The 51254-nt window shown below is 64.5% G+C and carries 47 protein-coding genes, 1 tRNA gene and 1 riboswitch; of the genes, 30 read left to right on the plus strand and 18 right to left on the minus strand.

From position 1 onward, the window contains the following. Positions 1-185: hypothetical protein (locus AC1Q64_RS03820; protein WP_492250526.1), on the minus strand; the 185-nt coding region annotated here is incomplete at its 3' end. Between AC1Q64_RS03820 and AC1Q64_RS03825 the strand changes: the two genes are divergently transcribed. The 3 genes from AC1Q64_RS03825 to AC1Q64_RS03835 all read left to right on the plus strand — a co-directional run bounded on the left by AC1Q64_RS03825 (position 160) and on the right by AC1Q64_RS03835 (position 1575). Then, positions 160-252: transfer RNA gene (locus tag AC1Q64_RS03825), tRNA-Leu, on the plus strand. The two genes, AC1Q64_RS03820 and AC1Q64_RS03825, sit on opposite strands and share 26 nt — an antisense overlap. Positions 253-265: 13 nt before the next feature. After that, positions 266-898 (plus strand): DUF6806 family protein, encoded by a 633-nt coding sequence (locus AC1Q64_RS03830; RefSeq protein ID WP_291437702.1) that lies wholly within the window; start codon positions 266-268, stop codon positions 896-898. Between the two features lie 152 nt (positions 899-1050). Next, positions 1051-1575, plus strand: coding sequence for a M48 metallopeptidase family protein (locus AC1Q64_RS03835; protein ID WP_291437700.1), 525 nt, complete (start codon positions 1051-1053; stop codon positions 1573-1575). Positions 1576-1662: 87 nt separating this feature from the next. On the opposite strand, the gene murI is transcribed toward AC1Q64_RS03835, so the two are convergent. The 3 genes from murI to AC1Q64_RS03850 form a co-directional block, all read right to left on the minus strand. Continuing rightward, entirely contained in the window at positions 1663-2553 is an 891-nt protein-coding gene (gene murI, locus AC1Q64_RS03840; protein WP_492250679.1) for a glutamate racemase, read from the minus strand. Between the two features lie 163 nt (positions 2554-2716). Further along, a complete protein-coding gene (locus AC1Q64_RS03845) occupies positions 2717-3430 on the minus strand; it encodes a DUF6882 domain-containing protein (RefSeq protein WP_492250527.1) in 714 nt (237 codons plus the stop codon). A gap of 170 nt (positions 3431-3600) precedes the next feature. After that, a complete protein-coding gene (locus AC1Q64_RS03850) occupies positions 3601-5169 on the minus strand; it encodes a fumarate hydratase (protein WP_056064470.1) in 1569 nt (522 codons plus the stop codon). A gap of 170 nt (positions 5170-5339) precedes the next feature. Between AC1Q64_RS03850 and fumC the strand changes: the two genes are divergently transcribed. After that, entirely contained in the window at positions 5340-6749 is a 1410-nt protein-coding gene (gene fumC / locus AC1Q64_RS03855; protein WP_099732164.1) for a class II fumarate hydratase, read from the plus strand. A gap of 136 nt (positions 6750-6885) precedes the next feature. Here fumC and AC1Q64_RS03860 read toward each other — a convergent pair whose 3' ends face one another. The 5 genes from AC1Q64_RS03860 to AC1Q64_RS03880 form a co-directional block, all read right to left on the minus strand. Beyond that, positions 6886-7596 carry a response regulator gene (locus tag AC1Q64_RS03860; RefSeq protein WP_492250528.1) on the minus strand — a complete coding sequence of 237 codons (711 nt, stop codon included), beginning with the start codon at positions 7594-7596 and terminating at the stop codon, positions 6886-6888. Next, complete coding sequence (locus AC1Q64_RS03865) at positions 7593-9215, minus strand: ATP-binding protein (protein ID WP_492250529.1); 1623 nt, start codon at positions 9213-9215, stop codon at positions 7593-7595. The genes AC1Q64_RS03860 and AC1Q64_RS03865 overlap by 4 nt, the downstream gene beginning before the upstream one ends. A 6-nt stretch (positions 9216-9221) precedes the next feature. Beyond that, positions 9222-9500, minus strand: a complete 279-nt coding sequence (locus tag AC1Q64_RS03870; RefSeq protein ID WP_492250530.1) for a hypothetical protein — start codon at positions 9498-9500, stop codon at positions 9222-9224. Between the two features lie 53 nt (positions 9501-9553). Continuing rightward, positions 9554-10441 carry a dioxygenase family protein gene (locus AC1Q64_RS03875; RefSeq protein ID WP_492250531.1) on the minus strand — a complete coding sequence of 296 codons (888 nt, stop codon included), beginning with the start codon at positions 10439-10441 and terminating at the stop codon, positions 9554-9556. A 214-nt stretch (positions 10442-10655) separates the two neighbouring features. Then, entirely contained in the window at positions 10656-11255 is a 600-nt protein-coding gene (locus AC1Q64_RS03880) for a TIGR00645 family protein (RefSeq protein WP_192421571.1), read from the minus strand. A gap of 213 nt (positions 11256-11468) precedes the next feature. Here AC1Q64_RS03880 and acs point away from each other — a divergent pair, with 213 nt between their 5' ends. Together acs and AC1Q64_RS03890 are read left to right on the plus strand one after the other, a co-directional pair. Beyond that, positions 11469-13463 carry an acetate--CoA ligase gene (gene acs / locus AC1Q64_RS03885; RefSeq protein WP_291437684.1) on the plus strand — a complete coding sequence of 665 codons (1995 nt, stop codon included), beginning with the start codon at positions 11469-11471 and terminating at the stop codon, positions 13461-13463. A 173-nt stretch (positions 13464-13636) separates the two neighbouring features. After that, positions 13637-14110 (plus strand): LapA family protein, encoded by a 474-nt coding sequence (locus AC1Q64_RS03890; RefSeq protein ID WP_291437682.1) that lies wholly within the window; start codon positions 13637-13639, stop codon positions 14108-14110. Positions 14111-14276: 166 nt separating this feature from the next. Here AC1Q64_RS03890 and AC1Q64_RS03895 read toward each other — a convergent pair whose 3' ends face one another. Continuing rightward, positions 14277-14582 carry a c-type cytochrome gene (locus AC1Q64_RS03895; RefSeq protein ID WP_274112829.1) on the minus strand — a complete coding sequence of 102 codons (306 nt, stop codon included), beginning with the start codon at positions 14580-14582 and terminating at the stop codon, positions 14277-14279. Between the two features lie 115 nt (positions 14583-14697). Here AC1Q64_RS03895 and AC1Q64_RS03900 point away from each other — a divergent pair, with 115 nt between their 5' ends. After that, positions 14698-14940, plus strand: a complete 243-nt coding sequence (locus AC1Q64_RS03900; RefSeq protein ID WP_291437677.1) for a TIGR04438 family Trp-rich protein — start codon at positions 14698-14700, stop codon at positions 14938-14940. A gap of 182 nt (positions 14941-15122) precedes the next feature. Here the strand turns inward: AC1Q64_RS03900 and ilvD (AC1Q64_RS03905) are convergent, their stop codons facing one another. Beyond that, a complete protein-coding gene (gene ilvD, locus AC1Q64_RS03905) occupies positions 15123-16826 on the minus strand; it encodes a dihydroxy-acid dehydratase (protein WP_291437675.1) in 1704 nt (567 codons plus the stop codon). Positions 16827-17072: 246 nt separating this feature from the next. On the opposite strand from ilvD (AC1Q64_RS03905), the gene ilvD (AC1Q64_RS03910) reads away from it, so the two are divergent. Then, entirely contained in the window at positions 17073-18932 is a 1860-nt protein-coding gene (gene ilvD, locus AC1Q64_RS03910; RefSeq protein ID WP_291437673.1) for a dihydroxy-acid dehydratase, read from the plus strand. 274 nt (positions 18933-19206) lie between these two features. Then, a complete protein-coding gene (gene lgt, locus AC1Q64_RS03915; RefSeq protein ID WP_492250532.1) occupies positions 19207-20034 on the plus strand; it encodes a prolipoprotein diacylglyceryl transferase in 828 nt (275 codons plus the stop codon). 82 nt (positions 20035-20116) lie between these two features. Here the strand turns inward: lgt and AC1Q64_RS03920 are convergent, their stop codons facing one another. Then, a complete protein-coding gene (locus AC1Q64_RS03920) occupies positions 20117-21034 on the minus strand; it encodes a DMT family transporter (RefSeq protein ID WP_492250533.1) in 918 nt (305 codons plus the stop codon). A 118-nt stretch (positions 21035-21152) separates the two neighbouring features. Between AC1Q64_RS03920 and AC1Q64_RS03925 the strand changes: the two genes are divergently transcribed. The 6 genes from AC1Q64_RS03925 to AC1Q64_RS03950 all read left to right on the plus strand — a co-directional run bounded on the left by AC1Q64_RS03925 (position 21153) and on the right by AC1Q64_RS03950 (position 28276). After that, positions 21153-22070 carry a LysR family transcriptional regulator gene (locus tag AC1Q64_RS03925; RefSeq protein ID WP_291435364.1) on the plus strand — a complete coding sequence of 306 codons (918 nt, stop codon included), beginning with the start codon at positions 21153-21155 and terminating at the stop codon, positions 22068-22070. A gap of 376 nt (positions 22071-22446) precedes the next feature. Further along, complete coding sequence (locus AC1Q64_RS03930) at positions 22447-23115, plus strand: GntR family transcriptional regulator (RefSeq protein WP_492250534.1); 669 nt, start codon at positions 22447-22449, stop codon at positions 23113-23115. Next, positions 23112-24611: a malonyl-CoA decarboxylase gene (locus AC1Q64_RS03935; protein ID WP_492250535.1), complete on the plus strand. Its 1500-nt coding sequence runs from the start codon at positions 23112-23114 to the stop codon at positions 24609-24611. The genes AC1Q64_RS03930 and AC1Q64_RS03935 overlap by 4 nt, the downstream gene beginning before the upstream one ends. A 68-nt stretch (positions 24612-24679) precedes the next feature. Then, positions 24680-25669, plus strand: a complete 990-nt coding sequence (locus AC1Q64_RS03940; RefSeq protein ID WP_492250536.1) for a Bug family tripartite tricarboxylate transporter substrate binding protein — start codon at positions 24680-24682, stop codon at positions 25667-25669. 144 nt (positions 25670-25813) lie between these two features. Continuing rightward, positions 25814-26617, plus strand: a complete 804-nt coding sequence (locus AC1Q64_RS03945; RefSeq protein ID WP_492250680.1) for an enoyl-CoA hydratase/isomerase family protein — start codon at positions 25814-25816, stop codon at positions 26615-26617. 84 nt (positions 26618-26701) lie between these two features. After that, positions 26702-28276 (plus strand): malonate--CoA ligase, encoded by a 1575-nt coding sequence (locus AC1Q64_RS03950; protein WP_492250537.1) that lies wholly within the window; start codon positions 26702-26704, stop codon positions 28274-28276. Between the two features lie 68 nt (positions 28277-28344). Here AC1Q64_RS03950 and AC1Q64_RS03955 read toward each other — a convergent pair whose 3' ends face one another. Next, positions 28345-29886, minus strand: a complete 1542-nt coding sequence (locus AC1Q64_RS03955; protein WP_492250538.1) for an MFS transporter — start codon at positions 29884-29886, stop codon at positions 28345-28347. Between the two features lie 67 nt (positions 29887-29953). On the opposite strand from AC1Q64_RS03955, the gene AC1Q64_RS03960 reads away from it, so the two are divergent. After that, a complete protein-coding gene (locus tag AC1Q64_RS03960) occupies positions 29954-30910 on the plus strand; it encodes a LysR family transcriptional regulator (protein WP_492250539.1) in 957 nt (318 codons plus the stop codon). Between the two features lie 78 nt (positions 30911-30988). Here the strand turns inward: AC1Q64_RS03960 and AC1Q64_RS03965 are convergent, their stop codons facing one another. After that, positions 30989-31432, minus strand: coding sequence for a universal stress protein (locus AC1Q64_RS03965; protein WP_492250540.1), 444 nt, complete (start codon positions 31430-31432; stop codon positions 30989-30991). Between the two features lie 108 nt (positions 31433-31540). On the opposite strand from AC1Q64_RS03965, the gene AC1Q64_RS03970 reads away from it, so the two are divergent. From AC1Q64_RS03970 to AC1Q64_RS04010, 9 genes are all read left to right on the plus strand, one after another. Continuing rightward, positions 31541-34048, plus strand: a complete 2508-nt coding sequence (locus AC1Q64_RS03970) for a heavy metal translocating P-type ATPase (protein ID WP_492250681.1) — start codon at positions 31541-31543, stop codon at positions 34046-34048. Continuing rightward, positions 34048-34185 carry a cbb3-type cytochrome oxidase assembly protein CcoS gene (gene ccoS / locus AC1Q64_RS03975; RefSeq protein WP_010460651.1) on the plus strand — a complete coding sequence of 46 codons (138 nt, stop codon included), beginning with the start codon at positions 34048-34050 and terminating at the stop codon, positions 34183-34185. Before AC1Q64_RS03970 ends, ccoS begins: the two co-directional genes overlap by 1 nt. A gap of 64 nt (positions 34186-34249) precedes the next feature. Next, entirely contained in the window at positions 34250-35689 is a 1440-nt protein-coding gene (ccoN, locus tag AC1Q64_RS03980; RefSeq protein ID WP_056747153.1) for a cytochrome-c oxidase, cbb3-type subunit I, read from the plus strand. Between the two features lie 18 nt (positions 35690-35707). Next, entirely contained in the window at positions 35708-36340 is a 633-nt protein-coding gene (ccoO, locus tag AC1Q64_RS03985; RefSeq protein WP_056747154.1) for a cytochrome-c oxidase, cbb3-type subunit II, read from the plus strand. A 16-nt stretch (positions 36341-36356) separates the two neighbouring features. Further along, positions 36357-36494 carry a CcoQ/FixQ family Cbb3-type cytochrome c oxidase assembly chaperone gene (locus AC1Q64_RS03990; RefSeq protein WP_015014811.1) on the plus strand — a complete coding sequence of 46 codons (138 nt, stop codon included), beginning with the start codon at positions 36357-36359 and terminating at the stop codon, positions 36492-36494. 24 nt (positions 36495-36518) lie between these two features. Beyond that, the gene (gene ccoP, locus AC1Q64_RS03995) at positions 36519-37433 is read left to right on the plus strand and encodes a cytochrome-c oxidase, cbb3-type subunit III (RefSeq protein WP_291435341.1); all 915 of its coding nucleotides are present in this window, start codon (positions 36519-36521) and stop codon (positions 37431-37433) included. A gap of 81 nt (positions 37434-37514) precedes the next feature. Beyond that, positions 37515-38960 (plus strand): cytochrome c oxidase accessory protein CcoG, encoded by a 1446-nt coding sequence (gene ccoG, locus AC1Q64_RS04000; RefSeq protein ID WP_291435339.1) that lies wholly within the window; start codon positions 37515-37517, stop codon positions 38958-38960. 64 nt (positions 38961-39024) lie between these two features. Further along, a complete protein-coding gene (locus AC1Q64_RS04005; protein WP_056064383.1) occupies positions 39025-39303 on the plus strand; it encodes a FixH family protein in 279 nt (92 codons plus the stop codon). Between the two features lie 57 nt (positions 39304-39360). Continuing rightward, positions 39361-39654, plus strand: a complete 294-nt coding sequence (locus tag AC1Q64_RS04010) for a hypothetical protein (protein WP_492250541.1) — start codon at positions 39361-39363, stop codon at positions 39652-39654. Positions 39655-39764: 110 nt separating this feature from the next. Here AC1Q64_RS04010 and fnr read toward each other — a convergent pair whose 3' ends face one another. Further along, on the minus strand, positions 39765-40487 hold the full coding sequence (gene fnr / locus AC1Q64_RS04015; RefSeq protein WP_015014806.1) for a fumarate/nitrate reduction transcriptional regulator Fnr: 723 nt from the start codon (positions 40485-40487) through the stop codon (positions 39765-39767). A 189-nt stretch (positions 40488-40676) separates the two neighbouring features. On the opposite strand from fnr, the gene hemN reads away from it, so the two are divergent. The 4 genes from hemN (at position 40677) to AC1Q64_RS04035 (ending at position 46757) form a co-directional block, all read left to right on the plus strand. Next, the gene (gene hemN / locus AC1Q64_RS04020; RefSeq protein ID WP_056064378.1) at positions 40677-42059 is read left to right on the plus strand and encodes an oxygen-independent coproporphyrinogen III oxidase; all 1383 of its coding nucleotides are present in this window, start codon (positions 40677-40679) and stop codon (positions 42057-42059) included. A gap of 5 nt (positions 42060-42064) precedes the next feature. Next, positions 42065-42790, plus strand: coding sequence for a sulfite exporter TauE/SafE family protein (locus AC1Q64_RS04025; RefSeq protein WP_291435331.1), 726 nt, complete (start codon positions 42065-42067; stop codon positions 42788-42790). Between the two features lie 203 nt (positions 42791-42993). After that, positions 42994-44316, plus strand: a complete 1323-nt coding sequence (locus AC1Q64_RS04030) for a cyclic di-GMP phosphodiesterase (protein WP_291435367.1) — start codon at positions 42994-42996, stop codon at positions 44314-44316. Continuing rightward, positions 44313-46757: a putative bifunctional diguanylate cyclase/phosphodiesterase gene (locus AC1Q64_RS04035; protein WP_492250542.1), complete on the plus strand. Its 2445-nt coding sequence runs from the start codon at positions 44313-44315 to the stop codon at positions 46755-46757. The genes AC1Q64_RS04030 and AC1Q64_RS04035 overlap by 4 nt, the downstream gene beginning before the upstream one ends. A gap of 69 nt (positions 46758-46826) precedes the next feature. Here the strand turns inward: AC1Q64_RS04035 and AC1Q64_RS04040 are convergent, their stop codons facing one another. The 3 genes from AC1Q64_RS04040 to AC1Q64_RS04050 form a co-directional block, all read right to left on the minus strand. Next, on the minus strand, positions 46827-47642 hold the full coding sequence (locus tag AC1Q64_RS04040; protein WP_492250543.1) for a sulfite exporter TauE/SafE family protein: 816 nt from the start codon (positions 47640-47642) through the stop codon (positions 46827-46829). 392 nt (positions 47643-48034) lie between these two features. Continuing rightward, the gene (locus tag AC1Q64_RS04045) at positions 48035-48406 is read right to left on the minus strand and encodes a cell division protein ZapA (protein WP_291435325.1); all 372 of its coding nucleotides are present in this window, start codon (positions 48404-48406) and stop codon (positions 48035-48037) included. Continuing rightward, positions 48403-48627 carry a hypothetical protein gene (locus AC1Q64_RS04050; RefSeq protein WP_015014799.1) on the minus strand — a complete coding sequence of 75 codons (225 nt, stop codon included), beginning with the start codon at positions 48625-48627 and terminating at the stop codon, positions 48403-48405. The genes AC1Q64_RS04045 and AC1Q64_RS04050 overlap by 4 nt, the downstream gene beginning before the upstream one ends. Positions 48628-48784: 157 nt before the next feature. Continuing rightward, positions 48785-49023: riboswitch (cobalamin riboswitch) on the plus strand. An 82-nt stretch (positions 49024-49105) separates the two neighbouring features. Between AC1Q64_RS04050 and AC1Q64_RS04055 the strand changes: the two genes are divergently transcribed. Continuing rightward, positions 49106-50989 carry a TonB-dependent receptor domain-containing protein gene (locus AC1Q64_RS04055; protein ID WP_492250544.1) on the plus strand — a complete coding sequence of 628 codons (1884 nt, stop codon included), beginning with the start codon at positions 49106-49108 and terminating at the stop codon, positions 50987-50989. Positions 50990-51254: the final 265 nt, after the last annotated feature.

Below are 51254 nucleotides of genomic sequence, written 5' to 3' on the forward strand. Positions count from 1 at the left end.
TCCATATTTGAAAAGGGAAGCTTAGGCTTCCCTTTTTTCTTGGCGGTTCGGAGCGTGCTGTTGTCAAACAGCGGTCCCGACCAGAGATGCGACAGGGCATTGCGCGCACGCGCTGCCCGGGTTACGCTGCAACGCACAGGTATGCGCTCAGCAGCCGGCGCCCCGATGGTGAAATTGGTAGACACTGCGGACTTAAAATCCGCCGCTTTCCTGAAAAGGGGCGTGCCGGTTCGACCCCGGCTCGGGGCACCACTACGATTCAATCATGTCAAGTTACAACGCTCCTTTCGAAATCCACGTCCACGGACAGGTTCTCTTGCGTGCTGATGTCAGTTTTGATCAGCTCCAAGAGGCGCTCAAACCCCTGTGGAAATATGCCGGAGCCCGCTCGCTGGCCGATGGCGCGGCCAGCGCCTATGAGGAAGAGCCCGGCATCAAGTACGACGCGCAGGAACACTTGCTGCAGATGTGCTGGACGGTGCGTGGTGACGAGGATTTCCGCCAGTCGCTCGACGAGATGTGCATGAGCCTCAATGAGCTGGCCGAGCAAGGGGCTGCGATCGAGGTCACTTTCTACGACACCGACTTTGATGAAGACGAAGAAGAGCAGGGCACCGAGTCGCGCGATGACTTTGTGATGCTTTTCGTGGGCCCCACGCCCGCTGCCATCATGCAGGTGCAGCGTGATCTGCTGGTGCAAGACGTGGTGAACATGATGGAGCGCCACTTTGATGGCGCCGAGCTGGGCGGCGTGGTCGCTGAGATCGACAAGCTGTTCAGCCAGCGTTTTGATGCCTTGGTGAACTCGCTGGAGATCGGCAAGCCCCCGCGTGGTCCTGGGGGCCCAGGTGGTGGTCACGGCGGTGGTGGTGGGCGTCGTCCGCGCCACTTGCACTGATCTGCGTGGGCGTGTTGCGCTGAGTGTTGGCGCAAGCCATGCTGCGCATCTCCCGTAGAGCTCTCCCAGGCATTGGGCAAATTCTCCAAGCGCGTCGATGCCCTTTTGCGGTCGCACCGCCCCTTGTCCTGCCTGCCGCTGCCGTATTGCCCATGAGCACTGATCTTCCGTATCTGCGTTCTTACCCCGCTTCGTTGCAGGACCAGGCGCGCGATCTGCTGGGAAAGGGAAAGCTCGGAGCAGTGCTGCAGCGCAAGTATCCGCAGGCGCACGCCGTGCGCAGTGACAGGGCGCTCTACGACTATGCGCTGGAGCTCAAGGCACGCTACCTGCGCAATGCGGGCACGGTCAACAAGGTGCTGTTCGACAACAAGATCCATGTGGTGCGCCACGCGCTGGGTTTGCACACGGCAGTGTCGCGCGTGCAGGGCAACCGGCTGGCAGCCAAACATGAGATTCGCATTGCCGCGATGTTCAAGCAGGCGCCCGAAGAGTTCCTGCGCATGATCGTTGTCCACGAGCTGGCCCACCTGCGCGAGAAGGACCACGACAAAGCCTTCTACCAGCTCTGCACCCACATGGAGCCGCAGTACCACCAGTACGAGTTCGACCTGCGCCTGTACCTCACCCACGTGGAGCAGGCGGGCACCCGGCTATGGGGCAGCGGCGCGTCCTGAAGACTCAGAGCCGTCACGCCCAGTTGCTTCATAAATGATAGCAGCTGGCGCATATGGATCATGCGCCAGAAGCAGATAGAGGCTGAATCAGGGAACTGAAACGCTCCGGCACTGGCTGGGGGGCAGGTCCAACCAGCGTTGGGCTGCTGCCTCCAGCATGGCCACCGGGCCCGTGGTGAGCAGTTGCACCGACGGGTTGCCATTGAGGGGCGGCGGTTGATCGCCCGGGTCCGATGGCTCGGGCACAGCGAGCAGGCCTGCGGCCTCCAGCACCCGCCGCGTCTGGCGCGCCACGGGTCCTCCAGTTTCAATGAACTGAACGTCGGGGCCCACTATCGCCCGCAGCTCGTGGGCCACAAAGATGTAGTGGGTGCAGCCCAGCACCAGGGTATCCATCTGCCCCGAGCCTGTACCAAAACTACCCATGGCCTGGAGATAACGTTCGCACAGCGCCCCAGTCTCCGTGGCATCGACGGGGCTGCCGGGGGCGGTGACTGGCAGTGCCACGCTGCGCTCAATGGCGTGCGCCAGACCATCGCAAGGCTGCACCACGAAATGGGCTTGATCGGCCAGTGAGGTCATGAGCTTGCCGAACTTGGCACTGGTCAGCGTGCCCCGGGTGCCGATGACACCCACATGCCCTGTTCGGGTCACCGCCAGCGCGGGCTTGATGGCGGGCTCCAGGCCCACCAGGGGCAACTCCGGATGGCTGCTGCGCACCTCATGAATGGCAGCCGCGGTGGCCGTGTTGCAGGCCACCACCAGGGCCTTGATGTGGTGCTGCTCGCACAGGTACTGGGTGATGGCATGGGTGCGGGCGGCCACATAGGCGTCGCCACGCTCGCCGTAGGGGGCGTTGGCGCTGTCGGCTAGGTACACGAAGCGCTCGTGGGGCATCGCAGCCAGCAGGGCACGCAACACGCTCAGCCCGCCGACGCCGCTGTCAAACACACCGATAGGAGAAGAGGCCAGCGGCATCAGGGAGCCCATGGTTGGACAAAAGGCTGGATTGTAGGAAAACCGCAGCGGCAGGCTGTGTGCGCTGCGTTCTGTTGTGGAATGAGCGAAAGCGCGGGCTGCGCGATGAAGTGTGGTGCTGCGCCGTGACCGGCGACGCTATGGAGCACGTGGGACGGATGGGTCAGCGCGCGGGCGCTTTGGCCTTACCAGTATCACCGGCCGCCGGCGCTTCTGTGACTTTCGGGTGCGACAGCAGGTAGTAGCGTTTGACCACAGCCGTTTGCCCGTCTTTGCCGCCTGCGACCTGCTCGCGGCTGATGCCCACCAGCACGCCGGTGGCCTGGTGGAGTTGCGCTGCGAACGCGCACAAGTACCACGCGGCCTCTTCGCTCGCCAATTGCGCAGTGTCAGCCTGCAGGATGTCGATGCCGTGCTCGCGCCCGTAGAGGCGAGTCTGTGCGCTGCCGGTGGCAAACGACTTGCGCTTCGGGTCTTTCAGGTCCGGGTCGTTCCAGGTGCGCTCTACGGCCGTCCATTCCCAGCGCCGGTCTTCGGGCCACCAAGTGCCCAGCAATTCGGCGTCAAACACTGTGCGCTTGCCGCCACGGATCACGGTGAAGGTCTTGGCAAAAAAGTCCAGCGTGCGAGAGCTGCTGCCAGCCAGGCGCTGGCTGTTGAGCAGCCGCTGGCGTTCTATGTGCGAGGTCAGGCTGGCGTCCAGCAGGGCCGCATCGCGGGCAGGCAGTGTGCCGCCAAAGGCGGTCTGCGCATCGCGCTGCGGGACCATGGGCGGGTTGGCGCTGGCGGACAGGGGCAGGGTGCCGATCAGGGTTGCCAGCAGCAAGGCGCGCGGTATATGTCGCAGGGGCTGCGCAAACCAATGGTCCAAAAGCATGGTGGGTGCGGCAAATGCCGGCGTGATGTGGAGTGATCTGGGTGGGTATTTTTGCCGAACCGAGGGCTCCGATGGATGCAGAGCAGCCACAAAAAAACCGCCCGAAGGCGGTTTGTGTCATTGCGCTTTGCGGCGGTTGGCGCTGGGCAGGCTCAGCACCAACCCATGCATCAGGCCGCTGCTACGCCGATGCCCTTGAACTCGCCCGAGGCGATGCGCTTTTGCCATTCGGCCGGGCCCGTGATGTGGGCGCTGGTGCCGCCGGCATCCACGGCCACGGTCACAGGCATGTCCACCACGTCGAATTCGTAGATGGCTTCCATGCCCAGGTCTTCAAAGCCCACGACCTTCGCGGTCTTGATGGCCTTGGAGACGAGGTAGGCGGCGCCGCCCACGGCCATCAGGTAGGCGCTCTGGTGCTTCTTGATGGCCTCGATGGCGACCGGGCCGCGCTCGGCCTTGCCCACCATGGCGATCAGGCCGGTCTGGGCCAGCATCATCTCGGTGAAGCCGTCCATGCGCGTGGCGGTGGTGGGACCTGCAGGGCCCACGGCTTCGCCTTTGACGGGGTCCACAGGGCCCACGTAGTAGATGACGCGGTTGGTGAAGTCCACAGGCAGCTTCTCGCCCTTGGCCAGCATGTCCTGGATGCGCTTGTGCGCAGCATCGCGGCCGGTCAGCATCTTGCCGTTAAGCAGCAGCGTGTCGCCGGGCTTCCAGCTGGCCACTTCTTCCTTGGTCAGGGTGTCGAGGTTGACCTTCTTGCTCTTGTTGTAGTCGGGCGCCCAGTTCACGTTGGGCCACAGGTCCAGGCTGGGGGGCGTGAGGTACACGGGGCCCGAGCCGTCCATGACGAAGTGCGCGTGGCGTGTGGCGGCGCAGTTGGGGATCATCGCAATCGGCTTGCTGGCCGCGTGTGTGGGGTACATCTTGATCTTGACGTCCAGCACCGTGGTCAGGCCACCCAGGCCTTGCGCGCCAATGCCCAGCGCGTTGACCTTTTCAAACAGCTCCAGGCGCAGTTCTTCGACCTTGTCGAGCGCGGGGCCGCCGGTCTTGGCGGCTTCGGCCTTGGCCTGCAGTTCGTACATGTCCAGGTCGTCCATCAGGCTTTCCTTGGCCATGAGCACGGCCTTTTCGGCCGTACCGCCAATGCCGATGCCCAGCATGCCGGGCGGGCACCAGCCAGCGCCCATGGTGGGCACGGTCTTGAGCACCCAGTCCACCACGTTGTCGCCGGGGTTGAGCATGTACATCTTGGACTTGTTCTCCGAGCCGCCGCCCTTGGCCGCCACGGTGATGTCCACGGTGTTGCCGGGCACGATCTCGGTGAAGATCACGGCAGGGGTGTTGTCCTTGGTGTTCTTGCGGGCGAACTGCGGATCGGCCACGACCGAGGCGCGCAGCGTGTTGTCGGGGTGGTTGTAGCCACGGCGCACGCCTTCGTTGATGGCGTCGTCCAGGCTGCCCGTGAAGCCTTCCCAGCGCACGTCCATGCCCACTTTCAGGAACACGTTGACGATGCCGGTGTCCTGGCAGATGGGGCGCTGGCCGGTGGCGCTCATCTTGCTGTTGGTCAGGATCTGGGCGATCGCATCCTTGGCCGCCGGACTCTTCTCGCGCTCGTAGGCGCGGGCCAGGTGGGCGATGTAGTCGGTGGGGTGGTAGTAGCTGATGTACTGCAGTGCGCCGGCAATGGATTCGATCAGGTCTTCTTGGCGAATGGTCGTCGTGGTCATGGCGGTGGGGGTTTTAGGGAAAACGCGAACCCCGAATTATCTCCCGGCGGGCTTGCGCGGGCCTGTCAGGGGCGATGGGGGGTGGTAGCGCGCCATGGCCTTCGGTGGGTATGCTGCGGGCTGGTGTTTCATTCATTCCCATCCGCTCACCGAGCGCGCAAGGCCCCACCGTGAAGACCTCTACCCCCGACGCGACCGCATACCGCACCGAAAAAGACACCTTCGGCCCCATCGATGTGCCTGCCCAGCGCCTGTGGGGGGCGCAGACACAGCGCTCGCTGCACCACTTCGCCATCTCTGGCGAGCGCATGGCGCCGGAGCTGATCCGGGCGCTGGCCCAGGTCAAGCGGGCCAGCGCCTATGTGAACAACGCGCTGGGCCTGCTCGACGCGGCCAAGACCACGGCCATCGTTGCGGCGGCAGACGAGGTGATCGAAGGCGGTCACCTGCAGGAGTTTCCGCTGGTTGTGTGGCAGACCGGATCGGGCACGCAGACCAACATGAACATGAACGAGGTGCTGGCCAACCGGGCGAGCGAGCTGCTGGGTGGCCCGCGCGGCGAAGCGCGACTGGTGCACCCCAACGACGAGGTGAACAAGAGCCAGTCGAGCAACGATGTGTTCCCCACCGCCATGCACCTGGCCGCGGTGGACGCGCTGATGCACCGCCTGCTGCCCGCGCTGCACGGCCTGCGCACCACGCTGGCGGCCAAGGCGAAGGCGTTTGACGGCATCGTGAAGATCGGCCGCACGCACCTGCAAGACGCCACCCCCCTCACGCTGGGCCAGGAGATCTCGGGCTGGGTGGCGCAGCTGCAGCATGGCGAGCAGCATGTGCGCGCCGCGCTGCCCCATTTGGGCGAGCTGGCCTTGGGTGGCACGGCGGTGGGCACGGGGCTCAATGCGCCCGCCGGTTATGCGCAGGCCGTGGCCAAGGAGCTGGCCGACCTGACCGGCCTGCCGTTGGTCACCGCACCCAACAAGTTCGAGGCCCTGGCCAGTTGTGATGCGCTGGTGCATGCCCATGGCGCGCTCAAGACCCTGGCGGCCAGCCTGATGAAGATTGCCAACGACGTGCGCTGGCTGGCCAGCGGCCCGCGCAGCGGGCTGGGCGAGATCACCATCCCCGAGAACGAGCCGGGCTCGTCCATCATGCCGGGCAAGGTCAACCCCACGCAGTGCGAGGCGCTGACCATGCTGTGCGCGCAGGTGCTGGGCAACGACGTGGCCATCAACATCGGCGGGGCCTCGGGCAACTTCGAGCTGAACGTGTTCCGCCCGATGGTGATCCACAACTTCTTGCAGAGCGTGCGCTTGCTGGCCGATGGCATGGCCAGCTTCAACGAGCACTGCGCCGTGGGCATCGAGCCCAACCAGGCGCGCATCAACGACCTGGTGGAGCAGTCGCTGATGCTGGTGACGGCACTCAACCCCCATATCGGCTACGACAAGGCCGCCTTCATTGCCAAGAAGGCGCACAAGGAGGGCACCAGCCTGCGCGCCGCCGCCGTGGCCTCGGGGCATGTGACGGGCGAGCAGTTTGACCAGTGGGTGGTGCCTGCGCAGATGGTGGGGCGCTGAGTCTGCAGGGCTGTTTGGGGGGGGGTACCGTGGCGTTTTTGAGCCAAATGCGCAGGTAGCGCTAGTGCTACATGCCTGAGTAGCTATTAAATTGATAGTTATCGGCCCCAGGGGTGTGTCGCTGGCAGCCTGCCCGTCAGGCCACTGGCGGGCCCTCATGGTTTGGGTCCAGCGCAAAACCTACGCCATACACCGAGCGGATCCAGTCGCTGCCGTCTGCGCTGGCGGCCTTGAGCTTTTTGCGCAGGTTCTTGATGTGGCTGTCGATGGCGCGTTCGTTCACATCCAGCGTGTCGTCATAGGCCTGGTCCAGCAGCTGGGCCCGCGACAAGATGCGCCCCTTCTGGCGCGCCAGCACCTGCAGCAATTTGAACTCGCGCCGCGTGAGGCCCAGCGGCGTGCCATGCAGCGTGGCCTGCCAGTGCGACTCGTCCAGCATCAATGCGGCAAGTGGTGTGCTGGCGGAGGAAGCCTCCTGCGCTGCAGCGGTGCGGCGCAGCACGGCCTTGACACGGGCCACTACCTCGCGCGGCGAAAACGGCTTGCAGATGTAGTCGTCCGCGCCCAGCTCCAGCCCGATGAGGCGGTCCACCTCTTCCACCCTGGCGGTAAGCATGATGATGGGGTGCTGCGTGTGGCGCCGCGCCTGGCGCAATATCTCCAGTCCGTCGATGCCGGGCAGCATGATGTCCAGCAGCGTGAGGTCGGGCGGCGTGGTGAGCATGCTCGCCAGCGCGGCGCGGCCCTCGGCCTGGTGCTCCACCGCATAGCCCGCGTGGCGCAGGTAGTCCACCACGATGGCGGCGATGTCGGGTTCGTCTTCGACGACAAGGATGCGTGGGCTCATGGTGCCGGGTTGTCCAGAAGGGGCAAGTTCAGTGTGATGCGCAGCCCGCCCAGGGGCGATGCCTCGGCCATCAGCGTGCCGCCGTGGGCGAGCACGATGGCGCGGCAGATCGCCAGGCCCAGGCCTGATCCGCCGTGGTCGCGGTTGCGCGAGGTTTCAGCGCGGTACAGGCGCTCAAAGATACGGGGCAGCTCGTGCGCGGGCACGCCGGGCGCGCTGTCGTCCAGCTGCACCTGCAGCTGGGGGGCTCCATCGGCCGGTGGCAGCAGGCGCGCCGCAATGCGCAGCAGGCCGCCCGCGTCGGTGTAGCGCAGGCTGTTTTCCAGCAGGTTCAAAAACACCTGGTGCAGCTGCTGCGCGTCGCCGCGCACCAGGGGGGCCGGCTGGGCGGCGCCTTGTGCGGCCAGGGCGTTCAGGCCGCTGGTGTCCACATCGATGCCCGCCTGCGCCAAGCGCGGGCGCATGGAGGCCAGCGCCTCGGCCAGCAGCGACAGCGGGTGCACGGGCACCTGGGCCGAGGGTGCGCTGGTGCCCACCGCATCCAGGCTGGCGCGCAGGTCGCCCACCAGCTGGATCAGGCGCATCACCTGCCGGTGCAGGCGCAGCGCGGTCTTGTCGTCAAAGGGGCGGATGCCATCCTGCACGGCCTCGATCTCGGCGCGCATGGCGGCCAGGGGCGTGCGCAGCTCGTGGGCCACGTCGCCCAGCCATTGGCGGCGGCTGGCTTCGATGCTGCCCAGTTGTTCGGCCATGGTGTTGAAGGTGCGGGCCAGCTGGGCCAGCTCGTCATTGCCGTGCACGGGCACGCGGGTGTGCAGGTGGCCCTGCGCAATGCCGCGTGCGCCAGTGGCCAGGGCCTCGACCGGGGCCAGCCAGCGCCGTGCGAGCCAGCCCGACAGGACCAGCGCCAGGGCCAGGCCGACCAGGCCCGTCCACGCCACAAAGCCCAGGTGCTGGGCCAGAAAGGCCTGGTCGGCCTCGCTGCGCACGCCCTGCGGGGGTGCCAGCACCAGGTGCCCGATGGTCTGGCCACCGGCGCCACGCAACGCCAGGCGTGCGCCCCCCGGCTGGGGCGGTGTGCCTGCGACCAGCTGATCTTGTGCATCGAGCAGGCCCAGGCGGGGGTAGATGTCATCCGGGTGGCGCTGGGGTGGCGCTGGGCCCCGGTCCAGGGGCCGCAGGTCGCCGGGTGGCGGTGGGGGCGGGCTGTTGCCAAGGTCAGCGCCACGGCCACTGTCACTGGCATTGGAAGGAGGGGGGGCGGCCGTGCCAGGTGGCTCCGACGGGAGGCCGGGCGGCGAACCGCTGGGGGGGCGGGCGCCACCCGGCCCGCGTGGACCGCCGCCCGGGTGGGTCAGCCGTCCCCACAGGGACGACTGCCCCCGCAGGCTGTCCCAGCCGCCTGCCTGGGTGTGGTGGGCCTGCAGGCGCTCGGCCAGCCAGTCCATGCGGGTCAGCTCGATCTCGGCCACATACGGCCCCAGGCCCCGCTGCAGGCCCAGGCGCGAGAACCCCACAAAGATCAGCAACAACGCCAGCAGCAGGGCGGCCAGGGCGATGAAGGCTTTGCGGTGCAGCGTCAGATGGGGCACGGAGACGAGGGAGCGCAGGGGCGGCATGGTGGGTCAGCGGGCGGGGGGCGGGCCACCTGCGCCGGGGCCACCAGGCCCGCCAGCGGGCATGGCCACCAGGGTGCCGTCCATTGTGCGGCAAGTGCCCGCCAGGCTTTTGCCGTCCGGCATGGTCAGCGTGACGGAGGCGCCTTCGGTCTTGCCCTTGCAGGCGGCGTATGCCTCGGGTGGCGGGGCGGGCGGTGTGCCGCGGGATGGCTGGGCGTGGCTGGGGAACGCTGCGGCGATGGATGCCAGGGCCAGTGCGGCCAAAAGGGTGTGGATCTTGCACATCGGGCGTCTTTCTGGTGATCGAAACAACAGGGTGAATGGAAGAAACGAGGGGCTCAGACCGCGATCGAGATCGTGATGCTGGCCGAGTAGCCGCCGCCGGTGTTGGCCTGCATGGTGGTCATCTCCAGCGTGGTGCCATCGCTGAAGATGTTGTCCGTGGCAAATGACATGGAGGCCAGGTTGCGCACGCTGGCGCTGTAGCCCGAATTGCTGCTGTAGATGCTGCTGAGTAGTGCGGTGGGGAAGGCCAGTTGCGTGGTCTTGATCTTGTTGGCGGCCTTGGTGGCCGATGCCAGCGTGGGGTAGATCTCCAGGTGCATGTGCGGCATGCGGCCCGCATAGCAGCCCGGAACGATGGTGGTGAAGGTCACGGTGCCGTTGGCGTCCGTGGCCTGCACGCCGCGCAGGTAGTTGTCGGCGATGTTGTTGGAGGTGTAGACCGAGTAGTTGCCGTCTTGCGTGCAGTGCCACAGGTAGATGGCGTAGCCCGACAGCGCCGCGCAGCTGGCGCTGGTGTTGGTCAGCGTGATGGTTATGGACAGCGGCACGCCGCTGACCTGGGTGGACGAACCCACTGAACTGCGGATGTCCGAGCGCACGATGCCGCTGAGCGCGAGCACGTTGTAGGTGTTGTTGCTGGCCGTGGAGCCGTCGGCAGGGTAGGGCCCTGCAGTCTCTTCGGGGACGACGGAGCAGGTGGTGGTTGTGCCTGTTCCGGTGCCAGTGCCCGATCCGGTACCGCTGCCGGTGCCAGACCCGGAGTCCGTGCCGCTGCCAGAGTCGGTGCTGTCACTGCCGCCGCCGCAGCCCCACAGGGTGGCGACGCCCAGGGAGCCCAGGGCACTGAGTGCCAGGCGGCGGCTGGTGGCCGTGTTTTTGGAGGTGGCAGCGGTCTCGGCGGGTGCCGATGCGGTAGCGGTGGTTGGGGACAGAGGGGGCATGAATTTCTCCTTCGGATGGGTCTGCACCGCACTGTGCCTACCGATTGAGGAGAAATCTGGGAGCGCCCCTGGCGCCGTGTGCTGACGGTGTGTTTACTTCGAATTTGATAGCTGCCGGTACATATGCAGCCGGCGCTACCGGCATTTTTTGACTGAATTGTTGGAGCCCGGGGCTCCCGCAGCGGTGCTGGGGGCCCAGGAGCCAGCGCAGTGCTCAGTGCTTGTCGGACGAGTGCGACATCAGCCGGTCGGTCAGCGCAATCGCCAGGGCGCTGAGCAGGAACACCACATGGATGATAGTCTGCCACATCAGCACCTTGAGGTCGTAGTTGGCGGCGTTGATGAAGGTCTTGAGCAGGTGGATGGAGCTGATGCCGATGATGGCGGTGGCCAGCTTGACCTTGAGCACCGAGGCGTTCACATGGCTCAGCCACTCGGGCTGGTCGGGGTGGTCTTCGAGGTGCAGGCGCGAGACAAAGGTCTCGTAGCCGCCCACGATCACCATGATCAGCAGGTTGGAGATCATCACCACGTCGATCAGCGCCAGCACCACCAGCATGATGATGGTCTCGTTGAGCGCGGTGACCTGGAAATCACTCTTGTAGCCAATGCTGGACACCAGGCTCTGCAGGGCCGCCGTGTTGCCGAAGGCGGCTTCGATCAGGTGCACCAGCTCCACCCAGAAATGGAACACGTACACCGCCTGCGCCAGGATCAGGCCCAGGTACAGCGGCAGTTGCAGCCACCGGCTGGCGAAGATCATCGAAGGCAGGGGGCGCAGCGGCGCTGGGGGCTTGTGTTGGGGAGAGGACATGGCACTCGCAAAGGGTTGCAGGAGGCGCGATTTTAGGGGGCCATCATGTCCCTGCGATGGCAGGTGGGTCCGCGCAGCCTGTGCTGGGGCCGTTTGCGACAGGCGGGCCGCGATGGCGTACTCTGTAAGCTTCGCGCCAGTCAGTGGCCTGTAAGTGCCGCGCCCGACAGTACCGCCCAATTCCAATTCTCATTAGATCCAGGAGACAACACCATGAGTGCGCCCACATCCGCCATCGAGTCCGTGCTGGTTGAGAACCGTGTGTTCCCGCCGTCGGACGCCATCGTCAAAGCCGCGCGCGTGTCCGGCATGGCCGGGTATGAAGCACTGTGTGCCGAGGCCGAGAAGGACTTTGAGGGCTTCTGGGCGCGTCAGGCGCAGGGCAACCTGCAGTGGACCAAGCCTTTCACCCGCACGCTGGACGAGTCCAACGCGCCGTTCTTCCAGTGGTTTGCCGATGGCGAACTCAACGCATCGGCCAACTGCCTCGATCGCCACATTGGCACTGCTACCGAGAACAAGACGGCCATCATCTTTGAAGCGGACGATGGTACCGTCACCAAGATCACCTACAAGGAACTGCTGGCCCGAGTGAGCCAGTTTGCCAATGCGCTCAAGGCCCACGGCGTGGCCAAGGGCGACCGCGTGCTGATCTACATGCCCATGACCATCGAGGGCGTGATCGCCATGCAGGCCTGCGCCCGCATTGGTGCCACGCACAGCGTGGTGTTCGGCGGCTTCAGTGCCAAGGCCGTGCACGAGCGCATCATCGATGCCGGTGCCGTGGCCGTCATCACTGCCAACTACCAGATGCGTGGCGGCAAGGAGCTGCCGCTCAAGTCCATCATCGATGAAGCCCTGGCCATGGGCGGCTGCGACACCATCCGCAATGTGTTTGTCTATCAGCGCACAGCCACGGCCTGCAACATGGTGGCCGGGCGCGACAAGACCTTTGCCGAAGCACTGGCGGGACAAAGCACCGAATGCGCCCCCGTGGCTGTGGGGGCTGAGCACCCGCTGTTCATCCTCTACACCAGCGGCTCCACCGGCAAGCCCAAGGGCGTGCAGCACAGCACCGGCGGCTACCTTCTGTGGGCCAAGATGACCATGGACTGGACGTTTGACCTGCGTGCGGACGATGTGTTCTGGTGCACGGCCGACATCGGCTGGATCACAGGCCACACCTATGTGGCCTACGGCCCGCTGGCGGCAGGCGCCACGCAGATCATTTTTGAAGGCATTCCCACCTTCCCGAACGCGGGCCGCTTCTGGCAAATGATCGAGCGCCACAAGTGCACCATTTTCTACACCGCCCCCACGGCCATTCGCTCGCTCATCAAGGCGGCCGAAGCTGACGAGGCGGTCCACCCCGCGCGCTCTGACCTGTCGAGCCTGCGCATCCTGGGCAGCGTGGGCGAGCCCATCAACCCCGAAGCCTGGATGTGGTACCACAAGAACGTGGGCGGAGAGCGCTGCCCCATCGTGGACACCTTCTGGCAGACCGAAACGGGCGGCCATGTCATCACCCCGCTGCCTGGCGCCACGCCGCTGGTTCCCGGAAGCTGCACGTTGCCTTTGCCGGGCATCACCGCCGCTATCGTGGACGAAATGGGCAACGACGTACCCAACGGCGCCGGTGGCATCCTGGTCATCAAGCGCCCCTGGCCCAGCATGATCCGCACCATCTGGAACGACCCCGAGCGTTTCAAGAAGAGCTACTTCCCCGAAGAACTCAAGGGCTACTACCTGGCAGGCGACGGTGCGGTGCGCAGTGCCGACCGGGGCTACTTCCGCATCACCGGCCGCATCGACGACGTGCTGAACGTGTCGGGCCACCGCATGGGCACGATGGAGATCGAATCGGCCTTGGTGTCCAAGACCGACCTGGTGGCCGAAGCCGCCGTGGTGGGCCGCCCTGACGACGTGACCGGCGAGGCCATCTGCGCGTTTGTGGTGCTCAAGCGTTCGCGCCCCACGGGCGAAGAAGCCAAGCAGATCGCCAACGAGCTGCGCAACTGGGTGGCCAAGGAAATCGGGCCGATTGCCAAGCCCAAGGACATCCGCTTTGGCGACAACCTGCCCAAGACCCGCAGCGGCAAGATCATGCGCCGCCTGCTGCGCAGCATTGCCAAGGGCGAGGCCATCACGCAGGACACGTCGACACTGGAGAATCCGGCAATCCTGGATCAATTGTCCCAGACGAACTGATCGTGGAAGGCCCCATCCGCATGGGGCTTGCTCACGCGATGAGCCCGCAGCGGGGTTGTAGGACGTGATCTCCAATCACTCCCGCGCAGCGAGTGATCGCCTGTGTATGCGTTACAACGGCAGCACTGCGTGACCGGTCATCTTGGCCGGGCACCGCTGACCGGAGATTTCCCATGCACTTGCGTTCCATCGTTCTTCTTCTGACCGTGCTGGTCATTGCCACACTCGCCGCATTGAACTGGCCCGCGCTGGCCGCCCCTTCCCTGGTATCGCTGGGGGTGGTGTCATTTGAAGCGCCGCTCGGGCTGCTCATGCTGGCGCTTACCGCCTTGTTGGGCATCTTCTTCGTGGCCTACGTGTTGTCGCTGCAGGGCTCAGTACTGCTCGAAACCCGCCGCCACACCAAAGAGATGCAGGCACAGCGCGAGCTGGCTGACAAGGCTGAGGCGTCCCGCTTCACGGAGCTGCGTACTTTCATGGAGACCCAGCACAGTCAGGCCCATGCGGCCGTTCTGGCGCGGCTGGACCATCTGGAAGCCCGCCTTGCTACCCGGGCCGATGAGTCAGACAACACAACGGCAGCCTATGTGGGCCAGCTGGAGCAACAGCTGCGCTCCCGCAATTCATTGGTGACCCCCATCGTGTAGGGCGCCAATGGGCGCTGGTCCTTACAGGCGCAGGTACCGTCTGCGCACTCAGGGGTCACGGTCGTTGTCCGCGACCACAAAAAAAGCCGCGTCACTGATCGTGCGCGGCTTTTTGTGCTGAGCGGGCCGGAGTGGTAGGACCCCGGGCCACCACAGGGGCAGCAAATTACTTTTGCGTCAGCACCCAGGCTGCCAGCTTCTTGGCTTCGGCGTCGTTCACCTGCGCATTGGCGGGCATAGGCACAGGGCCCCACACGCCAGAGCCGCCCTTGATGATCTTGGCAGCCAGCTTGTCCACGGCGTCCTTCTGGCCAGCATATTTGGCTGCGACTTCCTTGTAGGCAGGCCCCACCAGTTTCTTGTCCACCGCATGGCAAGCCATGCAGTTCTTGGAGGTGGCCAAGGCCAGGTCAGCCATGGCGGGTGCCGCAACCGACAGCGTCAAGGCGAGAGTGATCAGGGAACGCTTCATGGTGGGAATTCCTGTGGTTGAGTTACAGTGCTTTTAATGCGATTGTAGTGACTTGGGTTGACATGCAGTTGTCCCTGGTCAATCCCGCTTTTCGCGGCAATATTTGGAGAGAGCGATGTATCTGCTGGGTCTGTCCCTTCTCATGCTGGCACTGAAGTATTTCGAGATCGGCCCCGTGGCCACATGGTCGTGGTGGTGGGTGTTGGCGCCCTTCGGGGCCACAGCGCTGTGGTGGGCCTGGGCCGATTCCACCGGCTACACCAAGCGCAAGGCCATGGAAAAGATGGACCAGCGTAAGAAGGACCGTATCAACAAGCATAAAGAAGCCTTGGGCATTCGCCCGCGCAAGCCGCGTTGAAGCGGGCGCTGGCCTCGCCCGGCAGCGCGCTTTGGTGTTTTGGCGGGGACTTCCGGCTCGTGCTATTTCCCAAAAAAGCCCGCAGCACACGTTGTGCTGCGGGCTTTTTTTGTGTGTGCAGAGGCTGGTACGAGAAGGCCGCTCGAGCGGCCTTCTCGCCTTCGGCCCGTGCTGTGCCGTGATCAATAGGCGTCCAGCACCGCTCCCTTGCTGGCGCTCGATGCATTGAACGCAAACTTGGCCTGTACACCGCGGGTGTAGCGAGGCGCAGGTGCTTTCCAGGCTGCGCGGCGTTTGGCGATTTCATCGTCAGGCACGTTCAGCTCCAGCAGCAGCTGGCGCGCATCGATGGTGATGCTGTCGCCCTCGTTCACGAAAGCGATGGTGCCACCAGCTGCCGCTTCGGGCGCCACGTGGCCCACCACCATGCCCCAGGTGCCGCCGGAGAAGCGGCCGTCGGTGATCAGGCCCACGCTCTCGCCCAGCCCGGCGCCGATGAGCGCGCCGGTGGGCGCCAGCATCTCTGGCATGCCGGGGCCGCCCTTGGGGCCCAGGTAGCGCAGCACCATCACGTCCCCTGCCTTGATCTTGCCGGCCAGGATGGCTTCCAGCGCCGATTGTTCGTCGTCAAACACGCGGGCCGGTCCGGTGATGACCGGGTTCTTCAGGCCCGTGATCTTGGCCACGGCGCCTTCGGGGCTCAGGTTGCCCTTCAGGATGGCCAGATGGCCCTGGGCGTACATAGGCTTGTCGATGGGGCGGATCACGTCCTGGTCGGCGCGCGGCTGGTCCGGCACGTCCTTGAGCACTTCGGCAATCGTCTTGCCTTCGATGGTGAGGCAGTCACCGTGCAGCAGGCCTGCGTTCAGCAAGATCTTCATGACCTGCGGGATGCCGCCTGCGCGGTGCAGGTCCACCGCCAGATACTTGCCGCTGGGCTTCAAGTCACACAACACAGGGGTCTTCACGCGCACGCGCTCGAAGTCGTCGATGCTCCACTCCACGCCTGCCGCATGGGCAATCGCCAGGAAGTGCAGCACCGCGTTGGTCGAGCCGCCGGTGGCCATGATCACGGCCACAGCGTTCTCGATGGACTTCTTGGTCACGATGTCGCGCGGCTTGATGTCCTTCTTGATGGCCTCGATCAGCACCTTGGCCGATTCCTTGGCCGAGTTCATCTTTTCGTCGTGCGGGTTGGCCATGGTGGACGAATACGGCAGGCTGATGCCCAGGGCCTCGAACGCGCTGCTCATGGTGTTGGCGGTGTACATGCCGCCGCACGAGCCGGTGCCAGGGATGGCGCGCTTCTCGATTTCCTTGAGGTCGAAGTCGCTCAGCTTGCCGGCGGCGTTCTCGCCCACGGCCTCGAACACGCTCACGATGTTCAGGTCCTTGCCCTGGTAGTGGCCGGGCAGAATGGTGCCGCCATAGACATAGATGGCGGGCACGTTGGCGCGCAGCATGCCCATCAGGCCGCCGGGCATGTTCTTGTCGCAGCCGCCCACCACCAGTACGCCATCCATCCACTGGCCGCCCACGCAGGTCTCGATGCAGTCGCTGATGACCTCGCGGCTCACCAGGCTGTACTTCATGCCTTCGGTGCCCATGGCCATGCCGTCGCTGATGGTGGGGGTACCGAATACCTGGGCGTTGCCACCGGCTTCCTCAATGCCCGCGATGGCCGCGTCGGCCAGCTTCTGCAGGCCGCTGTTGCAAGGGGTGATGGTGCTGTGGCCGTTGGCCACGCCGACCATGGGTTTGACGAAGTCACCTTCCTCGTAGCCCATGGCGTAGTACATGGAGCGGTTGGGTGCGCGCGACTTGCCCTGGGTGATGTTGGCGCTGCGGCGATTGATGGGGGCGGAGGGCTTGCTGGAGTCGGTCATCGTGGGGCGTCCTGATCTCGGGGTTGGGGGCTGGAGCGGAATGGATCATTCTGCCAGCGCCGTTGCAGCGCGTGGGGGCTGCCCCCGCAATCCCCAACGCCACCGCCCCGGGCGGGCCTGTGGGGCTGGGCGATAATTGACAGGTTTGCCCCCGGCACGGCTCAAGAGGTTGTCTGCACGGGCGCGCGAGGGGCCTTTATGAGTCCGGCCCGCTTCCCTTCCAGCGATTTTTCAGAAGCCAGCACGATGCCCATCTACCGTTCCAAAACCTCTACCGCCGGTCGCAACATGGCAGGCGCTCGCTCCCTGTGGCGCGCCACCGGCATGAAAGACGATGACTTCAGCAAGCCGATCATCGCGGTGGTCAATTCGTTCACCCAGTTCGTGCCCGGCCACGTGCACCTGAAGGACCTGGGCCAGTTGGTGGCCCGCGAGATCGAAGCCGCTGGCGGCGTGGCCAAGGAGTTCAACACCATTGCCGTGGACGACGGCATTGCCATGGGCCACGACGGCATGCTGTATTCGCTGCCCAGCCGCGACATCATTGCCGACTCGGTCGAGTACATGGTCAACGCGCACTGCGCCGATGCCATGGTCTGCATTTCCAACTGCGACAAGATCACCCCCGGCATGCTGATGGCCGCCATGCGCCTGAACATCCCGGTGATCTTCGTTTCGGGCGGCCCGATGGAAGCTGGCAAGACCCGCCTGGCCAACCCGGTCACCAAGGTCATGGAGTTCAAGAAGCTCGACCTGGTGGACGCCATGGTGATTGCCGCCGACACCAACTACTCCGACGCCGATGTGGCCGAGGTCGAGCGTTCGGCCTGCCCCACCTGCGGTTCGTGCTCGGGCATGTTCACCGCCAACTCCATGAACTGCCTGACCGAGGCGCTGGGCCTGTCGCTGCCTGGCAACGGCACGGTGGTGGCCACCCACGCCGACCGCGAGCAACTGTTCAAGCGCGCAGGCCGCCGCATCGTGGATCTGGCCAAGCAGTACTACGAGCAGGACGACGAACGCGTGCTGCCCCGCTCGGTGGGCTTCAAGGCGTTTGAAAACGCCATGACGCTGGACATCGCCATGGGCGGCTCCACCAACACCATCCTGCACCTGCTGGCGATTGCGAGCGAGGCAGAGATCCCGTTCACCATGGCCGACATCGACCGCCTCTCGCGTGTCGTGCCGCAGCTGTGCAAGGTGGCGCCCAATACCAACAAGTACCACATCGAAGACGTGCACCGTGCAGGCGGCATCATGGCCATCCTGGGCGAGCTGGACCGTGCCGGCAAGCTGCACACCGACGTGCCCACGGTGCACACCGCCACGCTCAAAGATGCGCTGGACCAGTGGGACATCGTGCGCACGCAGGACGACGCCGTGCGCACCTTCTACATGGCAGGCCCCGCAGGTATCCCCACCCAGGTGGCGTTCAGCCAGAACACCCGCTGGCCCAGTCTGGACCTGGACCGCGCCGAGGGCTGCATCCGCTCGTACGACCACGCCTTCAGCAAAGAGGGCGGCCTGGCCGTGCTGACCGGCAACATTGCAGTGGACGGCTGCGTGGTCAAGTCGGCCGGTGTGGACGAAAGCATTCTGGTGTTTGAGGGCACGGCCCATGTCACCGAGTCGCAGGACGAGGCCGTGGCCAACATCCTGGCCGACAAGGTCAAGGCCGGTGACGTGGTCATCGTGCGCTATGAGGGCCCCAAGGGCGGCCCCGGCATGCAGGAGATGCTCTACCCCACGAGCTACATCAAGTCCAAGGGCCTGGGCAAGGCCTGCGCGCTGCTGACGGATGGGCGCTTCTCGGGTGGCACTTCGGGCCTGTCGATCGGTCACTGCTCGCCGGAAGCCGCTGCGGGCGGCGCCATCGGACTGGTGCAAAACGGTGACCGCATCCGCATCGACATTCCCAACCGCACGATCAATGTGTTGGTGAGCGATGAAGAACTGGCCAAGCGCCGCGAAGCCCAGAACGCCAAGGGCTGGAAGCCTGCCCAGCCACGCCCACGCAAGGTGTCGGCCGCGCTCAAGGCTTATGCCAAGCTGGTGATGTCGGCCGACAAGGGCGCCGTGCGCGATTTGTCGCTGCTGGAAGACTGAGGGGCAGCTGCGCAGGGCAAGGCGCCCTGCTGCTACCCGGAAGCCGCGTCTTGACGGTGCGGCTTTTTTGTTTTTGCTTCACTTTTGATAGCTGCCAGTGCATGATCGACTAGCGCTTGAACGGCTTTTTGCCCTTCAAACACTTCGTTGGCGGCTGCAACGGGTTGCGCTGGTGGGCGGGTGGCCGGTGGGCGGTTGCCATGTTGACCGGCGATCACTGCATGGCGCTCCGCGCGTCAGGGCCATCCCTGGCGCGGGCACAATACCCGCCACCATGTTGACCTATCCCCACATCGATCCCGTTGCCTTGCAGATCGGCCCGCTGGCTGTGCACTGGTATGGCCTGACCTATCTCGCGGCCTTTGGCCTGTTCATGCTGCTGGGCATCCGGCGCCTGCGGCACGAGCCGTTTGCCTCCATCACCGGGCCCGGCGCATGGACGCGCAAGGATGTGGAAGACATCCTCTTCCTGGGGGTGGCGGGCGTGGTCATTGGCGGGCGGCTGGGCTACTGCCTTTTCTACAAGCCGGGTTACTACCTGAGCCACCCGTTGGAGATTTTTGCCGTGTGGCAGGGCGGCATGGCCTTCCATGGCGGGCTGCTGGGCGTGGTAGTTTCCATGCTGTGGTTCGCCCATTCGCGCCAACGCCCCTGGCTGCAGGTGGCCGACTTTGTGGCGCCCTGCGTGCCCACGGGTCTCGCGGCCGGGCGTGTGGGCAACTTCATCAACGGCGAGTTGTGGGGCCGCTTTGCTAGTCCCGATCTGCCCTGGGGCATGGTGTTTGCGCACAGCGGCTCCATGCAGCCGCGCCATCCTTCGCAGGTCTACCAGTTCCTGATGGAAGGGCTGCTGCTGTTCATCCTGCTGTGGCTGTATGCGCGCAAGGAGCGTCGCCCCGGCCAGGTGGCGGCCGCATTCCTGTTCGGCTACGGTGTGTTCCGCTTCATTGCCGAATACTTCCGCGAGCCCGATGCCTTCCTGGGCATCCTGTCGCTGGGCATGAGCATGGGTCAGTGGCTGTGTGTGCCCATGGTCGTTGGTGGCGCAGCGATGTGGCTGTGGGCGCAGCGGCAGCCGGTGGGGGCGTTGGTTTCAAGGTAAAACGGGCGATAGCGCCGGTGTTTCATGCCCGAGCAGCTATCAAATTGGTAGTGATTGGGGCGAGTGGCGGGTAAGCAGGCGGTCAATGCCGCGCATCACCCCGCCGCGCCATCGTCCACAGGGCGGCCCCCACGATGAGTGCACCGCCCACCCAGCCCGTGACGCTGAGCTGCTCGCCCAGCCAGAACACTGCAAACAGTGCGCCAAAGGCGGGCTCGCTGCTGGTCAGCAAGCCCACCCGCGTGGGCGAGCTGTGGCGCAGTGCCCAGTTTTGGGCCACAAACGCAAACACGGTGCAGCCTGCCACCAGGTAGGCGCAGGCCCACCAGAAGGCGCTGGCTTGGGTGAGCGACGGCAGTGGAGGCAGCTTGCCCGGCAAAGCCAGCGCCAGCAACAGGCAGCCCACCCCAATCACGCCCGACTGCACCGCCGTGAGGGCCAGCACCGGCGCATTGCGGCGACGGGTGAGCCGCGTGGTCTGGCACACGGTGATCGCGCGCAGCACGGCGGCCGCCAGCATCAGGGCGTCGCCCCAACCCCACTGGCCGTTGTACCCCCCGCTGAGCAGGGCTGCGCCGAGCAGCGAGACGGCGGCAAAACCAAACATCGCACGCTCGGGCCGCTGGCGCAGCAGCCACCACTCGGCAAACGGTGTGAACACCACGCACAGGCTGATCAAAAACGCTGCATTGCTGGCCTGTGTGAGCGCGAGGCCAAAGGTCTCGCACAGAAAAATGCCCAGCATCAGCCCACCCAGCGGCAGGCCGGCCACCAACGCATCGCGCCGCTCGGGCGCAGTGGCGCGCAGCAGGGCCGGGAGCAGCACGGCAAAGGTCAGGATGAAGCGCACGGCCAAAAAGCCCAGAACCGGGTAGAACACCAGGGCCCCCTTAGCCACGCCATAGCTGGTGCCCCACACCACGGCGACCAGCAGCAAGGCCAGGTCAGAAAGGCGCGGGGCCAGCATGGAAGGGGCGGACAGGGGCAGGGTGTGTGACATGGGACGCAGACTGGGGTGGAGGCAGTGGGGCACCGCACGTGGCGGCGATGGGCTGGGGAAATTATCAATTTGCGTCCATGCATTGATAATCGCTGCGAAAGAACTGCACTTGTTCCTCATGCGCATCAATCAACCCCTGGACAGCCTCCCCGACATGGCGGTGTTTGCGCGTGTAGTGGATGCGGGCAGCTTCTCTGCAGCCGCGCGGCAGCTGGGCATCACCCCGTCGGCGGTCAGCCGTCAGGTGGCTCGGCTGGAAGGGGCGCTGCGCGTGCGCCTGCTGGAGCGCACCACCCGCAAGCTGCGGCTGACCGATGCGGGCACGGCGGTCTACAGCCGCTGCCAGGACATGGTGTCTGCCGCGCGCGAGGTGTGGGCGCTGAGCGACACCCACTCTGCCGCGCCATCGGGCATGGTGCGCATGAGCATGGCCAAGGCGGTGGGGCGCCAACTCGTTCACCCCCTGGTGCTGCCGTTTTTGCAGAAATACCCCGAGGTCGATGTGCAACTGCTCATCACCGACCGCACGGTGGACCTGTTCGAGGAGCCCATCGACCTGGCCCTGCGCGTGACCGACACGCCACCCCCGGGCCTGGCCGGGCGGCCACTGGCGACCCTGCGCCACCTGGCCTGCGCCAGCCCGCATTACCTGGCTGAGCGGGGCCACCCCCAGCACCCGCGCGACCTGGAGCACCACGCCTGCATCACCCTGGGAGAGGACGAGCGCGACCGGCACTGGCGCTTCGAGCGCGCAGGCGAATCCGCCACAGTGGCTGTGCGCGGGCGCTATGTGGCCAACCACAGCGAGGTGCGGCTGGAGGCCGCGCTGAGCCACCTGGGCATTGCCAGCCTGCCGGGCTTTACCGCGCGCGCTGCGTTGGCGCGGGGTGACCTGGTGACCGTGCTGCCCGACTGGGAGCACAAGACCTCGTACGGGGGCACGGCCTGGGTGCTGTACCCGTCCCACCGGTTTCTGCCGGCCAAGCTGCGGGTGTGGATCGACCACCTGGTGGAAGGTTTTGCGGGCGTGGAGTGAAGCGGGGGAGGGGCGTGAGGGCAGGGCGACCTTGCGGTGGGCGCGGCGGGTGTTGCACCCTCGGCAGCTGATCTGGCCCGGGGCTGATCACCCAACGACGGCTCCTTGGGGTCAGCAGCAAAGTTCGCCGCCCTTGCTGCTATTTGGCACGCAGCGTTGCGCAACCACCGCAGCCGCCGTCTTTTGTGTAACCAAAGTCTGCAAATCAGGGTTTACACCTTGTCATTTTGCGTAATTATGAGAAATTACACACATGGCGAGGCAATCGCCTCTGTTGTCAGCTGTTAGGGGTGTGTTGCAGGCATTCGGCCTGCGCCTTGCTTCAGCCGCTGACAGCCGATGCCTCGCGGGTTGGTGTCCTGGAGCCTTGTTTTACATGCGTCCTGTCCCGAATTCACTGCACGACGAAGTCGCCTCCCGGCTGCGGGAGCAGATTTTTGCGGGCGCCTTGCCGCCCGGCAGCTTTCTGGACGAGGCCGCCTTGTGCGAGCGGCTGGAGATCTCGCGCACCCCGCTGCGCGAAGCGCTCAAGGTGCTGGTGGCCGAGGGGCTGCTGCGCCATGAGCCGCGCCGGGGTTGTTTTGTGGCCGAGGTCACCGAGAGCGATCTGGACAACATCTTTCCCGTCATCGCGTTGCTGGAGGGGCGTGCCGCACACGAGGCCACGAGCAAGGCCGTGGCGGCCGACATTACCGCGCTGGAGCTGCTGCACGAGCGCCTGCAACAGTGCGCGGCCGATGGGCGGATGACCGACTACTACGAAGCCAACTACGCCATCCACGAAGCCTTCATCACGCTGGCGGACAACCGCTGGCTGGCCCAGGTGATTGGCGACCTGCGCAAGATCCTGCGGCTGGCACGCCACAAGACGCTGCATGCCCCCGGGCGCATGCAGCAAAGCCTGGCAGAGCATCTGGCCGTGTTTGCCGCGCTCAAGGCGCGCGACTGCGACGCGGCCGAGGAGGCCATGCGCACCCATCTGTTGCGCCAGCGCGATGCGCTGCGCGATGTAGCCCGCAACCAGCCATCGAGGTTGACCCCATGATCAACAGCACTCCCGAATGGATCACCCGCAGCGTGTCACGCCTGCGCACTGCCGCGCCTGCCGCCGACAAGGCAGGGGACAAGACCGCCGACAAGTCTGCCAAGGCCTCACTCGACAAAACCGTGACCGATGTGGTCGCCAAGGTCGCGGTGCCGCGTTCTACCAACGAGCGCCTGCAGGCCACCCTGCGGCGCGGCCAGGAGGCGTTGTCGCCCCGCGCATTGCGCCGTCTGCTGGCCGACCTGCAGGAGGTGGTGGCGCCCCAGGTGAGCGAGATCGAAGGCGGCCGCCGCGCCCAGGCCGTGGCCGACTGGTATGCGAAGGCCGAGCCCGAGGAAAGGCGCGACATGTGGCTGCTGATGTGCGAGCAGTTCGCACCGGATGCCACGCGCTTCAAGTCCGCCCGCCAGCGCTACGAAGCGGCGGCGGGCACGGCCGAAGAAGGGCAGGCCGAGATCAGCCTGCGCCGTGCGCTGGTGTCGCCCCGCACGCGGCTGCTGCAGCGGTTTTCGGCGTTCCCCGAGGGCATGCGCTTTCTGGTGGACATGCGCGCCGAGATCCTGCCGCTGCTCAAGGCCGACAAGCGCCTGCTGCCGCTCGATGCCGAGCTGGAGCATCTGTTCTCCACCTGGTTCGACGTGGCCTTTCTGGAGCTGCGCCGCCTGTCGTGGGACTCGCCCGCATCGCTGCTCGAAAAGCTCATCAAGTACGAGGCCGTGCACGACATCCGCAGCTGGGCCGACCTGAAGAACCGCCTGGACAGCGACCGCCGCTGCTACGGGTTCTTCCACCCGCGCCTGCCCAATGAGCCGCTGATCTTTGTGGAGGTGGCGCTGGTGGACAAGATCTCGCCCAGCATCACGCCGCTGCTGGACGAGGCCGCTGCGCCCGTGGACATCACACGGGCCACCACGGCCATCTTCTATTCCATCAGCAACACGCAAACAGGCCTGCGCGGCGTGAGCTTTGGCGACTCGCTCATCAAGCATGTGGTGGAGACGCTCGCGGCCGAGTTCCCCCGCCTGCGCACCTTTGCCACGCTGTCGCCCATTCCGGGTTTCCGCGCTTGGCTGGGCAAACATGCGGGGGCCATGCTGGACCGCCTGGACGACAAGCGCCGCAGCGAGCTGGGCCGCGCGGTGGGCTTCGAGCCTCCGCAGGCCACGCATTTGCTCGGGGCGGTGGACAAGGCGCTGGAGCTGGACGCCAAATCCCCCGTGCGCCAGATGCTGCTGGAATGCGCCGCGTACTATCTGGGCCGCGAGCTGCAAGAGGGTAAGCCGGCAGACCCCGTGGCCCGCTTCCACCTGGGCAACGGCGCGCGGGTAGAGCGCCTGAACTGGGCGGGTGACCCGTCTAGCAAGGGGCAGAAACAATCGTACGGGCTCATGGTGAACTACCTGTACGACCTGAAGCGCATCGACAAGCATCGCAGCTTGTTGGCGCAGGGCAAGGTGCCAGTGTCGGGGGACATCGACAGCCTTTGCCGCGACTGACCGTGGCGGCCGGCAAGATGCCGGGCGGACCAGTGACCGCGTATTTTTACAACGACAGGAGACAAGGAATGACTGATTCGCGAATCCAACGCCGGGGTGTATTGCTCGGCGCGGCGGCTGCAGGCCTGGGCTTTGCCAGCAGCAACAGCTGGGCCCAAAGCACCTGGCCCAGCAAGCCCGTGACGGTGGTGGTGCCGTTCCCCGCCGGTGGCGGCACCGATGCGTTTGCCCGGCCGCTGGCTGCGCAGTTTTCCAAAAGCACGGGCAAGACGCTGGTGATCGACAACCGGGGTGGCGCCGGGGGCACGCTGGGTGCCAGCATCGCGTCCAAGGCGGCGCCCGATGGCTACACGCTGTTCATGGGCGCCGTGCACCACGCGATTGCCCCTGCGATGTACCCCAAGCTCGACTACGACATCGAGAAAGACTTCATTCCCCTGGCGTTGCTGGCCAATGTGCCCCAGGTGCTGGTGGTCAATCCCAAGACGCCGTCCACCAACTTCAAGCAGTTTCTGGACTACATCAAGCGCAACCCTGCCAAGCTCAACTACGGTTCGGCCGGAGCGGGCACCTCGCACCATCTGGCGGGCGAGCTGTTCAAACAGCAGACGGGCACCTTCATCACCCACATCCCCTACCGGGGCGCGGGCCCCGCGTTGCAGGATCTCATTGGCGGCAACGTGGACATGATGTTCGACGGCCTGGGCTCGTCAGCCAATCACATCAAGAGCGGCCGTATCAAGGCGCTGATGGTGTCCGGCGCCAAGCGCAACCCCGCATTCCCTGACGTACCCTGCGCCTCCGAAGTGGGCCTGCCCGACTACACCGTGACCACCTGGTACGGCCTGTGGGCGCCCAAAGGCACACCGGCCGACGTGCAGGCCCGCATCGTGGACGAGATCAAGCGCCTGGGCACCGCCGATGAACTCAAGGCGGTGTGGGCCAGCAACGGCGCGGACTACGGCGGCATGACGCAGCAGCAGTTTGGCGCGTTTGTCAGCAGCGAGGTCAAGCGCTGGGCGGCAGTGGTGAAGGCCTCTGGCGCAAAGCTTGACTAACCCCCTATGGCGCTTTGCGCCTCCCCCCTGAAGGGGGACGCCACCCGTGGCCTGGCAAAGCCAGTTCTACGGTGGCGCTGGCGATGGCGATGGCATGGGGGGTGCAAAGGTCGTGGGCGGTATGTGAAGGAAATGGATACCAGGATGTCGGGTGAAGTGTTGATGAATATCGGTGATGGCGGGGTGGTGCATGTCACCCTGCGCCACACTGGGCGGCTGAACGCCATGTCGCGGCCCATGTGGCGGCAGTTGCGTGCGGTGTTTGAAGACGTGCAGCGTTCTGCCGATGCGCGCTGTGTGCTCATCGCGGGCGAGGGCGGGGCGTTTTGTGCGGGCGGAGACATTTCGGAGTACCCCGGCTTCCGTTTTGACGCGGTGGCCCTGCGCGATTTTCATGAAAACGACGTGTGGGGCGGGCTCAATGCCATGCTGCAGTGCGACGTGCCCATCGTGGCCCAGATCAGCGGCGCCTGCATGGGCGCCGGCGTGGAGATTGCCAGCTGCTGCGACATCCGGGTGGCGGGCAATGGCGCGCGTTTTGGCGCACCGATTGCCAAGCTGGGTTTTCCGATGGCCCCGCGCGAGGCGCAGCTGGTGGCAGGTGCAGTGGGTGACGTGACCGCACGCCAGATGCTGCTGGAGGCCGCCACCTTCAGCGCCCCCGACATGCTGGCACGCGGCTTTCTGAGCCGCGTGGTGGCCGATGACATGGTGGCCACCGAAGCCCTGGGCAGTGCACAACGCATCGCCGCCCTGGCGTCCCAGGCCGCCCGCATGAACAAACAGACGTTTCGGGCGCTGAAAGCGCCTGTAGCGCTACAAAATCATGCCTTGTCTGCTATTGAAAACATAGTAAGTGGCCCTGCCGACCCCTATGCCTACGCCGCCAGCGCCGAGCACCGCGAAGGGATTTCAGCGTTTCTGGAAAAACGCGCGCCAGTGTTTTGACCGACACCGCTCCTGTTCCAGCTTTCTCCCAATCAGTCAGTCCCAAGTCTCAACCCAGCCACCCAGCCCATCGAAGTCTGAGCCATGAGCCAACACAACCTCTTCAGCGCCCTGCGCGCAGCCTTTCCTGCCGACCTTGCCAGCACGGCCGTGGAGACCACGGCGCCTGACGGCAAGCCGCTGTTCTACACCTGGTCCGACCTGGACCGCGCCAGTGCGCGCATGGCCAACCTGCTGGCGTCGCTGAAGCTGCCCGAGGGCAGCCGCGTGGCCGTACAGGTCGAAAAGTCGGTGGAGGCGATGGTGCTGTACCTGGCCACGCTGCGCGCGGGCTATGTTTTCTTGCCACTCAACACGGCCTATCAGAGCGCCGAGATCGAATACTTCATCGGCAATGCCGAGCCCGCCGTGGTGGTGTGCAGCCCCGGCAACTTCGGCTGGGTCAGCAAGATCGCGTTCACGCTGGGCACGCAGCATGTGTTCACCCTGGGTGACGACCGCACAGGCAGCCTGCTGGAGCGTGCCGCCCACCACAGCGACGAGCACCAGGCCGTGTCCCGCAGTGCTGACGACCTGGCCGCCATCCTGTACACCAGCGGCACCACGGGCCGTAGCAAGGGCGCCATGCTCACGCACGGCAACCTGCTGTCGAACGCCCAGGTGCTCAAGGACTACTGGGGCTGGACGGCGACCGGAGGGCCTGATGGTCGTGGTGATGTGCTGATCCACGCACTGCCCATCTTCCACGTGCACGGCCTGTTCGTGGCCATTCATGGCGCGCTCATCAACGGCAGCAAGATGATCTGGTTCGCCAAGTTCGACCCCAAGGCCGTGCTCGCCGCCATGCCGCGCGCCACGGTGTTCATGGGCGTGCCCACGCTGTACGTGCGCCTGCTGGCCGAGCCCGGCTTGAACAAGGAGGCCACCCGAAACATGCGGCTGTTCATTGCAGGTTCGGCCCCGCTGCTGATCGAGACCTTCGCCGAGTGGCAGCAACGCACCGGCCACACCATCCTGGAGCGCTACGGCATGAGCGAGACCATCATGCTCACCTCCAACCCCTACGCAGCCGATGCACGCCACAACGGGCAGAGCGAGCGCCGTGGCGCCACAGTGGGTTTCCCGCTGCCTGACGTGGGCTTGCGTGTGGTGGACGACGCCAACAAGCCCCTGCCCGTGGGCGAGATCGGCAACATCCAGGTCAAAGGCCCCAATGTGTTCAAGGGCTACTGGCGCATGCCTGAAAAGACCGCCGAAGAGTTCACGCAAGACGGCTGGTTCAAGACCGGTGACGTGGGCAAGGTGGATGATCGCGACTACGTGAGCATCGTGGGCCGCAGCAAAGACCTGATCATCAGCGGCGGCTACAACGTGTACCCCGCCGAAATCGAGGGCTACATCAACGAGATGCCCGGCGTGGCCGAAAGCGCGCTGGTGGGTGTGCCCCACCCCGACTTTGGCGAGGTGGGCGTGGCCGTGGTGATTGCCAAGCCCGGCGCGCAGCTCAACCCCGATGCCATCGTGGCGGGGCTCAAGTCGCAGCTGGCCAACTTCAAGATCCCGAAGAAGTGTTTTGTGGTGCCCGAATTGCCGCGCAACGCCATGGGCAAGGTGCAGAAGAACCTGTTGCGCGATCAGCACAAGGGCTTGTTTGTCTGACAGGGGGTTGCGGCCGCCATCGGCATTGAAACGACACGAAAGGGCCTGTAAAGGCCCTTTTTCTTGAGTCAGTGGGGACGCACAAGGCCTGCTGTACCAGCTGGGTGTGGGTTGCCTGGCTCTGGTGGCACCGTATCAGTGGGCAAAGCCATCGGTGTGGCAGGCAGCCACCGGCAGGCCAGTATGCCCAGCAGTGCCATACCCGCTGTGCATACCCACACCATCTGCAGGGCGTGCGCGCCTGCCGCGCTGGGGTTGGCATGCGGCTGTGCCATCGCGGCGTGCAGCCAGTGGCTGAGCAGCATGGCGAGCAAGGCCACACCCACCGCTCCCCCCAGGCTGCGCAGCATCACCGGCACGGCGGTAGCAATGCCCATCCACGCTGCGGGCGCCGCGCGCTGGGACACCATGGTGATGATGGGAAACAGCAGGCCCATACCCACGCCCAGTGGCAGCAGGCAGGCGGAAAGCACCAGCGGTTGTGTCGGGGTGAACTCCATGGCCAGTGCCAGCAGGGCAAAGCCCGCCCACACGAGCAGCGACGCGGCGCCCCCAAGCCGCTTTGCAGGCATGCGCGCCCGCAACAACCGGCCGCTGACCATGGCGGCTGCTGTCAGCCCTGCCATCAAGGGCAACAGGTGCCACGCCGCCGCAGTAGGAGCGAGGTGCAGGGCGGTTTGCAGATAGGCTGGCGTGAACACCACAGCCGCATACAGTGCCACCCCGGTGACCAGTCCTATGGTCGCAGCGGCCGTGTATGCAGGCGTGACGAAAAGTGTCAGTGGAACCAGTGGATGGACGGTGTACCGTTGCCACAGCACGAAGCCCGCCGCGCTCAGTGCGGCCACGCTGGCCAGCAGGCCGGTCGATAGCCAGGTGGGAAGTTGCAGGCGTTCTGCCTGTGTCAGCAACAGCGTGCTGCTCAGCGCACCGGCCAGCAGCAAGGCGCCTGCAATGTCGATGGGAGCACTCGGCTGCCCGGACCGGTGATGGCCTTGAGGCGCGGTGGCTGCCTGCAGTCGCGGCAGTGTGGCAACCAGCACAGCGAACGCCACCACCGCCAGGGGCACGTTGAGACCGAATGCCCAGCGCCAGGAAAGATGCTCCGTGAGCCAGCCGCCCATCAATGGCCCGAACATCGTGGCCACGCCATACACCCCGCCCAGTAGCGCCTGGTAACGGCCGCGTTCCTGCAGGGGGAGCATTGCGGCCACGGTCAGCATGGTTAGGGTCATCAGCCCGCCTCCGCCAGCGCCTTGCAGCGCTCTGGCCAGCACCAACTGCAGCATGGTCTGGCTCGTCGCGCAGGCCAGCGATCCCACCAAGAACAGGCCCACTGACACCAGCAATACAGGCTTTTGTCCGTATATGTCCGCAAGGCGGCCATACAGCGCAATCACTACGGTTGCCGCCAGCAGATAGGCCGAAAAGGCCCAGGCGGGTGGGACGGTGCCCGGCAGGTCGCGCCCCATGGAGGGGAGGGCGGTAGAGAGAATGGTCTGGTCCAGGGCGGCCAGAACGAGCATCAGCATCAACGCGGCCAGCGAAAACGCAGTCGTGCGACGCGTTGTAGCCGCTGGGGGCGTGGCAAGGGGAGGGGGCGTGTTCATGGCCGGAAGTGTTTCGCTTCCGATAAATTTTGTACAGTGCAATGATGTAAACATATAGTTGCACTAAATGAAATCATATGATCTCAACCTGCTGGTGGCGCTGGATGCTTTGCTCTCTACTGGCAGCGTCACAGCGGCTGCCGCGCGCATGCACTTGAGCACCCCTGCGATGAGCCACACCCTGGCACGTATTCGGGAGGCCTTTGGCGATGACATCCTGGTGCGGGCGGGGCGCAAGCTGGTGCCCACGCCGCGTGCATTGGCGCTCGCGGAGCCTGTACGCGCACTGCTGGCACAGGCTCAGGCATTGCAGTCGCCGGAACAAGGGCCGGGGCTCGCCTTGGTGCGAAGGCACTTTGTGGTGCGCGCCCCCGAAGGCATGGCGGTGGTCTATGGCGCTGCTTTGTCGGAAGCGCTGGCCAGTCAAATGCCCCTGGCCAGCCTGCAATTTTTGCCAGAAAGCCACAACGACCCTGGTGCGCTGCGGGAGGGGCGTGTGGACCTGGATGTGGGGGTGTTTCGCAGCCGCGACCCGGAGACCGAATGTGTCGAGTTGTCACACCAGAACATGGTGGGCGCTGTGCGGTTGGGCCACAGCTTGCTGGGGCAGTCCATGACCCCAAAGAGGCTGGCTGCTGCACGCCATGTGGGCGTCACGCTGCGGCCCGGGGAACCTAGTGCGCTGGACGAGGTGCTGGCGGAAAGAGGACTGGAACGCATGGTGGCGCTCCAGGTGCCCAGCGCCTTTGCAGCACTGATAGCGGCGTCACGCTCTGATCTGGTTGCCTGCGTTCCCGAGCGCGTGGCACGGGGCATGGCATCCTCGCTGAAGCTGGAGGTGTTTGCCCTGCCTTTGCCGGTACCGCCTGACGTGACGCGCATGGCCTGGCATCCCCGCTACAACGCAGATGCAGCGCACCGATGGTTGCGCGACTGTCTGGTGCGCGTGCTGGACGATCCTGCGCTCAAGGGGCCGGCTGTGCTTGCCTCGGTGGGCAGTCGCAAGAAATCTGCGCGGCCCTAGTCCGGCCCGGCCGCGGCCTCATGACCTGAGGTCTCATGACCTGAGGCCTGAGGCTTGACCGCGGATGCCAAGCCGCCTTCAGCGCAGCACCAGTACCGGTATATGCGAATGCGTCAGAACATGCTGCGTTTCGCTGCCCAGCAGCAGGCGCTTGAGACCCTTGCGGCCGTGCGATGCCATCACGATCAGGTCGCACTTGTGCTTCTTGGCGGCAGCAATCACGGCTTCGGCCACCAGGTCGGACTTGGCGACCACTGCCTTCACGGTCACGCCTTGCGCGCCGCCCTGGGCTTTCACCCCATCGACCATCGCCTGTGCTGCATCGCCCCACTGGGATTCGATGCGTTTGACGTCGTTCATGTCGACTGGCATGCCACCTTCAAAGTAGCTGCGAGGGTAGCGAGGCACCACCTTGAGGGCGACCGCTGTGGCGCCCGTCAGTGCGGCCAGCGACAAGCCATGTTCCACCGCTTTGTCCGACAGGGGGGATCCGTCTGTAGCGATCAGGATGCGTTTGTACATAAAAGGGCTCCTCAAAGTGATGGAACAAGCTTAGGATGAATCATGTTCCGGGGCTTGATCCAGGTCAATGTACTGGCGATGCCCCGCAGATAGGCTTGACCCATGTCCATGTTTCGACCTGGTGCGCCGGCATCATCCCCGGCACTCCCGCCTGACAGTGTGGAAGGCCCGCCGCCGCAGCAGCGGGACGAACTGCTGGACGACCCCCAGGAGTGGCTGGCGTTTGGCCGGCCTTGCTCTGTGGCGGGTAGCCCATTGGCTGGTGGATCCGTGGATGCCGTTTCGCCTGACCCGAGTGCCACGGCCTGGGACTCCCATGTGGTACTGGACGGTATGCATTGCGCTACCTGCGCCCTGACCATTGAAGATGCCCTGCGGGCAGTACCGGGCGTGCTGCAGGCCGATGTGAGCGCCGCTACCCGCCGGGCCCGCGTCGTGTGGCAACCGGGCCAGGTGTTGCCTTCGCAATGGATGGATGCCGTGCGCCGCGCGGGCTACCGTGCTATGCCCGCGATGGATGCGTTTGCGCGCGACCAGCGCCTGCGCGAGAGCCGCCGTGCGTTGTGGCGCTGGCTGGTGGCAGGCTTTTGCATGATGCAGGTGATGATGTACGCATGGCCCGCCTACGTGGCGCAGCCGGGCGATCTGTCGGGTGAGATGGAGCAGCTGTTGCGCTGGGCTTCATGGGTCATCACGCTGCCCATGGTGGTGTTTTCTTGTGGTCCATTTTTTACCAGCGCGTTGCGCGATATCCGCCTGCGCCGGGTCAGCATGGACCTGCCCGTGGCGCTGGGCATGGCGATCACCTTTGTGGTCAGCACGGCTGGCACCTTTGACCCTTCTGGCATCTTCGGCAAGGAGGTGTACTACGACTCCTTGACCATGTTTGTGTTCTTCCTGCTCACAGGCCGCTGGCTGGAGTTGCGCCTGCGTGATCGCACGGCGGGCGCACTGGAGGCTGTGATGAACCGCTTGCCCGACAGTGTAGAGCGGCGCGCGGCGGATGGTAGTTTCGCCCGCGTTGCCACGCGGCGCATTGTGGTGGGGGACACCATCCGCGTGCTGCCGGGTGAGGCCTTCCCGGCCGATGGACGAATCACGGTGGGCAATACATATTCAGACGAGGCCTTGCTGACGGGTGAGTCCACACCCGTGGCACGCCCTGTGGGCAGCACCGTCACAGCGGGCAGCTACAACCTGCAGGCGCCGGTCGAGGTGCAGGTGGAGGGCACGGGCGGGCAAACCCGCTTTGCGCAGATCGTGGCACTGATGGAGAGCGCATCGCTGCAAAAGCCACGGCTGGCGCAGCTGGCGGACCGCATTGCGCGGCCTTTCCTGGTCGCCGTGTTGCTGGCGGCGGCGCTGGCGGCTGCCTACTGGTGGCCGTCGGACCCCGGGCATGCGTTGATGGTGGCGGTGGCGGTGCTCATCGTCACCTGCCCGTGCGCGTTGTCACTGGCCACCCCTGTCGCCATGCTCACGGCGGCGGGTACGCTGGCGCGCCACGGCGTGCTGGTGCGCAATCTACAGGGGCTGGAGGCGCTGGCCCAGGTGGACACCATGGTATTTGACAAGACCGGTACGCTGACCCGCGACGGCATGGCGCTGCAAGCGGTGCATCCTGCGGGCAGTTGCAGCGCAGAAGAGGCGCTGGACTTGGCCGCAGCGCTCGCGCGCCAGTCCATGCACCCGGCTTCGCGGGCCTTGGCTGCGGCGGCTTCTGCACAGCAGCTGCCGTTGGGGCGTTGGCAGGTGATGGGCCTGCAGGAGGATGCAGGACAGGGGCTGACCGCCACCGTGGAAGACGCTACAGGGGGCGCCGCGGCTCGGACGATCCGCCTGGGCTCTGCCCGCCATGCGGGTGTTGCCAACGATGCCAACGGTGCTGCGCTGCAGGTCGTGCTCTCTGAGCAATCGGCAGATGGAGCCTTGCGCGAACTGGCCCGCTTTGATCTGGTGGAAGACCTGCGGGCTGAGGCCTCCGCCGTGGTGCACGCCTTGCAGCAGGACGGTGTGGCTGTGCAATTGCTGTCGGGTGACCGCCGGGGTGCAGTGCAGCGGGTGGCCACGCAGGCTGGTATTGCCCATGCCCAGGGCGAGTGCACTCCGCAGGGCAAGCTGGCAGCGCTACGGGCACTGCAGTCGGAAGGACACCACGTGGCCATGGTGGGTGATGGCCTCAATGATGGCCCAGTGCTTGCGGGGGCCCATGTCTCTTTTGCTTTCGGCCGTGCCGTGCCACTGGCGCAGTCTCGGGCGGACTTTGTAGTGCTGGTCGACAGCCTTGTGCTGGTGCCGCAAACGGTGCTGCTGGCGCGCCGCACCCTGCGCGTGGTGCGCCAGAACCTGTGGTGGGCCGCCGCCTACAACGCGCTGTGCGTGCCGCTGGCGGTGCTGGGCTGGATGCCCGCCTGGCTGGCCGGGCTGGGCATGGCGCTGAGTTCGCTGCTGGTGGTGCTCAACGCAGCGCGCCTGGCGCGCGACCTGCCTTCGTTGCCTGGATCACAAAGCGCGCAACCGCAGGAGGGTGCCGCGCCTGTGTGCCAAGCCCCCATGGCTGGCGGTGCGCCGCAGCCACCCCTCGATCTTTCCAAGACCCCAATGGAGCTTGCCTGATGGACATCCTTTATTTGCTGATTCCGTTGTCCGTGATGCTGGTGCTCCTGATTCTGGGAGGGTTGTGGTGGGCGGTGTACCACGGCCAGTTCGAAAGCGTCGAACAAGAGGGGGAGCGCATTCTCCGAGACGGTTGACTTGTGTCAATGCCCGATAGCCGCGACTGCAACAAACTCTTACTGCAATACAAAGAGGTGCCCGATGGATTTTCCAAAAACAAATGCTGCGCACTACAACGATACGGTAGTGCGGCAGTTCTCTATCCTGGCCGTGGTGGTGGGGGTGGTCGGCATGCTGGTGGGCGTCATCATCGCCGCCCAGTTGGCCTGGCCAGAACTCAACTTTGGCATTCCGTGGCTGAGTTATGGCCGCTTGCGACCTTTGCACACCAATGCGGTGATCTTTGGTTTTGGCGGCAGCGCGCTGTTTGCTACCAGCTACTACGTGGTGCAGCGCACCTGCCAGGTCCGGCTTTTTGCCGGTCCCCTGGCCGCATTCACCTTCTGGGGCTGGGTGCTGGTCATTGCGGCAGCGGTCGTCAGCCTGCCCATGGGTTACACCCAAGGCAAGGAATATGCTGAACTTGAATGGCCCATCGACATCCTGATCACGCTGGTCTGGGTGTCCTATGCCATCGTGTTCTTCGGAACCATTGGCACCCGCAAGGTCAAGCACATCTATGTGGCCAACTGGTTCTTTGGTGCCTTCATTCTGGCCGTGGCTTTGCTGCACCTGGTGAACAGCGCAGCCATCCCTGCGGGCATGATGAAGAGCTATTCGGCCTATGCCGGTGTGCAGGACGCCATGGTGCAATGGTGGTACGGCCACAATGCAGTGGGCTTCTTCCTGACCGCAGGCTTCCTGGGCATGATGTACTACTTCATCCCCAAGCAGGCGGGTCGTCCCGTGTACTCGTATCGCCTGTCGATCGTGCACTTCTGGGCGCTGATCTTCACCTACATGTGGGCCGGTCCCCACCACCTGCACTACACCGCGCTGCCCGACTGGACGCAATCGGTGGGCATGGTGTTCTCGCTCATCCTGCTGGCCCCCAGCTGGGGCGGCATGATCAACGGCATCATGACCCTGTCGGGTGCATGGCACAAGCTGCGTGACGACCCCATCCTGCGCTTCCTGATCGTGTCGCTGTCGTTCTACGGCATGTCCACGTTCGAGGGCCCGATGATGTCCATCAAGACCGTCAATGCCCTGAGCCACTACACCGACTGGACCATTGGCCACGTGCACTCCGGCGCCCTGGGCTGGGTGGGTCTGATCTCGATGGGTTCGCTGTACTACCTGGTGCCGCGCCTGTTCGGCAAGGACAAGATGCACTCCGTCAAAGCGATCGAGCTGCACTTCTGGATGGCCACCATCGGCATCGTGCTGTATATCGCAGCGATGTGGATTGCCGGCGTGATGCAAGGTCTGATGTGGCGCGCGGTCAATCCCGACGGCACGCTCACCTACACCTTCGTGGAAAGCGTGAAGGCCACCTATCCCTTCTATGTGATCCGTGTGGCGGGTGGCTTGCTGTACCTGGGCGGCATGCTGGTCATGGCCTGGAACGTGTGGCTGACTGCCATCTCGGGCCGTTCGGTCAAGGTGGCCATTCCTGCTGTGAACGCGGCCCACGCTTGAGTCCGAAGGAGATCATTCATGTCCAACAACAACACATCTGCTTCGACCGGTTTCTCCCATGAAAAGGTGGAGACCAACAACTTTCTGATGATCGTGCTCATCCTGATCGTGATCGCCATTGGTGGTCTGGTCGAGATCGTGCCCCTGTTCTTCCAGAAGTCCACGACCGAGGCCGTCAAGGGCGTGGAGCCCTACAACGCCCTGCAGCTGGCGGGCCGCGACATCTACATCCGCGAGGGTTGCTACAACTGCCATTCGCAGATGATCCGCCCCTTCCGCGCCGAGACGCTGCGCTACGGCCACTACTCGGTGGCGGGTGAGTTTGTGTATGACCATCCCTTCCAGTGGGGCAGCAAGCGCACGGGTCCTGACCTGCACCGCGTGGGTGGCAAGTACAGCGACGAATGGCATCGCATCCACCTGAACAACCCCCGCGATGTGGTGCCCGAGTCCAACATGCCCGCGTACCCCTGGCTCGAAAAGAACCAGGTGGACCCTGCAGTGATGGCTCCCCGCATGAAGGCCCTGCGCACCGTGGGCGTGCCTTACACCGACGAGCAGATCACTGCTGCGGCGGGCGAGGTCAAGGGCAAGACGGAGCAGGACGCGCTCATCGCCTACCTGCAAGTCATGGGCCGTGCGCTCAAGTAAGCAAAGGAGATATCCCATGGACATCACCACCATGCGCATCGTCGCCACCCTGGCATCGATGGCCTGCTTCATTGGCATCTGGGTCTGGGCCTACCGCGGCCGCAACAAGGCCCGGTTCGACGAGGCAGCCCAGCTGCCTTTCGAGACAGATTGACCTCCACCAGAACGAGAACACCCCATGAGTGACTTCACCAGCAATTTCTGGTCGGTCTTTGTGACCACGCTGACCCTGGTCGGCATCATCGCCTGCGGCATCCTGCTTTGGATGGCAGGCCGCAAGAAGGTGGTTGCCACCTCCGACAACACCACCGGCCACGTCTGGGACGAGGACCTGGTCGAAATGAACAACCCCCTGCCGCGCTGGTGGGTGTGGCTGTTCGTCATCACCATCATCTTTGGCCTGGGCTACCTGGCTGCCTACCCAGGTCTGGGCAGCTTCACTGGCAAGCTCAACTGGACGCAAAAGGGCGAGTACGAAGCCGAAATGGCCAAGGCCAAGACGGAGTTGGAGCCGCTGTACGCCCGCTTTGCATCCATGAAGCCCGAAGACGTGGCCAAGGACCCGCAGGCCCATGCCATTGGCGAGCGCTTGTTCATGAACAACTGCGCGCAGTGCCACGGCTCGGATGCACGCGGCAGCAAGGGCTTCCCGAACCTGACGGACAGCGACTGGCTCCATGGCGGCACACCCGAGAAGATCCGCGAGACGCTGGAGAAGGGCCGCATTGGCAATATGCCCCCCATGGCAGCAGCCGTGGGCACTCCAGAAGATGTGCGCAACTTGTCGCACTATGTACTGAGCCTGTCGGGCAGCCCGCATGACTCGCTGCGTGCGTCCCTGGGCAAGCCCAAGTTTGCGGCATGCGCGGCCTGCCACGGCATGGATGGCAAGGGCAACCAGGCTCTGGGTGCGCCCAACCTGACCGACGATATCTGGCTGCATGGCTGGGGCGAGGCCGCCATCACGGCCATGATCAACAACGGCAAGGTCAACCAGATGCCAGCACAGGCCGAGAAGTTGACCGAGGCGCAGATCGGCGTACTCTCTGCCTATGTGTGGGGTTTGTCGAACAAGCAGGTGGCTGCACGTTGACATGTCCGCCGGGCGATGTTTGAAGCACTGCCCGGGTTTTCTTTTCAAAGCGCGCCCCTTATCCGTTCATAAAGCGACACCATGAGTACACCCAGCGAGCCTGCTCGCAAGGTCATTCCGATCACGCCAGTCGCCGCCGATGCCTCTTCTGCGGGCGAGATCATCTCGCTGTACGAAGCGCAAAAGAAAATCTACCCGCGCTCCATCAGCGGCTTGTTTGCGCGCTGGCGCTGGGGCATGGTGTTTCTGACACAGCTGGTGTTTTATGGGCTGCCGTGGTTTGAATGGGGCCAGCGCCAGATGGTGCTGTTTGATCTGGGGGCCCGCAGGTTCTACATCTTTGGTCTGGTGCTGTATCCGCAGGATTTCATCTACCTCACCGGCCTTCTGATCATTTCGGCGCTGTCGCTGTTCCTGTTCACCGCCGTGGCGGGGCGCCTGTGGTGTGGCTTTGCCTGCCCGCAGACGGTGTACACCGAAATGTTCATGTGGATCGAGCACAAGATCGAAGGCGATCGCAGTGCCCGCCTCCGTCTGGACAACGGTCCCTGGACGTTCGAGAAGATCCGTAAAAAGTTTCTCAAGCAGGTGGTATGGATTGCCGTGGCCCTGTGGACCGGCTTCACCTTCGTAGGGTACTTCGTGCCCATCCGTGAATTAGGCAGCGAGCTGCTGGCGTTTGAGGGTGGCTGGCAGATTTTCTGGGTGCTTTTCTACGGTTTTGCCACCTACGGCAACGCAGGCTTCATGCGCGAGCAGGTCTGCAAATACATGTGCCCCTATGCGCGCTTTCAGAGCGCGATGTTTGACAAAGACACGCTGATCGTCACCTACGACCCTGAGCGTGGCGAGCAGCGCGGCCCGCGCAAGAAGAACATTGACTACAAGGCCCAGGGGCTGGGCGACTGCATTGACTGTTCGCTGTGTGTGCAGGTCTGTCCTGTGGGCATCGATATCCGCAAGGGTTTGCAATATGAATGCATTGGTTGCGGGTTGTGTGTGGACGCCTGCAATACGGTGATGGACAAGATGCAGTACCCGCGTGGTCTGATCCGCTATTCCACCCAGAACGGCGTGGCCAAGCGCTGGACGCAGTCCCAGATGCTGCGTCGCGTGTTGCGTCCCCGTGTGCTGATCTACACCGCCGTGCTGGTAGCACTGTGCGTTGCCATGCTGGCCAGCCTGGTGGTGCGCACGCCGCTGAAGGTGGATGTCGTGCGTGACCGGGCCGCGCTCTCGCGCATTGTGGCGGGGGGCAAACTGGAGAATATTTATCGGCTGCAGATCATGAATGCCACGGAGGGCGAACAGCGCTACCGCATCAGTGCGCGTGGACTGGAGGGGCTGGAGGTGGCCTCCGAGGCCGAAGTGGACATTGGCGCAGCAGAGTCGCGCTGGGTGGCCGTGCGTTTGCAGATTCCGTACGGTTCCGCCACGTCGGGCTCGCATGCGGTTCAGTTTGACGTGCAGGCCGTAGGGGCAGCTGCCCATGTGACGGAAAAATCCGTGTTTCTTGTGCCGCGTTGAGCGGCATCCCGGTGGGGCCTTTCAGGGCCGCACTTTGACCGATATTGTTGAGGAGTAGAGCACCATGTCTTCAAACCCTGCCATCGCGACACCGGCAGTTCCCGTGCCCTGGTGGAAGTTCGGCCATGTGTGGCTGGTGATTGCCGGGCCTGCCATCGTGATCGTGGCTGGCTTTGTGACGCTGTGGCTGGCGATTTCTCGGCCTGACCCGGTGGTGGCCGAGGATTACTACCGACAGGGCATTGAGATCAACAAGACCTTGGTGGCGCCGGAGAAAAGCCTGGCACCGGCACTCAAGGCCCGCAACCATGCGGCCACCCCCGTGCAAGACCAACCACGCTGACAACCCGCCGGTCGCTGCCCCCAGCGACCCCAGGCAGCACCAGGAGACAGAACCGATATGTGGACGCAACGCCTGATGTGGATTGCATGGCCCGCCTTCTTGATGGCGGGCGTGCTGGAGATGCTGGTTTTTGCCATGGTGTACCCCCAGGACCTGCACTGGTTCGGCCAGCCCCTGGCGCTGTCACGGCAAGGGGTGTACACCCTCGCATTTTTTGTGTTTTGGGCCATCACCATGGCCACGAGCGCATTGACGACACTGCTGTCCATGTCTCCGTTCGAGGTCAACCGGTGCCCGGTGCCCGATGGGGAGCGCCCCGACGATTGCCGCAAGACATCGTCCTGCCCCTGAGCCCTTTTCGCCTGCTTGTCTGGGCATGCAATGCATGCCGTTTCGCAAGAGATGGTTGTACTTTGTGCGGAACCGACCCTCTGCGTGGAAGTGGCTCAGTGTCAGTGTCGTCAGTGGCAGGTCTGCTGGCTGTTCACAATGCGTCGCAGGGCATCGGTGTCGAGAATGCGCACATGGCGCTGTTTGACTTCCACGATCCCTTCTTCCACAAACTTGGAGAAGGTCCGGCTGACCGTTTCGAGTTTGAGGCCGAGGTAGCTGCCGATTTCTTCGCGCGTCATGCGCAACACCAGTTCCGACTGCGAGAAGCCCCGTGCATGCAGGCGCTGCACCAGGTTCAGCAAAAAGGCGGCCAGGCGTTCCTCGGCACGCATGCTGCCCAGCAGCAACATCACGCCGTGCTCGCGCACGATCTCGCGACTCATGATTTTGTGCACGTGGTGCTGCAGGGCTGTGACTTCGCGTGACAGCTCTTCAATGCGGTCGAAGGGCATGACACACACTTCGGCGTCTTCAAGTGCCACCGCATCACAGGTATGGTGGTCATTGACGATGCCGTCGAGCCCGATGATCTCGCCCGCCATCTGAAAGCCCGTGACCTGGTCGCGACCGTCTTCCGTGGCCACGCAGGTCTTGAAGAACCCGGTGCGGATGGCATACAGGGACGTGAAGGACTCGCCATTGCGAAACAGCGTGCCTCCGCGTTTGACTTTGCGACGGACGGCAACCACCTCGTCAATGCGCTGGAGCTGCTCTTCGTTCAAGCCCACGGGCATGCACAGCTCGCGGAGGTTGCAGTTGGAGCAGGCGACTTTGATGGTGAGCGGGTTCATAGGCACATGGACTTGGGTTGTTGGTCGAGCATATCGTGCTTGCCGTACACGAACCTGAATACAGGGCGCGGGCGAGCGGCTGACCTTCATCAAATTGTCGCCGTATCGCTTGTTGGTTCACTTGATGCAGGTCAAGGACATGTCCCGGAGCCTACGGCACAGTCAAGGTGTACGCAAGGAAATTTCCCCATGACTGCTGTTTCGCCAGATCTTCTGCGCCGCTTTGACGTGCCAGGGCCCCGTTATACGTCCTATCCAACGGCTGACCGATTTGTGGAGGCCTTCGGTCAGGAAGATTATGTGCTGGCGCTGCAACAGCGCCGTTCGGGCACGCTGGCCAAGGCCATGCCGCTGTCCCTGTACGTGCACATCCCGTTTTGCGAATCCCTGTGCTACTACTGCGCCTGCAACAAGATCATCACCAAACACCATGACCGCGCCGAGGTCTACTTGCGCTACCTGAGCCGCGAGATCGACCTGCACACCGCGCACTGTGGCGTAGGACAGGTGGTGAGTCAATTGCACCTGGGCGGTGGCACGCCCACCTTCCTCTCAGATGCGGGCTTGCGGGAGCTGATGGCCATGCTCAAGCGCAGCTTCACGCTGGCGCCCGGGGGCGAATACTCGATCGAAGTGGATCCGCGCACGGTCAACTCCGAGCGTCTGGCGCTCCTGGCTGAATTGGGTTTTAACCGCCTGAGTTTTGGCGTGCAGGACTTTGATGCCGAAGTGCAAAAGGCTGTGCACCGCATTCAGCCTGCAGAGCAGGTTTTTGCGCTGGTGGAGTCCGCCCGCTCGCTGGGCTTTGATTCGGTGAACGTGGACCTGATCTACGGCCTGCCGCGCCAGACGCCAGAGTCTTTTGACCGCACGCTGGCGCAGGTGGCGCAGCTGCGGCCTGACCGCATTGCGTTGTATGCCTATGCACACTTGCCGGAGCGTTTCAAACCACAGCGTCGCATCATCTCCGCCGAATTGCCCACAGGCGCGAGCAAGCTGTCCATGCTCTCGCGCTCACTCGATGCGTTCATGGACGCTGGGTATGTCTATGTGGGCATGGACCACTTTGCTCTGCCTACCGACGCACTGGCTGTGGCCAAGCGCCAGGGACGCTTGCACCGCAACTTCCAGGGCTACAGCACGCAGCCAGACTGCGACCTGATTGGACTGGGCGTATCGGCCATCGGCCGGGTAGGGGCGACTTACAGCCAGAACTCCAAGACGCTGGACGAGTACTACGACTTCCTGGACCAAGGGCGGCTGCCTGTGGTCCGCGGGCTGGCCCTGACCCGCGACGACCTGGTGCGCCGCGCGGCCATCATGGCCCTGATGTGCCAGGGCGAGCTGCTGTTCGAGCCGATGGAGCAGGCGTGGTTGATCGATTTCCGTCAGTACTTCGCAGCAGAGTTGGCGCAGCTGGAGGGTATGCAGGAGCAGGGGTTGGTACGGGTGGGGCCTGAGGGCATTGAAGTGACCGCCACCGGGTGGTTCTTCGTGCGCGGTATCGCCATGGTTTTTGACCGTTATCTGCAGGCTGACCGCAACCGCGCCCGGTTTTCGCGCATCATCTGACACCTATGCTTGCAACGGTTGGCTGGACTGCTTTGCTCATGGGGCTCGCCGGTGGGTCCCACTGCCTGGCTATGTGCTCCGCGCCCTGCGGGGCATTGGTGGGGCAGGGCGGCATGCCACAGTCGGACGGGGGTGCAGAGCAGGTGGTGCGTTGGGCGCCGCGTGGCGGTACGCTGCAGCGGACCATGGCCTTTCATGCGGGACGCCTTGTGGGGTATGCCGGCGTCGGTGCAATGGCAGCCTTGGCCATGGACAGTCTGGCATGGCTCACCCAGCAGACCACGGCGCTGCGCCCCGCCTGGACACTCATGCATGTGGCGGTGATGGCCTGGGGGCTCATGATGATGGTGCAGTCGCGCCAGCCTGCCTGGGTGGAGCAGGCTGGCCGCTCCGTGTGGGCGCGTGTTCGCCCGCTGGTCGGGGCTCCGGGCGGAGTGATGGTGGCTGGAGTCTTGTGGGCCCTGATGCCTTGTGGACTGCTCTACTCGGCCTTGTTGGTTGCGGCGCTCAGTGGCGGAGCGCTGGAGGGCGCCCTCACCATGGCTCTGTTTGCCCTGGGCAGCGGGGTGTGGCTGGTGGGCGGCCCTTGGGCTTGGAGCAGCCTTCGCAACCGCCTGAATCTAGCGAGGGGGCAGTGGGGCACGCGGGCCGCAGGTGCCATGCTGTGCGGGGTTGCCGCCTGGGCATTGTGGATGGATCTCATTTACAAGCCGTCGCTCTGGTGCCGCTGAGCGCGCGGCGCTGACTCGTCCACATCACCCCAACCGCACGGTGGGTGGAAGCTGGAAGATGCTTCTGCCGAGGGTACAGGGGTGGTCCAGCAAGGCCCGCTTTCAGTCAAGTGTTGCCGGATCGCCGCGCGGCCTGCCGGTTCTTCGCCACGTCACTGGAACTGGTGATAATCTGCGTAACTATTGGTGGCATTGATGTCGCCATGTATCGTGCGCCTGACGTGAACTCATCCATCCTCATCGACATCAGCCAATTGCGTGTCGGCATGTACATTCAGCTCGATGTGGGCTGGATGCACCATCCGTTCCCGACCAGCAGTTTCCGGGTGGCATCGTCTGAGCAGATCGCCACTTTGCGTGAGCTCGGGCTGACTGAGGTGCGGTACGTCCCCAAAAAGAGCGATCCTGAACTGCAGGAGCTGGTGCCTGCGGCCTGGAGCGTGCCCGAAATGTCTGCCCCTGCGCCCAATGGCCTGGATGCTCCCGGACCGGGGGCGACCGTGGTCGTAGACCCCGAGGCGCAGCGGCGTCGCGAATTGCTGGAAGCGCAAAACCGGGCCTTGTCCGCTTGCAATCAGCGTTTCTCAGAGGCTACCCGGCAATACCAGTCCATGGAGCGTACGGTCTCTGAACATCCGGACCAGGCCAAGGTAAAGGGGGAGGCCTTGGTTTCCGGGTGTGTCACGGAGCTGCTGGAAAACGGTGACTCCGTCATCCGGCTGCTGTCCGAAGGTGTGGGCGAGCGCAACGGTCTGCATCCGATCAATGTGATGGTGATCTCACTGTTGCTGGGGCGATCCCTGGGCATGAAAAGTGAGGAGCTGCACGATTTGGGCGTCGCTGCGCTGATTCACGACATCGGCAAACTCAAGCTGCCACCCAACCTGCGCCAGCCGACGCCCTCCATGATCCCCATGGAGCGCACACGCTACGAGACCCATGTGGCAGAGTCCGTGGCCTTGGCCAAACGCATGGGTTTTACCGACGCGGTGCTGACCGCAGTTGCCCGGCACCATGAGATGTGTGACGGCAGTGGTTTTCCCCAGCGTCTGAAGGGGCCTGATCTGGGGCGCATGAGTCAGGTCCTGGCCCTGGTCAACCAATACGACCGGATGTGCAATCCGGCCATGGGTGTGACGGCGCTCACGCCGCATGAAGCGCTCTCTGTCATCTTTGCCCAGCTCAAGGCGCGGTTCGATTCTGTGGTTCTGGGCGCTTTCATTCGCATGATGGGTGTGTACCCGCCCGGCTCCATCGTGCAGTTGGTCAACGACCGGTACGCCATTGTGGCCTCCGTCAATTCGTCCCGGCCCCTGAGGCCCAAGGTCATCGTGCACGACCCGCGCGTTCCCAAGGACGAGGCACCGATCCTAGACTTGGAAACTGTACCTGAACTGGGCATACGGCGCAGCCTCAAGCCCGCACAGCTACCGCGTGATGCGCTGGACTACCTGTCGCCCCGGCAGCGGATCTGTTACTTTTTTGAGCGAGCGGTCAATCCCGGCCCTGACGAGGCTGCGGCGTGAGCGATCTGCAATCGTTCGGATGGCTGGATGGCCTGCAGGAGGCCGTGTGGCTGCTGGATGAGGCGAGCCAGCACATTTTGCAAGCCAACGCAGGCGCCGAACGTCTTATGGGACTGTCTGCCGCCGCCATGCGGGGGCGGTCTGTGCTGGATCTGGCCAGCACGCCCCAAGAGCTGGCCTTTTGGTCTGAGCCCGCTGCAGTGATTGCCCAAGGCGTTCCCGCACACACCAGTTTGCTGCGTCCCGATGGCACCTTGGTGCCGGTGCAGCGTTGTGTCAGACGCGTACCCTGGGGGGATGGTGGTGGCAGCGCTTTGCTGCTGACCATGCTAGACCGCAGCCGCCAGGAGGCCACCGAACGCGAGCTGGAGACGTTACTTTCTGAGCTGCGCGCCACCCTGGACTCCGCCGCCGACGGCATGCTGGTGTGTGGGTTGGACCGCCGGGTGCGCGCCTTCAATCAGCGCCTGGCGCAGCTGTGGAACCTGCCTCGCCAGCTGTTGCTGGAGCGTGACGATGCGGCGGTGTACGCCTTCATGGCGGACCAGGTGGCAGACTCCCGTTTGTATGCCGAACGCTTGGCAGCCATCGATCGCGAGCCGATGCAGGAGAGCACTGACATCGTCGAGCTGCGCAATGGCGTGGTGCTGGAGATGCGCACGGTGCCGCAGTTCAGCCAGGGCTGCGCGGTGGGGCGTGTGTATTCGTTCCGTGACATCACCCGCCAGACGGAGACCCAGGCGAGCCTGCGTCTGGCGGCGCGAGTGTTTGAGTCCAGTCTGGATGCGATCTTCATCGCAGACAGCCAGCACCGCATCATGCGCATGAACCCAGGGTGTGAGCGGCTGGTGGGGCCAACCGCCAAGGGTTTTGAAGGCTGTGTGGCTGCCTCGCTCTTTGGCGGTGGCTCGGATGCCGCGTTCATGGAACAGGTGCTGCAGGGCTGGGCCCAGGATGGATTCTGGGAAGGCGAGTTGTGGCTGCCCCGGGACAACGGTGCGTATTGTGCAGTCCAGTTGTCGTGGGTGGCCCTGCGTGATGATGAAGGGCGGCTGGTGCAAAGCATCGGCTTCATGCGCGATCTCACGCTTCAGCATGCCGCGCAAAAGCGCATCGAGGAACTGGCCTACAGCGATGCCCTCACCGGTCTGCCCAACCGCTTGCTGCTGTCGCAGCGTGTGGACACCGCCATCCAGGGGGCGCGCCAGAGTGACACCGGCTTTGCGATCCTGTTCCTGGACATGGACCGCTTCAAGATCATCAATGACTCTCTGGGGCATCCCTTTGGGGACCGGGTGCTGCAATTGGTGGCCGAGCGCCTGCAGACCTGCTTGCGGCAAACCGACATGCTGTGCCGGCTGGGAGGCGATGAGTTTGTCATCTATCTGCACGGTGGTGATGCATCGGTGGCCGAGAGCGTGGCGCGCCGGATTCTGGACGACATGCTCAAGCCCTTCATGCTCGACAGCATGGGCTTTTCGATTCAGTGCAGTATCGGCATTGCGCTGTACCCGCAAGACGGCGCAACGCTGGACGACCTCATCAAGCAGTCGGACACCGCGATGTACCGCGTCAAGGAGCGTGGGCGCGGCAGTTATGGCTTCTACCAGCCGCAGATGAACGCCAACCTGCTCGCGCGCATGCAGATGGAGCATGCGATGCGCCAGGCGCTGGGCCTGCAGCGCATGGCCGTGCACTATCAGCCCCAGGTCAATATGGCGACCGGGCGCATCAGCGGGGCCGAGGCGCTGTTGCGCTGGACGGATGCTGAGTTTGGCGCGGTGTCGCCCGCCGTGTTCATCCCCTTGGCTGAAGAATCAGGTTATATCGTGACCTTGGGCGCCTGGGTGATGGAGCAGGCGGTGCGAGAGGCTGCCCTGTGGATGCACAGCGGCACGCCCATCATGATTTCAGTGAACGTGTCAGCGCTGGAGTTCCGCCAGCCTGACTTTGTGGATCGCATCACACGCCTGCTGGCGGTGCACCAGTTGCCACCCACGTTGCTGGAGCTGGAGCTGACGGAAACCATCCTGCTGCAGGATGCGCAGGAGATGGAGCAGCGTTTGCGGGTGCTGGCTGAGCTGGGCATTGGCTTGGCGATCGACGATTTTGGTACGGGCTATTCGAGCCTGGCCTATCTCAAGAAACTTCCCATTCACAAGCTCAAGATCGACCAGTCTTTTGTGCGTGGCTTGCCCGACGACGACGGCGACCGTGCCATCGTCAGCGCCATCATCAGCATGGGCCGCGCCATGCACATCGAGGTGGTGGCCGAGGGGGTGGAAACCGAAATCCAGCAGGCTGTGCTGCAGCAAATGCAGTGCGAACACTACCAGGGTTTTTTGTGTGCACCTGGTCTGCCAGCGGAACAGTTCCGCGCCATGCTGAGCAAACCTTTGCCGCTGAAGGCCCAGGGGCGTCACCGGCCTTTGAGCACCTGAAGGTCTGGAGCGTAGCGACCAAGCCGTGCGGCCGGTGGGTCGGCCGTCCAATCCGTCTTTCTGTCGGCCTTATGCGGCCGAAACGCCTTTCCACAGCATGTAGGCCGCCAGGCCAAACAGCAGCGATGCAAACACGCGCTTGAGCTGCTTGACGGGAAGGTTGTGCGCCGCCTTGGCACCCAGCGGGGCCGTCAGCACGCTGCAGGTGGCAATCACCCCCAGTGCAGGCAGCCAGATGTAGCCCAGAGACGCGGACGGCAAGCCGCTCACGTTCTGCCCGCCAATGACGTAGCCAATCACGTTCGCCAGCGCAATCGGAAACCCCAACGCGGCACTGGTGGCCACTGCATTGTGGATGGGCACATTGCACCAGGTCATGAAGGGCACACTGACAAAGCCTCCGCCCGCGCCGACCAGACCGGACAGAAAACCGATGACGCCGCCCGCCGCCACCTGGCCTGCGCCGCCCGGCATCTGGCGCGTGGGCGCAGGTTTTTTGTCCAGGAACATCTGCGTGGCGGAGAAGCTCACGAACAGTGCGAAGAAGATCGCCAGGAACGAGCCCTTGAGCAGTGCAAACACCCCCAGACTGGCAACGAATCCGCCCAGCACAATGCCGGGTGCCAGGCGCTTGACGATGTCCCAACGGACGGCGCCGCGCTTGTGATGGGCGCGCACGCTGGAAATGGACGTGAACATGATGGTGGCCATCGACGTGGCAATCGCCATCTTCACCGCCAAGTCGGGCGCTACCTGCCGAGCGCCCAGGATATAGGTCAGGAACGGCACCAGCAGCATGCCGCCCCCAATGCCCAAGAGCCCCGCCAGGAAGCCTGTGGCCAGGCCGAGCACACCGAGTTCAACAATCAGCAGGGGATCGAGCATGGCGGGATATCAGGCAACAAAGAACAACAGAGCACGCGGAGAGCCGCGAAAAATGCCCTGTCACGGACGCAGCAGCGGGTGCTTGCTATGACAGGGCATGGGGAAGAGGGTGTCTGCGAATGCCACCGGACCCTCATCCTGAACCGGGGGTTCAGGTGGGCGAGGGCAGCCTGGCGTTGGGTTCATCTGACGCGAGATGATCACGCTCACCGGACGATGTACCAAGCCCGAGCTCAATGAGCATTGGTTCAAGGAAATATAAAGCCCGACAGCTTCGCAGACCTGTCAATTGTAGGTGCTGCCAGCGGGCGCTGCGCGCTCGGGGTCATGTAAAGCCCGCAAGCGGCTGTGACGGACGGGGGAGAGAACGGTCTGCTACAGCCCGCCAAGGACTAGAGCAGGCGCCCGTCGTCGCCCAAGGCGTCGTCCAGACGCTGGACCAGGCTTTGCAGGCGCTGATGATCGGTATCAGCCAGCAGGCTTTCCTGGTGCCCCGCCAACGGTGCGCTGGCGCTGGCAGATGGATTTGCCACGGGCTGGGCTGCGGCTGCAAGGTCTGCCGCTTCGCGGTCGGCGATCTCGAAAGCCAGGTTCAGGGCGGCCAGTACCGCGATGCGTTCTCGAGCTCGGACCTTGCCCGCATCGCGGATGCGCGTCATGGCAGTGTCCACACGCTCCACGGCATCCAGCAGGCGGCTTTCGTGGCCCTCGGGGCAGGTCAGCAGATAGCTTTGCTGCAGGATCTGCACCTCGATTTGCTTCATTCGGCTTCTTTCGTGAGCGGCGCGGCGGCGGGCAGGCGTTCGAGCAGGGCATCCACCCGGGCGCGTGCTGCGCTCAAACGGGATTTGAGCGAGTCGCGCTCCTGCGTCAGTGCCGCAACTTGATCAGCCAGCAGGGCATTGGTGCGCTGCAACTCCGCATGTCGCAGCAGCAGGCGCTCCACGCGCTCGGCGATCTGGTCGGTGGGGGACGGTATTGCCATACAGCCTTGGATTGTAGGCGGTGTGACACCGAGCGGTCCCTGGCCCCAAGCTGCAGTGGTGTGCAATGCGCAACAGATACAAGTGCATTGTCGGCCGCGTGGGTGCCATGCGGAGTTGCCCGCTTGATCTGGCGCTCTGGGAGCAGCTTGTAAACGGTCGTAAAATCCCGACGTTGGTGCTCGCGGTGTGGTTCACATGCCGCAGTTCAACGGGAAGCAGGGAGGCGCCGTACCACCGGTACCCGCCCAGCCTGCGCTGCCCCCGCAACGGTCAGCGGACGAATCACCTGATTCTCTCTCCATCCATAAGCCACTGGGCGCCTTGAACAAGCGCCTGGGAAGGCGTTGGGGGGGTGTTCCGCCAGCCCGGATACCGGCCAACACGGTGGCTGCGTGCGCCCTTTTTTGGCGCTGCGCGGCTGTATCACCCATACGCTGGCGGGAGGCCGGCCCGGGTTGTTTGTTGACCTTGATCCCCATGAAAATCCGTACCCTTCGTGCGCGCCCTGTGGCGTCGTTGCGCCTGCCCGCCCCACGCCTGGCACTGCTGTCATTGTTGGCTGGCAGCGCCTGCGGCGCTTTCGCACAGACCGCCCCGGCCACCGGCGAGCTGCTGGCGCAAAACCTGCGCGCACCGTCGTTGTCTGAAACGGTGGTGGCGGCCACGCGCACCCCGCAGCCGCTGGCCGACCTGGTGGCCGACATCTCCATTGTGGACCGCGAAACCATCGAAAGCAGTGGCGCCACTGGTCTGGCCGACTTGCTGGCCCGTCTGCCCGGTGTGGAGTTCTCGCGCAACGGTGGCCCTGGCACCACCACTGGCGTGTTTCTGCGCGGCGCGGAATCGCGCTTCACTGCGGTGTACATCGATGGGGTGCGCATCGACTCGCAATCCACCGGTGGCGCGCCCTGGGAGAGCATTCCTCTGGGCCTCATCGACCGCATTGAAGTGCTGCGCGGCCCAGCGGGCGCCGTCTATGGCTCGGACGCCCTGGGCGGCGTGGTGCAGATTTTCACCAAGCGCGGTGAAAACGGCACGGCGCCCTATGTGGGCGTGGGCGTTGGCAGCCACAACACCACCAAGGTGGAGGCCGGGATCAGCGGTGCCAGCGGCACGCTGGACTACGCCCTGGGACTGGCGCGTGATGACAGCAAGGGCTTCAACGCGCGTCCCATCGCTGGACAGAACCCCGACCGTGACGGCTACCGCAGCACGGCAGGCCACGCGCGGGTAGGCCTGCAGGTGAACGCAGTGCATCGCCTCGAAGGCACCCTGATGCTGAACGACACCAACAGCGGCTACGACAGCGGCCTGGGCAAGGACGACCGCAACCTGCACACCATGCACGCGTTGGGCCTCAACTGGATCGCGCAGTGGAGCAGTGCCTACAAGACGCGCTTTTCCATCACCGACTCGCGCGACGAATACGAAACCCGCCCCTCGCCGTACCTGAGCGACACGCGCCTGCGTGGCTACTACTTCCAGAATGAATGGCGCCAGGGCGCGCACCTGGTCACGGCGGCCCTGGAGCGCCGTGAAGATCGGCTGGAGAACAAGCCCATCGACGCCAAACGCTCGCAAGACGCGCTGGCGCTGGGCTACGGCTACAACGCTGCAGGCCACACCGTGCAGCTCAATCTGCGCCACGATTCCGACAGCGAGTTCGGTGGCAAGAGCACTGGCAGCGTGGCCTACGGCTACGCCATCACCCCGCAGTGGCGCGCTACGGCGTCGGTGGGCACGGCCTTCCGTGCGCCCACGCTGTACCACCGCTTCAGCGAATACGGCGTGGCCACGCTGCGCCCCGAAAGCAGCCGCAATGCCGAAGTGGCGCTGCGCTACGCCCAGGGCAACAGCACCTTCTCTGCCACGCTGTTCCGCAACCGTGTCAGCAACCTTATTTCGTTCTCTGGCCCCGGCACCTGCCTGTCGGACTTTGGCTGCTACGCCAACACGGCCCGCGCCGAATACAAGGGCGTGACGTTCGCGGGTTCGCACCGCGTGGGTGACGTGCAATTGCACGGCTCCATCGACCTGCAGCGCCCGCGTGACCTGGATACCGGCAAGCAGCTGGCACGCCGCGCCAAGCAGCACGCCACCTTTGGCGCCGACACCCGCCTGGCGGGCTGGACCGTGGGCGCCGAAGTGCAGGCATCAGGCCGCCGTTTCGACACCGTGGCAAACACCAACGTGCTGGGCGGCTATGCGCTGGTCAACCTGTACGCCAGCACCCGCATTGCGCGCGACTACACGCTGCTGGCCCGCATCGACAACCTGGCCGACAAGGGCTATCAGCTGGCCCGCACTTACGCCACTGCAGGGCGCACGGTCTACGTCGGTGTGAAGTGGGCACCTCAATGAAGCCCCCCCTGAGTCGCTGCGCGCCTTCCCCCCGGAGGGGGGACGCCACCCGTGGCCTGGCGGAGCCAGTTCCACGGTGGCACTGGCTTGGGGCGCGCCAGTTTCGTCGGCCGCTGGGTGAGTACCGCACTGGGGGTGAGGTGTGACACGCTGTCCCGCGTTGCTGATTGCAGCCCCGGCTTCCGGGCCTGTCTCTTCTCCACATCTGACGCTGCCGACGATTACCTGGAAGTGTAGATCTCGGTGGTCGCCGTATCATTAAAAA

This window comes from Acidovorax sp. GW835-FHT14G06 (assembly GCF_058793595.1).

What these genes read in the sequence shown, in the direction of transcription:
- AC1Q64_RS03960 (WP_492250539.1), top strand. Translation starts at nt 29,954, where the DNA reads ATGAAATCATATGATCTCAACCTGCTGGTGGCGCTGGATGCTTTGCTC.
- ccoO (WP_056747154.1), top strand. Translation starts at nt 35,708, where the DNA reads ATGTCCAACAACAACACATCTGCTTCGACCGGTTTCTCCCATGAAAAG.
- AC1Q64_RS04010 (WP_492250541.1), top strand. Translation starts at nt 39,361, where the DNA reads ATGTGGACGCAACGCCTGATGTGGATTGCATGGCCCGCCTTCTTGATG.
- AC1Q64_RS03930 (WP_492250534.1), top strand. Translation starts at nt 22,447, where the DNA reads ATGCGTCCTGTCCCGAATTCACTGCACGACGAAGTCGCCTCCCGGCTG.
- AC1Q64_RS03955 (WP_492250538.1), bottom strand. Translation starts at nt 29,886, where the DNA reads ATGAACACGCCCCCTCCCCTTGCCACGCCCCCAGCGGCTACAACGCGT.
- AC1Q64_RS03935 (WP_492250535.1), top strand. Translation starts at nt 23,112, where the DNA reads ATGATCAACAGCACTCCCGAATGGATCACCCGCAGCGTGTCACGCCTG.
- AC1Q64_RS03900 (WP_291437677.1), top strand. Translation starts at nt 14,698, where the DNA reads ATGTATCTGCTGGGTCTGTCCCTTCTCATGCTGGCACTGAAGTATTTC.
- AC1Q64_RS04055 (WP_492250544.1), top strand. Translation starts at nt 49,106, where the DNA reads ATGAAAATCCGTACCCTTCGTGCGCGCCCTGTGGCGTCGTTGCGCCTG.
- AC1Q64_RS04050 (WP_015014799.1), bottom strand. Translation starts at nt 48,627, where the DNA reads ATGGCAATACCGTCCCCCACCGACCAGATCGCCGAGCGCGTGGAGCGC.
- AC1Q64_RS04030 (WP_291435367.1), top strand. Translation starts at nt 42,994, where the DNA reads ATGTATCGTGCGCCTGACGTGAACTCATCCATCCTCATCGACATCAGC.
- AC1Q64_RS03965 (WP_492250540.1), bottom strand. Translation starts at nt 31,432, where the DNA reads ATGTACAAACGCATCCTGATCGCTACAGACGGATCCCCCCTGTCGGAC.
- AC1Q64_RS03920 (WP_492250533.1), bottom strand. Translation starts at nt 21,034, where the DNA reads ATGTCACACACCCTGCCCCTGTCCGCCCCTTCCATGCTGGCCCCGCGC.
- AC1Q64_RS03845 (WP_492250527.1), bottom strand. Translation starts at nt 3,430, where the DNA reads ATGCTTTTGGACCATTGGTTTGCGCAGCCCCTGCGACATATACCGCGC.
- AC1Q64_RS04040 (WP_492250543.1), bottom strand. Translation starts at nt 47,642, where the DNA reads ATGCTCGATCCCCTGCTGATTGTTGAACTCGGTGTGCTCGGCCTGGCC.
- AC1Q64_RS03970 (WP_492250681.1), top strand. Translation starts at nt 31,541, where the DNA reads ATGTTTCGACCTGGTGCGCCGGCATCATCCCCGGCACTCCCGCCTGAC.
- AC1Q64_RS03850 (WP_056064470.1), bottom strand. Translation starts at nt 5,169, where the DNA reads ATGACCACGACGACCATTCGCCAAGAAGACCTGATCGAATCCATTGCC.
- lgt (WP_492250532.1), top strand. Translation starts at nt 19,207, where the DNA reads ATGTTGACCTATCCCCACATCGATCCCGTTGCCTTGCAGATCGGCCCG.
- AC1Q64_RS03880 (WP_192421571.1), bottom strand. Translation starts at nt 11,255, where the DNA reads ATGTCCTCTCCCCAACACAAGCCCCCAGCGCCGCTGCGCCCCCTGCCT.
- AC1Q64_RS03895 (WP_274112829.1), bottom strand. Translation starts at nt 14,582, where the DNA reads ATGAAGCGTTCCCTGATCACTCTCGCCTTGACGCTGTCGGTTGCGGCA.
- AC1Q64_RS03830 (WP_291437702.1), top strand. Translation starts at nt 266, where the DNA reads ATGTCAAGTTACAACGCTCCTTTCGAAATCCACGTCCACGGACAGGTT.
- AC1Q64_RS03925 (WP_291435364.1), top strand. Translation starts at nt 21,153, where the DNA reads ATGCGCATCAATCAACCCCTGGACAGCCTCCCCGACATGGCGGTGTTT.
- AC1Q64_RS03870 (WP_492250530.1), bottom strand. Translation starts at nt 9,500, where the DNA reads ATGTGCAAGATCCACACCCTTTTGGCCGCACTGGCCCTGGCATCCATC.
- murI (WP_492250679.1), bottom strand. Translation starts at nt 2,553, where the DNA reads ATGCCGCTGGCCTCTTCTCCTATCGGTGTGTTTGACAGCGGCGTCGGC.
- AC1Q64_RS03865 (WP_492250529.1), bottom strand. Translation starts at nt 9,215, where the DNA reads ATGCCGCCCCTGCGCTCCCTCGTCTCCGTGCCCCATCTGACGCTGCAC.
- AC1Q64_RS03835 (WP_291437700.1), top strand. Translation starts at nt 1,051, where the DNA reads ATGAGCACTGATCTTCCGTATCTGCGTTCTTACCCCGCTTCGTTGCAG.
- ccoG (WP_291435339.1), top strand. Translation starts at nt 37,515, where the DNA reads ATGAGTACACCCAGCGAGCCTGCTCGCAAGGTCATTCCGATCACGCCA.
- AC1Q64_RS03875 (WP_492250531.1), bottom strand. Translation starts at nt 10,441, where the DNA reads ATGCCCCCTCTGTCCCCAACCACCGCTACCGCATCGGCACCCGCCGAG.
- AC1Q64_RS04045 (WP_291435325.1), bottom strand. Translation starts at nt 48,406, where the DNA reads ATGAAGCAAATCGAGGTGCAGATCCTGCAGCAAAGCTATCTGCTGACC.
- AC1Q64_RS04005 (WP_056064383.1), top strand. Translation starts at nt 39,025, where the DNA reads ATGTCTTCAAACCCTGCCATCGCGACACCGGCAGTTCCCGTGCCCTGG.
- AC1Q64_RS03890 (WP_291437682.1), top strand. Translation starts at nt 13,637, where the DNA reads ATGCACTTGCGTTCCATCGTTCTTCTTCTGACCGTGCTGGTCATTGCC.
- ccoP (WP_291435341.1), top strand. Translation starts at nt 36,519, where the DNA reads ATGAGTGACTTCACCAGCAATTTCTGGTCGGTCTTTGTGACCACGCTG.
- AC1Q64_RS03945 (WP_492250680.1), top strand. Translation starts at nt 25,814, where the DNA reads ATGTCGGGTGAAGTGTTGATGAATATCGGTGATGGCGGGGTGGTGCAT.
- ccoS (WP_010460651.1), top strand. Translation starts at nt 34,048, where the DNA reads ATGGACATCCTTTATTTGCTGATTCCGTTGTCCGTGATGCTGGTGCTC.
- fnr (WP_015014806.1), bottom strand. Translation starts at nt 40,487, where the DNA reads ATGAACCCGCTCACCATCAAAGTCGCCTGCTCCAACTGCAACCTCCGC.
- hemN (WP_056064378.1), top strand. Translation starts at nt 40,677, where the DNA reads ATGACTGCTGTTTCGCCAGATCTTCTGCGCCGCTTTGACGTGCCAGGG.
- AC1Q64_RS03940 (WP_492250536.1), top strand. Translation starts at nt 24,680, where the DNA reads ATGACTGATTCGCGAATCCAACGCCGGGGTGTATTGCTCGGCGCGGCG.
- acs (WP_291437684.1), top strand. Translation starts at nt 11,469, where the DNA reads ATGAGTGCGCCCACATCCGCCATCGAGTCCGTGCTGGTTGAGAACCGT.
- ccoN (WP_056747153.1), top strand. Translation starts at nt 34,250, where the DNA reads ATGGATTTTCCAAAAACAAATGCTGCGCACTACAACGATACGGTAGTG.
- AC1Q64_RS04025 (WP_291435331.1), top strand. Translation starts at nt 42,065, where the DNA reads ATGCTTGCAACGGTTGGCTGGACTGCTTTGCTCATGGGGCTCGCCGGT.
- AC1Q64_RS03990 (WP_015014811.1), top strand. Translation starts at nt 36,357, where the DNA reads ATGGACATCACCACCATGCGCATCGTCGCCACCCTGGCATCGATGGCC.
- ilvD (WP_291437673.1), top strand. Translation starts at nt 17,073, where the DNA reads ATGCCCATCTACCGTTCCAAAACCTCTACCGCCGGTCGCAACATGGCA.
- ilvD (WP_291437675.1), bottom strand. Translation starts at nt 16,826, where the DNA reads ATGACCGACTCCAGCAAGCCCTCCGCCCCCATCAATCGCCGCAGCGCC.
- AC1Q64_RS03950 (WP_492250537.1), top strand. Translation starts at nt 26,702, where the DNA reads ATGAGCCAACACAACCTCTTCAGCGCCCTGCGCGCAGCCTTTCCTGCC.
- AC1Q64_RS03860 (WP_492250528.1), bottom strand. Translation starts at nt 7,596, where the DNA reads ATGAGCCCACGCATCCTTGTCGTCGAAGACGAACCCGACATCGCCGCC.